This is a genomic window from Demequina sp. NBRC 110054 (genome assembly GCF_002090115.1).
Taxonomy (GTDB): domain Bacteria; phylum Actinomycetota; class Actinomycetes; order Actinomycetales; family Demequinaceae; genus Demequina.
Window position 1 is genome coordinate 516,234 of record NZ_BBRK01000005.1, and the last position, 55,762, is coordinate 571,995.

Genomic DNA, 55,762 nt, shown 5'->3' on the forward strand with positions numbered 1-55,762 from the left:
CACCTCGACCACCTGGGGGGTGAGGTCGGATCCGGGAACCCTGGCCACGTGCACGGCGGCCTCGTGGAGAGCGCCGAGCTCGGCCCTCAGGCTGCCCGCGCTCTGATCGGCCGCGCTGGCCTCGAACAGTCCCGCGTGCGCGTCGCCGTGCTGCTCGAGCCACGCACCGCCGGCCTCGGTGAGGGACGCTGTCTTGCGACCGTCGATGGTCTCGATCGTCACGAGGCCCTCGTCCTCGAGCGCCTGAAGCGTCGGATAGATCGAGCCGGGGCTCGGGGTCCAGGCGCCGCCGCTGCGCTCTTCGATCTCGTGGATGAGGTCGTAGCCGTGTCGGGGCTGCTCGCCGAGCAGGACCAGGACGGCCGCACGCACGTCGCCTCGCGAGCGACCGCCGGGGCCGCGGCGTCCGCTTCGTCCGCCACCGCGGCCGCCTCCGCCGTGACCGCCGCCGCGCCGACCACCGTGTCCGCCTCGACCGGGCCAGGGACCCTCGGGACCGGGCCCCGGGCCCTCTCCGCGGCCGTCGAAGCCGCCGTGCCGCTGCCGATGTCCTCCGCGTCCGCCTGCTCGGCCCTCGCGGAATTCCTCGGCTCGCATCTCTTCGTCGTGATCTCTCATCATGAACTCCTTCCGTGTCATGCCTCGCTCTGCCATTTGCAGTGCATCGCGACACATTCACGATATATCGCGATATCGCGGGCGTCAACACCGCACGCAGCCGGGCGCTTCGCGTCGTCGACAGCCGGACACCCTCTGACGCCACGCGCAACTCTGCCTCGGCGCGTCACGCCCGACACTCCGACCCGCATCCCGCGACGTGTCGCTCGGCGCCCGGGCATACGCTCGGGGCATGGCGTTCTCCGACACTCCGACCCTCAGCCACGACCTGGTGCGCCTCGAGCCGCTCGCACTCGCGCACCACGACGACCTGTGCGAAGCCGTCTCCGTCGGTGAGCTGTGGCGCGCCTGGTACACATCCATCCCTGCGCCGCACGCGATGGAGCAGGAGATCGAGCGCAGGCTGTCGCTCCAGTTCGAGGGCCTTATGGCGCCGTGGGCGGTCGTGTCCGCCGCGACGGGCAAGGCGATCGGCATGACGACGTACATGAACCTCGATGAGTCGAACCGCCGACTCGAGATCGGATCGACCTGGCTCGGACGAGAGGCGCACGGCACCGGCATCAACCCGGCGGCCAAGCTCCTGCTGCTCACGCGGGCCTTCGACGAGCTCGGCTGCGTCGCAGTCGAGTTCCGCACGCACTGGCACAACCACCAGTCGCGCGCCGCGATCGCGCGGCTCGGAGCGAAGCAGGACGGCGTGCTGCGCAGTCACATGCTCCTGCCCGACGGCTCGAGGCGCGACACCGTCGTCTTCTCGATCCTCGATCACGAGTGGCCGGCCGCCCGCAAAGGGTTGCTCGGAAGGCTCGTCACCCGAGGGTGACGGGGAATCCACCCGCGCTCCTCGACGTTCCCTGAGCACGATGTCCCCCTCCGCGAACCCCGTCGTACGACTGCGCCGCCGCGCGGGCCACGCCGTCTTCCTCAAGATCGCGGGCCCCGACGGCGACGCGGCCCGCGTCCGCGTGCACGACACCCCTGGCCCCCGCTGGTTCCCTCCCGGCAGCCCCATCCGACGCGTCCACGCCGACGTCACGACGTTCGTCGGCGGGCTGCGCGCGCTGCTGCTGCAGTCGCTCCACCCGCTCGCGATGGCGGGGGTCGCGGGACACTCGGGGTATCGGGGAGACCCGTGGGGTCGCCTCGCCCGCACGTCGACCTTCCTCGCCTTCACGACCTTCGGCGCCGAGCCCGACGCCGAGCGAATGGTCCAGATGGTGCGCGCCGCGCACGAGAAGGTGCGAGGGACCGCGCCGGACGGACGACGGTACGAGGCGACCGACCCTCATCTGCTCACGTGGGTGCACATCGCCGAGGCGGATTCGTTCCTCTCTGCCCACCAGCGCTACGGCGAGCGGCCGCTCAGCCCCGAGCGCGCCGACGAGTACGTCGCGCAGTCGGGCGAGGTCGCTCGCAGGCTCGGAGCGCTCGACGTGCCGCGCACGACCGCGGAGCTGGCGGAGGCCTTCGACCGCTACCGCCCCGAGCTTCGCGCGACCCCCGAGGCTCTCGACACCGCGCAGTTCCTCCTCAAGGAGCCGCCCCTGCCGTGGCCGGTGCGTCCTCCGTACGCCCTCCTGGCGTCGGGCGCGGTCGCCCTGCTGCCCGACTGGGCTCGCGCCGAGCTCGGCCTCGACCGCTGGTCGACGCGCACCTTCGGCCCCGCGGCGGGCTCGCTCGCGACGCACGGGATCCGCTGGATGATGGGGTCGGCCGAGCGACGGGCGAGCAACGTCGACGATCCGCGGCCCGCACGCACGTGACGATCGGGCCACCCCACACGCCGCCCGAGGACCATGCGTACGTGACGCGGACGAAACATCGCCGCGCTAACCTCCTGGCACGCCCCGGGTAATGCGCAGGACATGAGGGTTTCTCCCCGGAGCGCGGTAGGCCGCGCCCGCGGTCGACCGGCCCGCTGACGAGCTCAGGAGTCCTCATGACCACGGTCCCCACCGACGGCGCAGTCCTCACCGACGCGACCGCCCGCCTCGACGCGCTCAAGGCGCGCATCCACGATGAGCTGGATCTGCTGAACTACGGCGGCCGCGACTGGGTGCCCTCCCCCGGCGACGACGTGCTGGACGTGCTGATCGTCGGCGGCGGCCACGCGGGTCAGGCGCTGTCCTTCGCCCTCGCGCGCAAGGACATTCGGCGCGTGCTCGTGGTCGACGGCGCGCCCGCGGGCCTCGAGGGCCCGTGGAGCACCCAGGCGCGCATGCGCACGCTGCGCACGCCCAAGATGCTCAAGGGACCCGACAACGACGTGCCGGCTCTCTCGCCGCGCGAGTGGTTCGTCGCGCGATACGGCCAGGAGAGGTGGGACGCGATCCGCTTCATCCCGCGCCTGGACTGGCAGGAGTACCTGCAGTTCTACCGCGAGGCCACCGGGATCGACGTCATCAACGAGACCTCGGTGACCAGCATCGTCCCTCCCACGCACCCGGATGGCCCGTTCACGGTGACGCTCGAGGGCCCCGAGGGCACCACCACGCGGCTCGCGCAGCGGGTCATCTTCGCGACCGGGCTCGAGGGCGCGGGCGGCATCGCTGCGCCGCGCCACCTCTTCGGCACCCTCCCGGAGTCGGCCTGGGGCCACACGAGCCACCAGCTCGACTTCGAGGCGATGAAGGGACGACGCATCGGTGTCCTGGGAGGTGGGGCAAGCGCCTTCGACGTGGCCGGCACCGCACTGGAGCACGGCGCCACGGACGTGCAGCACTTCATGCGTCGCACGGAGATGCCAGCAGTCAACCCGCTGCGCTGGATGGAGTACGCGTCCTTCGTCGAGCACTTCTGCGACTGGGACGACGCCGACAAGTGGGACTTCATGCGCAAGGTCCTCGAGATCGATCAGCCGTCGACCCAGTCGAGCATCTGGCGCTGCTTCGAGCACGACAACTACAGCTTCTCGCTCGGCTCGCCGTGGCTGTCGACGCGCATGGACGGCGACGAGGTCGTCGTGGATGTCGCGGGCGTCGAGCACCGCTTCGACTACGTCATCGCGGGCACCGGCGTCGCGGTGGACCTGCGCATGCGCCCGGAGCTGAGCGAGCTCGTCGAGCACATCGCGCTGTGGGGGGACTCCTACACGCCTCCGTCGGGACACGAGCACCTGGGGCTCGCCGCGTACCCCTACCTCACCGGGTCGTTCCAGTTCACGGCCAAGGACGATGCGGCGGCGCCCTGGATGGGCAGGCTGTACCACTTCGCGCAGGGCGCGCGGGTGACGATGGGCATCACCGGTCACCAGCTGTCCGGGCTGCCCGCGGGAGTGCAGCGCCTGGTCTGGGGCCTCACGCGCGACCTGTTCCGCGAGCACCAGGCGGCCGTGCGGGCCGACTTCGACGCCTATGACGAGCGCGAGCTCATCTCGCTCGGCCCGAGGCCCGCCGACCAGCCCCCGATCCAGCGCTTCGCGTCCTCCGCAGAGGCCGAGCAGGCGAGCCCGGGAGACGTCCAGGTCTGAACGCTGCGCCGCATCATCCGTCCACGGGACGACACTTCCGCCCGCCGGCATGATCCACCTCCCACGAACCACTACGCTCGGTGGCAGGAGGCACAACGATGTACTACTACGGCGGCGACTACAACCCTGAGCAGTGGCCCGAGGAGATCTGGCACGACGACGTCGCGCGGATGCGCGAGGCGAACGTCACCATCGTCACCCTGGCGGTGTTCTCATGGAGCCGGATCCAGCCGGCCGAGGGCGAGTTCGACTTCGGCTGGCTCGACCGGATCATCGACCTGCTGCATGACAACGGGATCGGCGTCGACCTCGCGACCGCGACCGCGTCTCCGCCGCCGTGGATGCACGAGAAGTACCCCGAGATCCTGCCGGTCACGCGCGAGGGCGTCACGCTGAGCCCGGGCGGTCGCCAGCACTACGCCCCCTCGTCACCCGTCTACCGACGCCTCGCGGCCGAGCTCGTCACCGCAGTGGTCGAGCGGTACAAGGACCACCCCGCGGTCCAGATGTGGCACCTCAACAACGAGTACGCATGCCACGTGCACGCCGACTACTCGGACAACGCGCGCGACGCCTTCCGGGCCTGGCTCGAGGACCGCTACGGCACGGTCGAGGCGCTCAACGCCGCGTGGGGCACGAACTTCTGGTCGCAGCGCTACACGTCGTTCGACCAGGTGCTTCCTCCGAGGATCGCGCCCGCGTCGTCGAACCCTGGACAGATGCTCGACTTCCGCCGGTTCACGAACGACTCGCTGCTCGAGTGCGCGCTGATGGAGAAGGAGATCATCCGCTCCGCGGGCGCGACGCAGCCCATCACGACCAACTTCATGGGGCCGTGGCCCGCGGTCGACTACGCGAAGTGGGCTCCGCACCTCGACGTCGTCTCGGACGACGCCTATCCCGACCCCAACGACCCGGGATCGTTCCGCACTGCGGCCTTCGCGCGCGACCTCATGCGCTCGCTCAAGCCGGGAACGCCGTGGCTGCTCATGGAGCAGTCCTCCAACGCGCTCAACTGGCGCCCGTCGAACGCCCCCAAGGCGCCCGGCCAGATGGAGGCCCTCTCCGCGCAGTGCGTGGGTCGCGGGGCGGACGGCATCCTCTTCTTCCAGTGGCGGCAGTCGAAGGCTGGCTCCGAGAAGTTCCACTCCGCGATGCTCCCGCACGCCGGCACCGGCACGCGTACGTGGCGCGAGATCGTGCGGCTCGGCGGGATGCTCGACTCGCTGCCGACGTTCGAGCCCGGCTCCCCCGCGCAGGTGGCCCTGGTCTTCGACTGGGAGAACTGGTGGGCGCTCGACAACCCCGACCACCCGCAGAACCGCCTCGACTACCTCGAGGTCGTCACGCGCTGGCACGCGGCGCTGCAGCGCGCCCACATCCAGGTCGACATCGTCCCGCCCGAGAAGGTCGGCGGCGAGCACCGTCTCGCGATCGCGCCCGTGCTGTACCTCATGCGCGACGAGGGCGCCGCGGCGCTCAAGGCCTTCGTCGAGGGCGGCGGCACCCTGCTGACGGGCCCCTTCAGCGACATCGTCGACGGGCAGGACCACTTCCTGGCCGGGGGCTTCATCCAGCGCCTCGGGGCGATCCTCGGCATCACCCTCGAGGACTTCGGCGCTCTGGTACCGCGGGACGCGGACGAGCCTGGCGAGCGCGAGGCTCGCGTCGAGGGCGCGTTCGGCGACGCCGTCGGAGAGCTCTTCGCCGAGGAGATCTGGCTCGATGGCGCGGAGGCCGTCGCGACCTTCTCGTCCGGACGACGCACGGGCAACCCCGCGGTCACCCGCCACCAGGCGGGAGCGGGAACTGCCTGGTACGCCGCCACCGTGCTGGACGACGAGGGCTGCGATGCGCTCGTAAGCCACCTCGCGGCCGAGGCCGGCGTCGAGCCGGTGGTCGCCGGCGCTCCGGCAACGGTTGACGCCTCACGTCGCGGCGACGTGGTCACGCTCATCAACTTCGGCCAGGACGATGCGACGGTCGCGATCGGCGGCACGGACATCCTCAGCGGTGCCGAGGTGGACAAGGTGACACTCGCGCCGTTCGAGTTCGCGTTCGTGAAGGAGTTGGCGCAGTAGCCCGGACGTCCGGGCGTCGGGCGCGTGCGGCTGAGCCCCGCGAGTCTGCGCACCCGACCCGTCGGGCGCTCCGGTCGGCTACGCGTTGACCGAGCTGCGTTCCGGCACCGGCCCGCCGATGTGGTGCGCGCGACCCGCGAAGACCGCGGCCAGCAGCTGCGCGCAGCCGACCGCGGCGAGCCCGAGCACGACGGGCGTCCACGTCCCGACCCGGTCGAACACCACGCCCGCGAGCAGCGGCCCCACGGCGGCGACCGCGTAGCCGACGCCCTGCGCCATCCCGGACAGCCTCGCGGCGGTGTGCTCGGTGCGTGCCCGCTGTGCGACGAGCGTCATCGAGATCACGAAGGCCGCACCGGCGCTGGTGCCGACGATGAGGATCCACACGAGCGCCGACGCAGGGGCGAGGACCAGGCCGACGAGCCCGACGATCGCTCCGAGGCTCGCCGTCGCGGCGACCAGGCGCTGGTCCGCGCGGCCGCGCATGAACGCGGTCACTGCGAAGCCGGCGACGATGCCCACGGTCTGGAAGCCGAACTGGTGCCAGCCCGCGGTCACGGCGCTCGCGCCGTACGAGACGTCGATCGAGGGCAGCCACGTGACGAGCACGTAGAACAGCATCGACTGGCACGCCATGAACGCGGTCACCCACCAGGCGTCGGCTGACCGCCACAGCGGCGTGGGCGACGCGGTCGAGCCGTGGGGAGCAACGCCAGCATCGGTGACGGCCCCGGCGGCAGCTCCCGTACCGACGGCGTCGGGCGTGACCGGCTCCGTCTCAACCGGCTCCGTCTCAACGGTCTCCGTCGCGACCCGGTACGGCGCGGCCCGATAAGGCTCGGCTCCGTCGAGCCCGGACCCATCGGTCGCCGCGCCGTCCGGGTCCGCGCCTGCCTTGGACCTCCGGACACGCCCTCCGCCCTGCACGACCCGCGGCGCCCAGGCGGCCACAGCCAGCACGCCGAACAGCGCCCAGCACCCGATCCCGACGCGCCAGCCGTACGCGACCGTGATCGGGACGGCAAGGCCCGAGGCGATGGCGGCGAAGCCACCCAGCACCGTCGTGTAGGCACCGGTCATCAGCGGGATCTCCGCGGGAAAGTCGCGCTTCACGAGCGCGGGCACCAGCACGTTGCCCACGGCGATCGCGGCGCCGATCAGGAGCGTGCCCGCCCACAGCGCGCCGAGCCCGAGGGACAACGACCTGAGCACGGTCGCCGCGACGAGGACCACGAGGGCAAGCAGCACGACGCGCTCGGCCCCCCACCTGCGGGCCAGGCGGCTGACGAAGGGCGAGACGACGGCGAAGGACACGAGGGGAAGCGTCCCCAGCAGCCCCAGCGCGGAGGAGCCGAGGCCGGTGGCCTCGCCTATGCGGTCGATGACCGGGCCGACCGAGGTGATCGGAGCCCTGAGGGTCGACGCGATCAGGAGCACGGAGGCGACGAGGTAGACGGGATTCAGGCGCCATCCACGCCGAGCGTCGTTCCTCATCAGCCCAGCGTGTCCTCTCGTGTCGATGTCAGATGCCGGCTCGGTGCCGAACGTCGGGTCGTTATCGGCCGGCCGCGGGCACACGCGACCGCGGCCGCGGATCGCTGCGCGGGCGGCAGCGAAGTGCTAGTCGACGCCGCCGACCTTGGTCCCCGCCTCGATCTCCCCGTTCGCGATCTGGTCCCAGAACGAGTCGATCGTGTCGGGGTCGAGGAGCACGGTCGACTGTCCGCCCACGCGGTAGTCCATGCTCGCGATCGGTGGCGTCCCGGTGACGGCGCCGCTGCCCCGCGCACTGTTGAACACCAGCGCGGCCTGCAGAAGGTCGAGAGTGTGCGTGTCCTCGTCGACGCGGAAGGCGTCGAGCCCGGCGTCGGCAACCTTGTAGGCCCGGAACGGGTTGAGGAACGTCGCGGGAGAGAGGATGCCTTCGGCCACCTCGGCCACGACCTCCTGCTGACGCTGGGTGCGGCCGATGTCGCCGAGCGGGTCGCTGTAACGCATGCGGGCGAAGGCGAGCGCGGTCTTGCCGTCGGCGACATGGCATCCGGCCTCCCACTCGAGGTGGCTCTTCACGTCGTCGACGTCGTAGTCGAGGCACAGCTCGACCCCGCCGATCGCGTCGACGATCTCGACCACGCCCGCGAAGCCGACCTCGACGTAGTGGTCGATGGTGAGGCCCGTGAGCTGCTCGACCGTCTCGACGAGCAGCGGTGCGCCGCCCCACGCGTATGACGCGTTGATCTTGCCGGAGCCGTTGCCTGGGATCTCGACGTAGGAGTCGCGCGGGATGCTGATGAGCGCGACCGGTCCGTCCTCGGGCTTGTGGAGCACCATGATCGTGTCGGTGCGGGCGCCCTCGGTGCCGTCGTCCTTCCACCCGTCGCGCGAGTCGGAGCCGACGATCAGGTACGTCTCGCCGGTCGTGTCGGCGGCCCCACTGAGAGCGTCCACGTGGATGAGCCGCGACTCGACCCAGAACCAGACGCCGCCGAGGGCCACGACGAGGATCAGCAGCGCCGCGGTGAGCACGCGGCGCACGGGGTGACGCCGCTTGCGCTGCTTTGCCTTCGCCTGGGTTCCGCCGGCCGGCGGCCGTGACGTCCGCGGGTCGCCGCCGTACGCCTGCGCCGCTCGGGCCCGCTGCTCGGGGGTGCCCGGCGTCGCGGGCTTCTTGGAACCGGGCTGGATGGACGGTGGCGGTGTCCTGGACGCGGACGATGCGCCGGAGGGCTTCATCACCCTGGTCGGCGGGTCGGCCGGCTTGGAGGGCTGCTTCGGCTCGGGGCGCGTGGACCGGCGCACGGGCTTCGGCTGGGACGACGAGGACGACTGCGATGCCCGCTGCGACGACGAGCGGGGCGCCCCACCCTTGGGCTGGACCGACGGCGGGCGGCGCGCGCCGGGCGCGCCGCTCGAGGTTTCGCGCCAGTCGTCTCCGCGGGTGTTGTCCACGCGCCGAGAGTACCGCCGCCCCTACCTATTCTCGGGGAGGTGGCGCACGATGCCAGCACCGGCGCCGTCCGCATCGTCCCTGCGCGCGGCACCAGTATCGGCGCCCCCCGCATCGTCCGTGCACGTGCTGCCGCTGTCCCCGTGGCTGGCGCCAGTGTCACTTTGCGACGTGTCCCCGCCGGGCGCACCATGGACAAGAGGGAGGCCACAGTCCTAACCGGGGAGCACGAGATGACCAGCGTCGCCGAGGCTGCAGAAGAGTTCCTGTCCCACCACCGCATCGCCGTGACAGGCGTGTCCAGGCACGCCGAGGACCACGGTGCCAACGTCGTCTACCAGCGGCTCAAGCAATGCGGCTACCAGACCTTCGCGATCAACCCGCACGCCGATCAGGTGGAGGGCGACCCCGCGTACCCGTCTCTGGCCGCAGTGCCCGGCGGGGTCGAGGCCGTCGTGATCGGCACGCGCGCCGACCGCGCGATGGGCACGGTGAAGGAGGCCGAGTCGCTCGGGATCACGGACGTGTGGATGCACCGCTCATTCGGGTCCGGCAGCGTCGACGACGCCGCCGCGGCCTACTGCCGCGAGCACGGCATGACCGTGATCGCCGGGGGCTGCCCGCTCATGTTCGGCAAGACCTCCGACGGCGGGCACCGCATGATGTGCACGCTCATGAAGTTCACGGGCAAGGTGCCGCGCAAGGTGTGATCGGGGCTCAGCCCGCGTTCAGGCCGTCCCTCCACGACAGCCACTCCGCCACGCCGGCCAGGTTCGCACCCGGCACGTCGAGGCCGATCGTGAACAGCGTGGCGCCGAGCGCGACCTGCTCCTCGACCTCGGCGAGCGTGCGGTTGCCGATCTCGGTGGAGATCTCGATCTGAGACACGTCGCGGCCGACGTCCTCGCCGTGCTTCGCGAGGATGCCGAGCTTGCGCTCGAGCGTGGGCGCGTCGGCGAAGCTGTGCCAGATGTCGGCGTGCTTGGCGACCAGTCGCAGGGTCTTCTTCTCCCCCGCGCCGCCGATCATCACGGGGATCTTGCGGGTGGGCGCAGGGTTGAGCTTCTCCCATCGCGCCTCGATGCGGGGCAGCGCCTCGCCCAGGTCGTCGAGGCGCGAGCCGACCGTGCCGAACTCGTAGCCGTACTCGTCGTAGTCGCGCTCGAACCAGCCCGAGCCAGTGCCGAAGATGAACCGCCCCTCGCCGCCCTTGGCGCTGATGTGGTCGATCGTGCGGGCCATGTCTGCCTGGAGGTCGGGGTTGCGGTAGCTGTTGCAGTTCACGAGCGCGCCGATCTCGACCCTGCTGGTCTGCTCGGCGAGCGCGGCGAGCATCGTCCAGGACTCGAAGTGCAGGCCGTCCGGATCCCCCGACAGCGGGAAGAAGTGATCCCAGTTGAACAGGATGTCGACGCCCATCGTCTCGAGCTCGGCAGCGACGTCCCGAATGCGCTCGTACGGCGCGTGCTGAGGCTTGATCTGGACGGCGATGCGGATGGGGCGTGCGGCGGTCATTGGCGCTCCTCGAGATCGACTGCGAGTTCAGGATGAGCAACGCGCACTGCTATCGTGACGCTCCCCGTCCTCTCACGTCAGCCTAGTGCCGACCGATGGGAGGGATGCAGGCGCGACCCGGCCGCCGCATCGCCGGCGTGTCTGGAACCCCCGGACCACGCCGCACGTCTTCCAGCAAGACGGCACGACCGCCGCGGACTCCAACGAAGGACACCATGACGCAGAACCCGACCGACGCTCTCGCGCTGGTGGAGTACTCGGCCGGACCGATCGGGGGTCCCGAGCAGGTCAAGGCCTGGAGGCGGGAGATGCAGCGGTTCCTTCTCCAGTACGAGTTCGGCATGCGGGAGATCGAGACCAAGCTGTCGATCCTGCGCGACGAGTTCCTGGAGTTGCACGACTACAACCCCATCGAGCACGTCTCGGCGCGCGTGAAGTCGCCCGAGAGCCTCGTCGAGAAGATCGACCGTAAGGGCGTCCCCCACGACCTCGACGCGATCCGGGAGCACATCACCGACATCGCGGGGATCCGCGTCACGTGCGCGTTCGTCTCCGACGTCTACCGCCTGTTCGACATGCTCACCAGCCAGGACGACCTCTCGGTGAAGGCCGTGAAGGACTACATCGCGGAGCCCAAGCCCAACGGCTACCAGAGCCTCCACGCGATCATCGAGGTGCCGGTGTTCCTGTCGTCGGCGACGGTGCACGTGCCCGTCGAGGTCCAGTTCCGCACGATCGCGATGGACTTCTGGGCGAGCCTCGAGCACAAGATCTACTACAAGTTCGACAAGGACGTGCCGGTCGAGCTGACCGACGAGCTCAAGGAGGCCGCGACCGCGGCCGCGGAGCTCGACTCGCGCATGACACGGCTGCACTCGCAGATCCGAGGCCCCGGCGGGATGTGAGTTCGCGTCTAGATCACGTCGCGCAGCACCAGCACGACGCTGGCGGCCGCGAGCGCCACCACCGACGCCGCGAGCACGGCGTAGGAACGTCCCCCTGACCCCAGGCCCCTTCCGCTGGTGAGCGCGCCGTGCCGCGTGCGATACCTGCGCGATGCGAGGGCGTACGCGACTCCCGCGAGCACAAGCCCGATCGCGGACAGCACCACGACAGACGGCCCGACGAGGCCCGCGCCGTAGCGCGCGAGAGCCACCGCGCCCACCGCGATCGCGAGGCACGTGCGCCGCCACGCGAGCAGCGTGCGCTCGAGCTGCAGGCCCCCGTCGTAGACCGTCACCGCAGCGCGACCCCCACGGCCACGGCGATCGCCGCGACGACGAGGCCGACCACGATGACCAGCGCGGTGCGCGGCGGGCCGAGCGGACGACCCTCGCGCATCGCACGCTCGGTGCGGATCCAGCCGAACCAGGCCTGAAGCGCGGCGAGGACGCCGAGCAGCAGCAGCGTGAACGCCGCGACTCCTCGCAGCGTCGCATCGATCGGCACCTCGAAGGCGTCGAGCGCCAGGCCGCCCGCGAGCAGCGCGAGCGCGGTGCGGATCCAGGCGAGGAACGTGCGCTCGTTGGCGAGCGAGAGCCGTGGGTCGGGCTCGTCGCCCACGTCGTACACGGCCCGCGGGAATCGCTGCCGCCCGGGCGTCGCGTCTGAGGTCACCTCGCACCTTCCTTCCAGGGACATCCTTGCACCGGAGGGTGACGGCGGGGTGGACGGGGGCCAAGGCGGAGTGGACAGGCGCCACGGCGGGGTGGCCGGCCCCACGGTGTCCCGCACAGACCGCTCGGACGCCTTGCGCGTCCTGTGGTCAAGTGAGCACCGCGTCCGGGAGTAGCGTGCCCCTGGCGGCACCGCCCGCCCTGACGAGAGGAACGCGAGTGCGCGCTGCAGTGATGTACGAGGCCGGGGACGTCCGCGTCGAGACCGTGCCGGACCCGACGCTCGTGGCGCCTACCGACGCGATCGTGCGCGCGGTGCGCTCATGCATCTGCGGCTCCGACCTCCACCCCTTCCACTCGAAGCCCGCGGACACTCCCGTGCGGCCCATGGGCCACGAGCAGATCGGGGTGGTCGAGGAGGTCGGCGCCGAGGTGACCGGCGTGACCCCGGGCGACCTCGTCGTCGTCCCGTTCGCCTACGCCGACAACACATGCCCCACGTGCGTGGACGGCTTCCACACCGCATGCCCGCACGGCGGCTACTACGGATCGAACGGGGTCGGCGGCCTCCAGGCCGAGTACGCGCGAATCCCCCAGGCCTCGGGAACCCTCGTGAAGGTGCCCGGCGTCGACGCCGCGAGCGCGGACGATGCGCTCCTCAAGTCCCTTCTGACACTCTCCGACGTCTACCTCACCGGCTACCACGCCGCCTTCATGGGACGGGTCGAGGCGGGCAAGACCGTCGCTGTCGTGGGCGACGGCGCCGTCGGGCTGTCCGCGGTGCTCGCCGCGAAGCGCATGGGTGCCGAGAGGATCATCCTCATGGGCCGCCACACCGACCGCACCGATCTCGGCGTGGCGTGGGGCGCGACCGACGTCGTCGCCGAACGCGGCGACGAGGGCGTTACGAAGGTGCTCGAGCTCACCGACGGGCTCGGCGTGCACGTGGTGCTCGAGGCCGTCGGCCTCATGCCCGCATACGAGCAGTCGTATCGGATCGCCCGCGCGGGCGGCGTGATCTCGCGCGTGGGGCTGCCCCAGTACGAGGAGGCTCCCGTGGGGCGCGAGTCGCTGTTCGTGCGCAACATCGGGCTCACCGGCGGCATCGCCCCCGTGCGCGCGTACCTCGACGACGCAATCCAGGACGTGCTGAACGGCGTGATCGACCCGGGCAAGGTCTTCGACTCCACGATCGGCATCGACGACGTTCCCGCAGGCTACGGAGCGATGGACCGGCGCGAGTCGCTCAAGGTGATGATCGAGTTCTAGGGCCCAGCGCGCCGCAGATCAGCCCGAGGTGCCGCGGACGTCCGCGAGCAGTCCCTGTGCCTCGCGCTCGTCCGCCCAGTGCTCGAGCAGCGTGAGCTTGTCGGCCGTCACCGTGCCAGGCCTCACCGCGTAGACGAGCATCGTCAGGTCCGGCTCCGACGGCAGCTCCATCCCCTCGAACTCGAGGTCGAGCACGCCCACGGCCGGATGCTTCAGCTGCTTGTAGCCCGAGCGATGGAACGCGACGTCGTGACGGGCCCACAGCGCACGGAACTCCTCGGAGCGGGTCGACAGCTCACCGACGAGCTGGGTCAGCGCCTTGTCGCGCGGACGCTTCCCGGCCTCCATACGCAGCAGCGCGGTCACGTCCGCGGCGGCCTTGTCCCAATCCGTGAAGAACTCGCGCGAGCCTTCATCGAGGAAGACGTAGCGCGCGGTGTTCGTCGGCCGTTCGGGGCTGTCGAGCAGCGGCGAGTACAGCGCGCGCGACGCACGGTTGTGCGCGAGATGGTCGAGACGGCCGTTGCGCACCCACGCGGGCGCGGTGATCGAGTCGAGGATCGCCTGGATCGTCGGCCTCACGGTAGAAACTGGCCGAGCATTGGGGCGGGACGATGCGGGACCCGCGGCTCGGGCGAGGTCATACAGGTGGCCGCGCTCGGCATCGTCGAGCTGCAGCGCGTTCGCGAGCGCATCGAGGACGGACTCGGAGGCGCCTGCGAGGTTGCCCCGCTCAAGGCGCACGTAGTAGTCGACCGAGACGCCCGCGAGCATCGCCACCTCCTCGCGTCGCAGCCCGGGCACGCGCCGGTTCCCGCCGTACGCAGGCAGCCCCGCCTGCGAGGGCGTGATCCGCGCGCGCCGGGTGCGCAGGAAATCGGTGATCTCGTTCCGGTCTGCCATGACTCCACCGTAGGGCGAGGGGCCTGCGCGTGGGAGGGACGGACGCACCCCCTTACCATTCGCTGAGGAGGCTCCGCTGTCCACTCGCACGACGCCGAGGCGGCGGTACAACGTCGCGAGACTGGGAGGGGCACGCCGGTTCGGGGTCATGCCAGTCCCTCCCTCGCCCGCAACGTCCAGGCCTACCGTGGCCACATGATCACACTCGCCCTGAACAACGGCGTCGAGATGCCCGCCCTGGGCTACGGCGTCTTCCAGACCCCCGCCGATGAGACGCAGACAGCAGTCGCCGAGGCGCTGCGCGTCGGCTACCGCCACATCGACACCGCCGCCGCCTACTTCAACGAGGCCGGCGTCGGCGCCGCGATCGCGGCCTCCGACCTGCCCCGCGAGGATCTGTTCCTCGAGACGAAGGTGTGGGTCTCCGACTACGGCTACGACGAGACGCTCCATGCGTTCGACAAGGCGTCGACGAAGCTCGGCGTCGAGCAGCTCGACCTGCTGATCCTCCACCAGCCCGCCCCGTCGCGCTGGGAGAGGGTCGTCGCCGCCTACAAGGCGCTCGAGACGCTCTATGCGGACGGCAAGGTGCGGGCGATCGGGGTCTCGAACTTCATGTCCGACCACCTGGACCGGCTGCTCGGCGAGACCAGCATCGTCCCGGCGGTGAACCAGGTCGAGGTGCACCCGTACTTCCAGCAGCCAGCAGTGCAGGCGGCCAACGCGGAGCACGGCATCCTCACGCAGGCCTGGTCCCCCATCGGCGGCATCACCTTCTACCCCGGCTGGGGCGACGGCAAGAGGTCGACGCTGGAGGACGCGACGGTCGCCGGGATCGCCGCGACACACGGCAGGACGCCCGCCCAGGTGATGCTCCGCTGGCACCTTCAGCAGGGCCGCTCCGCGATTCCCAAGTCGGTCGCACCGTCGCGCATCGCGGAGAACTTCGCGGTGTTCGACTTCGCTCTCACCGACGACGAGATCGCCGCGATCGACGCGCTCGACACCGGGGTGCGCGGCGGGCCGGACCCCGAGGCGCCCCGCGACGAGTGGTTCGACCACGTCATCCCTGAGGCCTGAGTCCACCCCGAAAGTCCCCACCCCGCCAGTCCCCACCCCGCTAGTCCCCGCCCCGCTAGTCCCCGCCCCAGCATCGTCCCTTCTGAAGGAGAACCCCATGCAGTACACCCGCCTCGGCTCGACCGGGCTGAAGATCAGCCGCATCGCGCTCGGCACCATGACCTACGGCGCACCCGACTCCGTCGTCCCCCAGTGGGGCGCCCTGGACTGGGAGGCGTCGACGCCGTTCTTCCGCCAGGCGGTCGAGCTCGGCATCACGTTCTGGGACACCGCGAACGTCTACTCGGAGGGGCGCTCCGAGGAGCTCGTGGGCCGGGCGATCCGCGAGTTCAGCGCACGCGAGGAGATCGTGCTCGCCACCAAGGTGCACTTCCGCATGCACGACGGGCCCGGCGGCTCGGGTCAGTCCCGCAAGGCGATCATGGAGCAGATCGACGCCTCCCTGACGCGCCTGGGCACCGACTACGTCGACCTCTACCAGGTCCACCGTCACGACCCCGAGACGCCGATCGAGGAGACCATGGAGGCGCTGCACGACGTGGTGAAGGCGGGCAAGGCGCGTTACATCGGCGCCTCCGCGATGCACGCGTGGCAGTTCGCGACGATGCAGCACGCCGCCGACCTGAACGGGTGGACGCGCTTCGTGTCGATGCAGGATCAGTACTCGCTGCTCTACCGCGAGGAGGAGCGAGAGATGATGGGCCTGCTCGCGCACCAGGGAGTGGGGGCGATCCCCTACTCGCCGCTCGCGAAGGGCAAGGTCACCAAGCCGTGGGGCACGACGACCTCGCGCAACACCAACGATGCCGTCGCGGACGCGACCTTCATCGACGCCGACGCGCCCGTCGTGAACGCCGTCGAGCGGGTGGCTTCGGCTCACGGGGTGCCGATGGCTCAGGTCGCGCTCGCGTGGGTCCTGCGCAACCCGGTGGTGTCCGCGCCGATCGTCGGCGCCACCAAGCCGCACCACCTGGACGATGCGGTCGCGGCCCTGGACGTCGACCTCACCGACGAGGAGGTCGCCTCGCTCGAGGAGCACTACCAGGTGCGTCAGCCCGCAGGGTACTGAGGGGCACGTCGCCGGGGTGACGCGGGAGCGGCGCACGCCCTCGCGTCGCCAGCGCATCGCCAGCGCGTCGCGGGACCGAAGCGGCGGCGATTGGTAGCGTGGCGCCAGCCGTGAAGGCACGGACAGAGTCGTCCCGTGCCCGTGGCCGAAGGAGCCTCGATGGAGAGCACGACCAAGAACCGCCAGCCCGAGTCCGTGCTGCGAGCACTGATCGCATCCGCCTATGGCGAGGGCCAGGTGCCGGACGAGCCAGGTTTCGCCGACGAGATCACCGAGGGATGGTTCAACGTCGCCTACCGGATCCGTCTGCGCGACGGCCGCCGTGTGGTGCTGAAGATCGCGCCGCCGGCCGACGTGCCCGTCCTGACGCGCGAGGTCGGCATGATGCGCGCGGAGCTCGAGGCGATGCGGCTCGTGTCGTCGCTGACCTCCGTTCCCGTGCCCCGCGTCGACCACGCGGATCTGAGCCACAGCATCGTCGATGCCGACCTGTTCTTCATGGAGTACGTCGACGCCGACAACTTCGGGCTCGCCGCCGAGGCGGGAAGGATCGACGCCGCGACCATCGCGGCGGGCAACCGCGAGCTCGGCGCGCTGAACCGCGAGATCAACGCCGTCGTCGGAGAGCGCTTCGGACCGGTCACCGGCGAGGGCTTCGCGACGTGGCGCGAGGCCTTCACACAGCTGCTCGAGGAGGTCCTCGCAGACGGCGAGCGGGTGGGCATCGACCTCGGCTGGGAGCCCGACGAGGTGCGGTCGGTGCTCGCCGACAACGCCGCCGCGCTCGACGAGGTCACGGAGCCGCGGCTCATCGAGGTGGACCTGTGGACCAAGAACTCGATGAGCCGCGACGGCCGCATCGTCGCGGTGCTCGACCATGAGCGCGCGATGTACGGCGACCCGCTGATGGAGGCGGGGCTGTCAGGTCTCGACATCCCCGAGTTCGGCGATCCGACCGACTTCATGGCGGGCTTCGGGGTCACAGAGCTCACCGAGACGCAGCGCACCCGCAGGCGCCTGTACTCGCTGCTGCTCGCGGTGACGATGATCGTCGAGACTCGCTATAGGGGCCACACCGACACCGTGGTCTACGACTTCGCGCGGCGCACCCTCGACGGGCTCATGGCCGCGTTCGGCCGGACGCACTGACACCGATGGCCAGGGGCACGGCGGCGGACCGCAGCGAGGAGCTCGGCACCCGCGCGCTCGGTCCCCTGCTGTGGTCGACGTGCTCGCAGACCACGCTGTCCGTGAGCCTCTATGGCGTGTACGCGCTCACGAACGCATGGTTCGTCGCGCGCGGCGTCGGCGAGACCGCGCTCGCGGCCGTGAACCTGGTGGCGCCGCTGCTGCTGTTCATCGGAGCCATGTCGACGACGGTGGGCATCGGAGGCGCCTCCCTGGTCTCGCGGCACCTCGGAGCGGGGCGCCCGGACGATGCGGGTCGCGCCGCCGGCAACGCGTTCTCCCTGTTCTGGGGCTCGGCGGTGGTCTTCACGACGCTGGGGCTGGTCTTCCTGGACCCCCTGCTACGCGCGGCCGGCGCGACCGAGGCGACCCTCCCCTACGCGCGGCCGTACGCCGCGATCCTGATGCTCGGGGCGATCGTCGCGACGGGCTTCTCCGCGATCGTGCGGGCGGAGGGCCGCATCGGATTCGCGACCGCGATGTGGGTGAGCGCGGTGCTGGTCCAGATCACGCTGGACCCGCTGCTGATCTTCGGCCTCGACATGGGCGTGGCCGGGGCCGCGTGGGGCACGGTCGGCGGCCAGGCCGTGTCGGCGGTGATGGCGTTGTGGTTCTTCTTCGTGCAGAGGCAACGCCCCTATCGGGTGCGAGCCAGGGACCTGCTCCCCCACCGCTCGACGGTCTCGCGCGTCGTCGGCATCGGCGCGCCCTCGTTCCTCACGGGGCTCGGCGCCACGCTGCTCACCGCGACCGTCAACGCGTCGCTCGCCGTCGCCGGCGCCTCGATCCTCGCGGCGTACGCGGTCGCCTCCCGGGTCCAGACCTTCGCGTCCATGCCGCAGCTCGGCATCACGCAGGGCATTCAGCCGATCGTCGGATTCAACGCGGGCAGCGGGCGGTCGGCGCGCGTCGGCGGGACGCGCACGCGCGGACTGGCCGCGACCGTGCTGTACGGCGCGCTCGCGTCGGCCGCCATCATCGTGGCGGCCCGACCGATCGCGCGCGCGTTCCTCGACGATCCGGACACGGTCGACCACGCGACCTCGGCGGTGCGGATCATCGCGATCGGGCTGATCTTCTCCGGTGTGCCGCCGCTGATCTCCGCGTACTTCCAGGCCATGGGGCGCCCGGGCCCGTCGTACGCGATCACGCTGGGCACGCTCGCTCTGCTCCGGCTGCCGCTCGTTCTGCTCGCAAACGGCCACGGAGCGGTCGCGCTATGGATCGCGCTCCCGGTGGGCGAGGCGCTCTCGGCGCTCGCGTCGTGGATCGTGCTGCGCAGACGAGACCCCGCTGTCGTCCTGCGCCCCGCCGTCCCCTAGACCCTGGCGGCACTCTGGGACGCACGCGTCCTCCGGCCCCGTGGCGGCCCCACAGCCCCGGCGCCGCGCCGAGACCCGGGGACACCAGGCGAGAGGCCCGGGCCGGGGCTAGAGTCGAAAGCGCCGCGCCTCGGCGGCACACGCGGGAAGGAAGGGACCGTCCATGGCACCGTCAGAAGATGTCCGTGACACGGAGAACGCTCCGCTCTCCTCACTCGAGAAGCTGCCGACGGCGTCGCCCGGTGCCCTCGCCGAAGGCCCCGTCGCCTTCCTCGTGACCACGGAGGAACCCGCGGGTGCCTCAGGGCTCGACGCCGCGACGCTCGAGGCGATGGGCTTCACCGGCGAGGCCGGCAGCACGGCCGTCGTGCCGAACGGCGACCGCCCGCTGATCCTGTCCGGCATGGGTGCGAATGAGGACCTGAGCCTCGACGGTGTGCGTGACGCCGCCGCAGTCGCCGCTCGGGTGCTGGCGAAGCAGTCCGGCATGCTGACGATCGCCGTCGGCTCGCCCGACTTCCACCCCGCGGCTGCGGCCACCGCCGTCGTCGAGGGCGCGGCCCTCGGCCGCTACCGCTACACGCCGCTCAAGAGCGAGACGAAGTGCCTTCCGCTCGAGTCGCTGGGCGTCTTCATCGACGGCGCCTCGATGGAGGACCTCGAGGACGGCATCGCTGCGGCCATGCCCACCATCCGTGCCGCCGTGGTCGCGCGCGACCTCGCCAACACGCCCGCAGGGATCCTCACGGCCACGCGCATGGGCGAGGTCGCGGAGGAGCTCGGCCACCGCTTCGGCTTCTCGGTCGACTCGCTCGGCCCGACCGAGCTCGAGGAGATGGGCTGCGGCGGCCTGCTCGGCGTGAACGCCGGCAGCACCGAGGAGCCACGACTGATCGTGCTCACGTACAACCCCGAGGGCGAGGTCATCGGACACCTCGGCATGGTCGGCAAGGGCATCATGTACGACTCGGGCGGCATCAGCCTCAAGCCGTCGGACCCGATGCACCTGCTCATGAAGATCGACATGGGCGGGGCCGCCGCCGTGCTCGGTGCGTTCACCGCGCTGCAGGACCTCGGCGCGAAGGCGAAGGTGTCGGCGTGGCTCATGTGCACCGACAACATGCCGTCCGGTTCGGCCACGAAGCTCGGCGACGTCCTCGTCGCGCGCAACGGCAAGACCGTCGAGGTGAAGAACACCGACGCCGAGGGCCGTCTGGTCCTCATGGACGGGCTGTCGCTCGCGGTCGAGGCCGAGGTCGACGCGGTGATCGACATCGCGACGCTCACCGGTTCCGCACTCATGGCGCTCGGCAAGTCCCGGGCCGCGTTCTTCTCCAACGACGACGACATCGCGGCGCAGGTCGAGGCCGCGGCGTTCGACGTCGACGAGCCCGTCTGGCGCATGCCGCTCGAGAAGAAGTACCGCAAGCTGCTGAACTCCAAGATCGCGGACATCGCGAACATCGGCGGCCCGTATGCGGGTGCGACGACGGCCGCGCTGTTCCTCCAGGAGTTCGTCTCCGATATCCCGTGGGCGCACGTCGACATCGCAGGGACGATGCAGACCGAGGAGGACGATGCGTGGCGCCCCGCTGGCGCGACGGGCTACGGCGCCCGGCTGCTCGCCACGGTCGCAGCGGGCTTCTCGGCGGTCCCGTCCGACGACGAGTCGGATGCCGTCGAGGCCGAGGCGGAGGTCGCCGTCGAGGAGGCGGCCGGAGCCGAGCCGATCGCTGCGGCAGAGCCGGGCACCGAAGCGCCGGTCGACGAGCCGGTCGAGAGCGAAGACCTCGGCGATAGTGCGCCCGTGGCCGACGAGCCAGCGGTGGCCGAGGAAGCTGCCTGGACCGGCGACGACACCGCCTGGTCCGACGACGCCCCCGACTGGGCCGACGGCACACCCGCCGACGGCACGCCCGCAGCCGACGACCCGGAGTCGCCCGCCGAGCCTGGGATGAGCCCGGCGGGCTGGACCGGGCCCGAGTCCGACGAGGTCGCCGACGCGTCGGAGGACGAAGCCCCCACCGAGGCCGCACCCGGCCCGGACTGGTCCCCCGTGACGAGGCCCGAGGACGAGGACGACTCCGAGAGGTAGCCGCCGCGCCCAGTACGTCCGTCCCGGCATCCGGCACGCGCTGTCGGTAGCGTGGTCACCATGGCCGATACCAGTCAGCTGTTCCCCGGCAAGCACTTCATCTCGACCGTGCTCGACGCACTCGAGACGAAGACCGCGATGAGCGGCGGCCTCGCGCGCATCTACCTGATGCGTTCGGCGATGGCCGGGATCCTCATCGGCATCATGTACCTGACGAACTACACCGTGCTCGCGGCCTTCGCGAGCGTCGGTGACGGCTCGATCGTCGGTATCGGCAAGATCGTCGGTGCGCTCATCTTCGGCTTTGCGCTGGTCTTCATCTACTACTCGAAGTCCGAGCTGCTGACCTCGAACATGATGATCGTCTCGATCGGCGCGTACTACCGGCGCACGACCGCCCTCAGAGCAGGCCGGATCCTGCTCATGTGCTACGGCGGCAACATCCTGGGCGGCATCGTCGTGGCGCTCATGGTCTACTTCTCGAGCCTTGGCGACGGCGCGGTCGGCGAGCAGATGCAGGCTGGCGTGGACCACAAGCTCGCGTACCTCTCCGAGGGCGCCGCGGGGTGGTCGGACCTGTTCGTCCGCGCGGTGCTGTGCAACTTCATGATCAACCTGGCGATGCTGCTGGTCTACAACGGCCTCATCAAGGAGGACTTCATGAAGTCCCTCGCGATGATCATGAGCGTCTTCATCTTCGCCTTCGTCGGCTTCGAGCACTCGGTCGCCAACACCGTGCTGTTCACGGTGGTCGGCATGAAGGACGGCATCGACGTCGGCCTCGCGCTCGGCAACCTCGCGATCGTGCTCCTGGGCAACTTCATCGGAGGCGGCCTGCTGATCGGCTACTACTACGCGTACGCAAACGACGACAGGAAGTTCCTCCGCCGCCAGAGCCTGCGCGGCCCGCAGCTCGGAGGCCCCTCGGACCGCCCGGCCACGACCGACGAGGCCTGAGTCCACGCACCACCCGCTTCCGCGCCCGCGCCGACGCCACCTCCGCGCCGGCCTCGCACTCACGCGGCGAGTTCCACCGCCGCGCGTCCGCCGAGGCGTGGCGTGCGGGTGGGGTCGATGTGTCGGGGTGGGATGAGCCAGACCTGGTTGTCGTGGGTGTCGATGTCCCAGCCGTCGCGGTGCAGGTCGTGGTGACAGGCGGTGCAGAGGAGCACACCGTTGGCGATATCGGTCGGACCGCCGCGGTTCCACCATTGGATGTGGTGGGCTTCGCACCAGTCGGGCGGGGCATGGCATTTCGCGCAGCCGCCGTCGCGTTCGACCAGGTACCTCGATTGCGCCTTGGTGAACAGGCGGCGGGTTCTGCCCCAGTCGAGGACCTCACCGTCGCCGCCCAGGACGCAGGGGATGATCTCGGCGTCCGCGGCCAGCTGCCGGGCGGTCGCGACAGAGACAGGGGTGTCGTGGCCGTCAATCTCCGCGACGCCTTCGCCGGCTCGCAGGTCCTCCAGGCTCAACCGGACGATGACGGTGGTCTTCACGCCCGCATGCCCTGCCTCGCAGCCCGCACCGTGACGGGCCAGGGCGACGAGCGCGTCGGCGCGCATCTGCGCAGCGCTGCGCCGCTCGGCGCCACCCAAGCCGCCCTCGCCGGTCCCCGAACCATCGGCGCCCTTGTCGCCGCGCTGGGCATGAAACCCGGCCCTGGCATAGGCATCGAGGAACGCCTTGATCGGCGCCATCGACGCAGGATCCATGACGGCGGTGAGCAGCCAGGTGCCGTCGGGGCGGGACTTGATGGTCGCGAAGCGGTCCTTGCGGGCCTGGTTCTCGCGCTTCTTGACCTCGTCGGGCTTGAGCCGCGCCTCGGCCCCGGCCACCATCCGCTTCACCTGCGCCAGCGGCAGCCCCATCGCCTTCGCGACAAGCTCGGCTTCGAACGTGGCCAGCTCCGGACCCTCGAGCACATCGGCCACCCGCCTCAGCGCACAGATGACCACATCACCAGCCTCGATCGACAGTCGCATCTCGACCAGCGCCTGCGCGACCACGGGGAACACGGGCCCGCCAGGCTCGACCGCACCAGAACCCTCGTCGTCGAATCCCAGCCCGGCTGCAGCATCGTCCGCGTGCGCGCGAGCCCGGACAGCATCGTCCAGGACCCGGCCGACCCGGGCCTGCCGGCCGGCCTCGGCCGTGGACCCGCCGGACACGGACGCCACGAGGGACTCGACGGTCCGGTGTCCCTGTCCGCGCGCGAGCCCGACACCGTCGGAGTCGTCGGAGCGTCGGGCGGTCTCCGCGACCACGCGAGAGGTCTCAAGATCCATCTCACGACGGATCGAGAACAGCTCGCGCTGACGCCCCAAGAGCTCGCGCTGCGGCCACGAATCGGCCCCGTCGACGAGAGTGCGGATGGCCGCTAGACCAGCGCGCACCTGGGCGAACGCTGCGTCCATCTCGTCGATCTCGACCATGACCCCAGTCCATCACGGGGGTGTGACAAATAGGACAAAACGCCCTCAAGCGTGGACAAGCACCATCAAGAAGCAGCCTGGGGACGACGGGCGCCCCGAGGAGAGAATCGCGAAGGCGGGTCAGGCAGCCGAAGAGGTTGCACCGTCGAGGTGCTCGGTGGCCGTGAGCAGCGCACGCTGCTCCGCGGTGAGCTCATGAGTGGAGGCGAGCACGCTCCACACGGACGCCTCGGGCCAGTGATAGGTCTCGTCTCTCATGTGCTTGCTCCTTTCTCGTCTACCCCTCTTATCGACGGCACACCGGACGAGTGAAGGAACAGATGCGGGCCGCAGGCTCAGATGTGACAGGGATCGCACTCTCGGACGTGTGCGGAGAGACCGCTCACGCGTTCTACGGCGCACGCAAGGACCTCATCCACGCGCCGAGGGTGGGTTCAGTGCGGTGCCACCATGTCCGTCAGATGCGCCTGAACGCTACGTCCGGGGATGTAGCCGGATCTCAAACCCAGGGGAGCTCCGTCCGCCCTAGTTGTTGCGCTGCGGGTTCACCTTCTGGATCCAGCCGATCAGGTCGTTCGTCGACCGCGTCTGGAGCCACACGCGACCGGGCCCGGTGAAGTCCGTCACGAGCCCCTCGCCGCCGAGCAGGGTGGACTTCCAGCTGCCGGCCTTGCGCACGGAGTACTGCACCGAGTCGTCGAAGGCGACCACGTGTCCGGTGTCGAGGGTGATCGTCTCGCCCGCCGCGAGCGTGGTCGCCTGGATCGCGCCGTAGGACGCGAGCAGCAGCTCACCGACGCCGGAGCAGCGCAGCAGGATCAGCCCCTCGCCGGAGAAGAAGGACCTGCCGCCGCCCCACTTGGAGTCCACGTCGATCGATGGGTCGGACGCGATCCACGATCCCGACTGCACGAGCAGCGCGCCGCGACCATCGAGCGTCACCTCAGCCATGTCGCCGGGCAGCTGCGCAGCGACGCCTACCTGGCCGCCCGCACTCGAATGGAAGTCGTTGACGAAGAAGCTCTCACCGCCGAGCGAGCGCTTGAGGCCGCTCATGAATCCGCCACGGGTCGAGGTCTCCATCGAGATGTCGCCGCGGGTGAGAGCCATCGCGCCGGCCTCGACTCGGACGCTTCCACCCGGCGGGACCGAGATGTACCCGATCGCGAAGGCGGGTCCTGAGGTGATCGTGACGTCCATGTGTCTCCCCCGTGAGCGGGCAGCACGGTCGGCTCCCCTGCGAGTCACGCTAGCGGCGTCGCCAGCCGTGCGCGCGGCGGCGGCACTCAGGGCCAGCACGCAGGCGCGTGGGCACCCAGGGGCAGGTCACCCAGGGACGATGCGGAAGGTCGCCGGGTAGGTCGCCTCGCCGACGATCGCACCGACATACGCCGGCCCGTAGCGGTCGTACTTCGCGTGCAGGACATCGTCGATCCGGGGATGCACCGCATCGTCCTCGGGGACCAGTTCCAAGGCGACGTCGCGCTCGACTCCCCCGGCGCTGATTCGCCCCGCGCCCGAGCGTCGCGCGCGCCGAAACCACGGGTTGTCGACGCCGTGCGCCGAGCGGACGTAGACGTCGTCCCCGACGGCGGCGACCCAGATGGTCACGAAGCCGCGGAGACTCCCGTCGGCGCGGCGAGACGCGATGCGCAGCTCGGTCGCGCCACCGATGCGCGACAACTCCGCGGAGGACCAGGAAGCCATGGGCGTGTCCCTTCTCAGGCCTCCAGCATGCAGGACGGCGCGACGCGTTGCCGGTGACCGCTCAGAGAGGCTCGACGACGACGGCGGAGCCCTGCCCTCCCCCGCCGCAGATCGCCGCGACCCCGAGAGAGCCGGGACCGGTCTGGGCGGCCGCGCGCGCGACCGTGCCGACGATGCGCGCTCCCGACGCGCCGATGGGGTGGCCGAGCGCGATCGCGCCGCCATGCGCATTCACCTTCGCGGGGTCCACGCCCAGGCTCATGGTCGAGGCGAGGGACACCGCGGCGAACGCCTCCGAGATCTCCCAGGCAGTCACGTCGTCGACGGAGCGCCCGGCCCGATCCAGCGCGGCCCGCGCCGCATTGGCCGGCTGTGCGTGCAGCGACACGTCCGGTCCGGCCACGAGCGCCCAGGACAGCACGCGCGCGAGCGGGTCGGCGACCACGCCCTCGCGCGCGAGCACGAGGGCCGCCGCGCCGTCGGAGATCTGCGAGGCGTTTCCCGCCGTGATCGTCCCTCGTCCCCCGAACGCGGGACGCAGCCGTGACAACGACTCGACCGTCGTCCCCGGTCGCACCCCGTCGTCCGCCGCGACGGGCTCCGCGCCCGGCTTGGGCGCGAGCGGCGCGATCTCCTCGGCCTGGAAGGCCGCCGACTCGACCAGTCGGCGGTGCGACTCGGCGGCCCACTCATCCTGGCTCTCGCGACTGAGCTCGTACCTCTCGGAGTGCTCCTCGGTGGACGCGCCCATGGCGCGATGCTCGAACGCGTCGGTGAGGCCGTCGTGCGCCATCGTGTCCAGCAGCTCGATCGCGCCGTACTTCGCGCCCAGCCGAGACCCGACGTACGCATGCGGCGCGAGCGACATCGACTCCATGCCGATCGTGAGGACGACGTCTGCCTCGCCCGTCTCGATGAGCCGAGCCCCCTGCGCGACCGCCTCCGTGCCGGACAGGCACACGACGTTGAGCGTCGAGGCGGGCGTGGTCATCGGCACGCCGGCGCCCACCGCGGCCTGGCGGGCGGGGTTCTGGCCCGCGCCGCCCTGCAGCACCTGCCCGGCGACGACGCGGTCGACGGCGTCGGGAGACAGCCCTGCCCGTGACAGCGCCGCCGCACCGGCGTGGGCGCCGAGCGCGGTCGCGGGGATCCTTGCGAACTGTCCGCAGTACCTCACGAACGGCGTGCGGGCGTAGCCCGCGATCACGACGCTCACGCGACCTCCAGCTCGACGCGCACGGGCGCGCCCGTGGACTCGACGACCTGCTGCTCGGTGACGTCGGGCGCGAGCCTGCGGAGCACGAGCGAGCCGTCGACCACGTCGAGCACGCACAGGTCGGTGACGATGCGGTCCACCACGCCGACCCCGGTGAGGGGCAGCGTGCATTCCTCGACGATCTTCGGCGATCCGTCCCGCGCGACGTGATCGGTGAGGACCACGACCCGCTTGGTGCCCGCGACCAGGTCCATCGCGCCACCCATGCCCTTCACGAGCTTGCCGGGGATGGTCCAGTTGGCGAGGTCACCGCGCTGGGAGACCTGGAGCGCACCGAGGATCGCGGCGTCGACGTGGCCGCCGCGGATCATCGCGAACGACGTCGCCGAATCGAAGAAGCTCCCTCCCGGCAGCACCGTCACCGTCTGCTTGCCCGCGTTGATGAGGTCCGCATCCTCATCGCCGGTCAGCGGGAACGGACCCATGCCGAGCATGCCGTTCTCGCTCTGCAGCGTCACGGTCACGCCTGGCGGCAGGTGGTTGGCCACGAGGGTCGGGATCCCGATCCCAAGGTTCACGTACTGGCCGTCCTCGAGCTCCTCGGCCGCGACCGCCGCCATCTCGTCACGCGTCCACGCCATGTCAGGCCTCCCTCGTCGTGCGCTGCTCGATGTCCTTGACGCGCGGCACCGACCTCACCAGTCGCTGCACGAAGATGCCGGGGGTCTCGACGGTGTCGGGATCCAGCGGATGCGGGTCGACCTCCTCGGCCTCCGCGAGCGTGATCCGCCCCGACATCGCGGCGAGCGGATTGAAGTTGCGCGCCGTGAAGCGATAGCGCAGGTTGCCGGCGGTGTCGGCGCGATGTGCCTTCACGAGCGCGACGTCGGCGACGATCCCGCGCTCGAGCACGTACTCGACTCCGTCGAACATCGAGGTCGGCTTGCCCTCCGCGACGGGCGTGCCGACTCCCGTGCGCGTGTAGAAGCCCGCGATCCCCGCACCTCCCGCGCGCATCCGCTCGGCGAGGGTGCCCTGCGGGGTGAACTCCACCTCGAGCCTTCCCGCAAGGTACTGCTCCGCGAAGAGCTTGTTCTCGCCCACGTAGGACGCGACGACCTTCCGCACCTGGCCGGCCTCGAGCAGGATGCCGAGGCCCTTGCCGTCGACGCCCATGTTGTTGCTCACGATCGTGAGATCGCGCGCCCCGGAGGCCCTCACCGCCTCGATCAGATCGGTCGGATTGCCGCTGAGGCCGAAGCCCCCGACCGCGATGATCTGTCCGTCCCGCACCACATCGGCGACCGCCTCGGCCGCGCTCCCGTACAGCTTCCCCATGACGTCCGACTCCTTTGTCTGACCACATCGTGGATACCTCGGACGCTAGCTCCCCGTAGAGGACGCGTCAATCACATGGCACGATGTGGGCAAGGGCGATCCGGGCGACCACTATGTGGACGCCCGGCACAGGTGGAAGCAGCAGCGGCGCAGCAAGAAGCAGAAGCAGCAAGCAGCTGGCAGCAGAAGCAGCGGGCAGGTGAACGCAAGGGAGCGGACATGGCGGAACAGGGCGCACAGGTGGTCGCTCGGGTGGGCGCGGTGCTGCGCACCCTGAGCGCGAGCGCGGGCGAGCCGGTGCCCACCGCCCGCGTCGCCGAGTCCGCGCACCTGACCAGGCCGACGGCGCATCGTCTGCTCACCGCCCTCGCGGCAGAGGGGCTCGTGGACCGCGATCCCGATCGCGGCTGGCTCCTGGGCCCCGAGGCGTACATCCTCGGCTCCGTGGCCGCCGAGCGCTACGACATCGCCTCCCTCGCCTCGGACGCCGTGCGCGAGGTCGCGCGGCTCACGGGAGAGAGCGCCTTCCTCTCCGCGAGGCGCGGCGACGAGACGGTCTGCCTCCTGCGTGAGGAGGGTGCGTTCCCACTGCGCTCGCACGTGCTCTACGAGGGGATCCGCTTCCCGCTCGGCGTCGCGTCGGCCGGCCTCGCCATCCTCGCGATGTCCCCCGCGGCCGAGCGCGAGGCCTACCTGGCGCGCGCAGACCTGACAACCGCGTGGGGCCCCGCGCACGCGTCAGGCCCGCTGCGCGAACGCCTCGAGAGCGCGCGCCGCACGGGCTACGTCGTCAACCCCGGCCTGCTCGTCGAGGGCAGCTGGGGCATGGCCGCCGCGATCTTCGACGTCAAGGGCCGCCCCGCGTGGGCACTGTCGGCCACGGGAGTGGAGTCGCGCTTCGGCCCCGACCGCCAGCCCGAGATCGGGCGCATCCTTCTCGAGCAGGCCCATACTGTCGGGCGTCTCCTTGCCGAACGGGCGGGGGCCGGGCAGACGCGCTGAACGGCCTCACTCGTGGGAATGCACGCACCCGGATAGGCTGAGCCTCACGATCGGGGCAAGGGCGCCTCGAGTGCGGAGGACCACCTTGGACGTCGCGATCCACACCTTGAGGTACTTCAGCGTGCTCGCGGAGGAGCTCCACTTCGCGAGGGCGGCGGAGCGGCTGTCCATCTCCTCGCCCTCGCTCAGCCAGCAGATCTCGGGGCTCGAGCGCTCCGTCGGCGGACAGCTCTTCGAGCGCACATCGCGCTCGGTCGCGCTCACGACCCTGGGCACCGCCCTCCTCCCGCATGCGACGAAGGTGATCGAGGCGCACGACGAGCTGTGCGCGTGGGTCGAGCGGCAGCGCGCAGCGACGGGCCCGAGCCTGCGGATCGGCGTGGTCGCCGCGGGCGCCGCGCCGCTCACCGCGACCATCATGAACGCGGTGCGGTCCATCCCCGACCTCAGGCTCGAGATGCGCCGCGTCGGCTTCTTCGACGTCGTGCCCGAGCTGCTGGCGGATCGCGTCGACGTGGTCCTCGCGGCCGCCCCGCTCGCGCACGACCCGACCGTCGTCAGCACGAGCCCGCTATGGACCGAGCCGAGGGTGCTCGTCGTCCCGGCCGCGCATCCCCTCGCGGGTCGCGAGTCGATCTCGATCGACGAGATCCCGCACGAGACCTTCATCGCGGCCTCGGGCGCAGACCCCGAGGCGCTGTCCTGGTGGCTCGTCGACCCGCGGCCGGACGGCAGCCACCCGCACGTCGGAGCGCGCGCGAACGACATCGAGGGGATCCTCGATCTCGTGGAGGCCGGCATGGGCGTCAACATCGCCGCCGCCTCCGCCGCCGCCCACTTCCCCAGGGCGTCGCTCGCCTTCGTCCCGGTGCGCGACATCGAGCCCGCCACGGTGCTCCTGTGCACGCGCACCCAGCGCTCGGACATCGCGGAGCGCTTCGCCCAAATCGCGCAGACCGAGGCCCGCCGCGCCTGGGCAGCGGGAGGCTCCGTCGGCAGGGTCGGCGCGGATCGATAGGCGGCGCCTCACGATCGTTAAGAAGGACGTACTTCCGTTCCCCTGACCGCGCCGCCATCCTGGTGCCACCAGGGCGACAACGAGGTCGTCTCTGAACCCACATGGAGGTCGGGTCGATGTCCCCGAACGACGCCAGCACGCTCGCACCGCAGCACGCCGGGATCCTTCCCGGCAGCCCCAAGCCCTTCTACCTCGAGGACGGCGAGGGCGAGAAGTCCGTCGTCTTCGACACCCTGTTCACGATCCTCCTCACCGGCGACGAGACGGACGATCAGTACGACGTCTTCAGCTGCGAGGGCAACGCGGGCGACATCATCCCCGCGCACATCCACCCCTTCACCCACGAGATCTTCTTCATCATCGACGGCGCCGTGCACCTGTGGATGGACGACGAGAACGGCTTCAAGGACGACCGCGTGCTCACGCAGGGCGGCTTCGGCTACGTCCCCAAGGGCACCATCCACGCGTTCCGCATGGAGGCGACCTCCAAGATCATGGGCGTGAGCTCCGCGGGCTTCGCGCGCTTCTTCCACGCGATGGGACGCCCGACGGACAAGCCCGGCATCCCCACCCCGAAGGAGTTCTTCATCCCCACGATCGACCAGATGAAGACCGCGGGCGAGCTGTACGGGACGGTCTTCCGCCCCGACTACAACTTCCTCGAGGACTGAGCTCGGTGAGGACCGAGCCGCGGGAGTCGACCGCGCTGCGCGACGTCGTGTTCGCGGAGCCGGTCGGCTTCCGACCTCTGTCGCTCGACCTGCACCCGTCTCCCGCGCCGGGCTCGCCCGTGGTCGTGTTCGTGCACGGCGGCGGCTGGCGCGTCGGCAGCAGGAGCACGCTCGCCCCGACGATGCCGGGATCCGAGCCGTTCGCGCGCATCGCGGCGGCGGGCCTCGCGGTGGCGTCGGTCGACTACCGTCTGAGCGGCGAGGCGTGCTTCCCCGCCCAGGTGGACGACGTCGCGGGCGCGCTCGCGTGGCTGCGAGCGCACGCCGACGAACTGGACGTCGACGCGACGAGAATCGTGCTGTGGGGCGAGTCCGCGGGCGCGACCCTGGCCGCGCTCGTGGCGCTTCACGACGACCCGGCGGTCCGCGACGGGATCGTGGGCGTCGTCGACTGGTACGGGCCGAGCGACCTCATCGCGCTCGCAGAGTCCGAGGGAGCGCTCGACGACCCGGCCAATCGCGAGGCGGGCTGGCTCGGCCACGCGGTCGGCGCCGACCTCGCGCGCGCAAGGGCGGCAAGCCCAGTGACGCACGTGCGCACGGGCGCCGCGCCGTTCCACATCGCGCACGGCACCGACGACGGCGCGGTACCGCCCGCACAGAGCGTCGCCTTCGCCGAGGCGCTGCTCAGCGCGGGCTGCGATGCGCGGCTGACGCTCGTGCCGGGCGCGGGTCACCTGTGGCAGGGAGAGGTGGACCGCGAGGCTCTGCTCGACGCCGCGATCGACTTCTGCCTGCGCGTCACCGAGCCGTGACAGGCGGAGTGACGACGAGCGGGGCGAAGGCGGGCTGCGCCGTGGGACGAAGCGCCGCGACGCCCGCACCCTCAGCCGGCGGAGAGCCTCACCGAGATCTCCTGGGCGGTCGCGCGCAGAGATTCCAGGAGCGGGCCCCTCAGCTCATCGGCGCTGTGGCGGTTCGCCGCGACGGCGATGTTGATGGCCGCGACGGGCGTGTCGCCGCGACCGAAGACGGGCACCGAGACCGAGCGCAAGCCGATCGCGACCTCCTGGTCCTGCACCGCGTAACCCTCTGCCCGGATCGCGAGGCAATCGGCGTCGAGGGCCTCGAGCGTGCCGACGGCGTTGGGTCCCGCGGCCGCGCCGAAGTCGTGGTCCCGCAGCACCTCATGCCGTTCCTCCTCGGGCAGATAGGCGAGCAGGAGCTTGCCCATGCTCGTGTAGGCGGCCGGCAGGGTCGAGCCCACCTGGACGTTCGCGGTGACGAGATCCGAGTTGCGCAGCCTGACCAGGTAAAGCACCTGATCGCCCAGAAGCACGCCGAGGTTGACCGTCTCCCCCGTCGCCTCCGCGAGACGACGCAGCGGCCGCTCCGCGACCTGCACGAGGCTCGAGCCACGCAGCGCGGCGGAGCCGAGCGTGAGCACTGCGACGCCCGGTCGCACCGTCCCGTCCTCGAGTCGCTCGACGAATCCGCCCTCCTCGAGGGTCGCGACCACTCGGAAGGCGGTGGGCATCGGGATGCCCGTCAGATCGCTGATCTCGCGGAGCTTGAGTCCCGTGACGGTCTCGTCGAAGAGCCGCAGCACGTCGAGGCCCTTCGCGAGCGCCTCGATCCGATAGCGGTTGCCCGCCTTGTCGTCCTCACTGGCCTTCATGGAACCACCGGCTTTCATGTGTCGAAACGCTATCTCGCTCGCCGAGGTCCAGCAACGCGGCACGCCATGTCACGAACCGACCCGGAAGACCCGCAGCTGCAGCGCGAGCGTCGCGTAGTAGCCCACAAGCGTGGTCAGCTCGAAGGCGACAGCGGCCCCAAGCGAGGACTCGAGGTCTGCCCAGGCAGCATCGTCCAGATCCCCGTCGAGCAGCGCGAGGACCGCGAGGGCGACCACAGCGTCGTCCCCGTCGAAGGACGTCGGGTCCTGGGCGCGCAGCGCCGCGAGCTCGTCGCCCGTGAGCCCGCATGCGGCGCCGACCGCCTCGTGCGCCTCGCGCTCGAAGGCGCTGTCCCATCGCGCCGCGACCAGCAGGATCGCGATCTCGCGCGCACGATCCGACAGCGCGCCCCGATACCGCAGCGCCGAGCCGACGCCCTGGAGCGCGGCGCCCAGGTCGGGCGCAAGCAGCATCGCGTTGAACGGGCCTCGCAGCGAGCCGTCCGGGCGCGTGAGCGCGAAGTGCTGGGGACCTGCCGCGCGCGGCCCTCCCGCGATCGCGTCGTACAGCGCCGCCTGGGCGGCGTCGAGTCCGCCCGGCTCCAAGTCCGGAATCCTCGCCATGAACCGCTCCGTTCGTGTCGTCCGGCGGGTTGCGGTTGACGCGCACCCCCTGCCGCCATAGATTTAATCACCGAAACCTGCTTTTACACAATGAAGTGTAAGGAGACATCGCAATGACCGAGATCTTCCCCCGCTTCGCGGGCAAGACCGTGCTCGTCACGGGCGCCGGCACGGGCTTCGGCGCCGAGATCGCCGTCCGCGCAGCGCAGGAGGGCGCCAAGGTCGCCATCCACTACCGCAGCTCGAAGGCGGGCGCCGAGCACACCCTCGCCCGAGTGCGCGAGGCCGGCAGCGACGGCATCCTGGTCCAGGCCGACATCATCAGCTGGGACCAGATCAGGCGCATGGCCGACGAGGTGTGGGAGGCCTTCGGCTCGCTCGACGTGCTCGTCAACAACGTGGGCGACGTGTCCAGCGAGCAGATGTCCTGGAAGGAGCTCACGCAGGAGGCGCTCGACGCGGTGATCGACGTCGACGTCAAGGGGACCCTCCTCATGACGCATGAGTTCGGCGCCCGCATGCTCGAGCAGGGCCACGGCGCGATCGTCAATGTCGGCTCGACGGTCGTCGTGAAGGGCTCCCCCCGCGCACCGCAGTACGCCGCCGCCAAGTACGCGATCCTCGGCATCACCAAGTCCTACGCCAAGGCGTTCGCGCCAGCCGTCAGGGTCAACACCTTCGCGCCGGGCTTCATGGAGACAGAGCGGCTGCTGCAGCGCGAGGACTGGAAGGGCGGCCGCCGCGAGGTGCTCATCTCGCAGACCCCGATGGGCCACATCCCGCCGCCCGAGTTCGTCGCGGGCGCCTGCCTGTGGCTTGCGACTGACGAGTCCGCGCACCTCACGGGCGGTTACATGCTCGCCGACGGCGGCTTCAACATGGTCGGCGCGTAGGCGTCGGCATCCACAGACGGAACAGGAGACACCATGAAGCTCATCACCTTCGACGAGGGCAGGGTCGGCCGCCTCGAGCTCGAGGAGGGCGTCGTCATCGAGCTCGACGTCCCCTCGACTCGCGAGTACTTCGAGCGCGACGGCAAGGTCGGCGAGACCGGCGAGCGCCTGCGATACGAGGACGTGACGCTGCGCGCCCCGATCCGCCCCAAGAAGTTCTTCCACACCGCGGGCAACTTCATCGACCACCACAACGAGCTCACCGCGGTCGACTGGTCCCACCCGGTCCACAAGGGCATCGTGTTCTTCCAGAACCTCGACGCGATCATCGGTCCCGAGGACGACATCGTCTATCCCGAGGGTCTCACCAAGGAGCTCGACTACGAGCTCGAGCTCGCGATCGTCATCGGCAAGTCCGGCAAGTTCTTCGGCCCCGAGGAGGCGGAGGACTACATCGCAGGCTTCACGGTCTTCAACGACATCACCGCGCGCGACATCCAGCGCAAGGAGATGGAGTCGGGCGTGTTCTCGTTCTCCAAGGGCATCGACACGTTCTGCCCCATCGGCCCGTGGATCGTCACGAAGGACGAGGTCCCCGACATGCACAACCTCGCGATGGAGCTGCGCGTCAACGGCGAGGTCCGCCAGCAGGGCAACACCAACAAGACCCGCATCTCCTGGCCGCACCTCGTGGCGTACCACTCGCCGCAGATCTACTCCGCAGGCGACCTCATCACGACGGGCACCATCTCGGGCGTCGCCGCGGTGCAGCCCAACCCGTTCGACTTCTACCTCAACCCTGGCGACGTGGTCGAGGCCGAGATCTCGGGCATCGGCACGCTGCGCAACAAGGTCGTCTCGTGGGAGGAAGCCCACGGCGAGCCCGCACCTCAGCGGGTCGACTGGTGAGAGTCGCGAACCTCGACGGTCGCCTCGCCCTCATCACGGGGGACGGGGCGGCGGTCGACGTCGCCGACGCGTCGGGCGGGCTGTTCGGCCCGGACCCGATGTCGGCCTTCGGGGACTGGGCGCGCTTCGCCGCCTGGGCGACCGCGCGGGGCCCGGACGATGCAGGGGCGGGGGACGATGCTGCGGGCGCGGACGATGCCGGGGCTGGGGACGTCGTCACCGGTCGGCACGAGCACCGCGCGCCGGTCGACCCCGCGCGCCTCGGCCCTCCCATACCCAGGCCCGCACAGATCTTCGCGATCGGCGTCAACTACCGCGAGCACGCGGATGAGGCCGGCTATCCGCCCGACAGCATGCCCGTCACCTTCACGAAGTTCGCGTCGAGCCTCACCGGGCCCGACGCGACCGTCGACCTGCCCGAGGGACACGTCGACTGGGAGGTCGAGCTCGTGGTCGTGATCGGCACCGGCGGCCACCACATCCGCCGCGACGACGCGTGGGACCACGTCGCAGGCCTCACCGTGGGGCAGGACCTCTCCGAGCGCGTCGCGCAGCTCGAGGGCACGAAGCCGCAGTTCTCCCTCGCGAAGTCCCACCCCGGCTTCTCCCCCACCGGACCGTGGATCGTCACGCTCGACGAGATCGACGATCCCTCCGACCTCGCGATCTCATGCGCCGTCGATGGCGACACGATGCAGGACAGCCGGACCTCGCGGATGATCTACGACATCCCCGAGCTCATCGCCCGTCTGTCCGCGGTCGTCACCCTCCTGCCGGGCGACCTGATCTTCACGGGCACACCTTCGGGCATCGGCAACCGCAGGACGCCGCCGCGGTTCCTGCGCTCGGGAGAGACGCTCACGAGCGCGATCGAATCGGTCGGCACGCTCACCACGCGCTTCCGCTGACCCCGGATCCCGGTCGCCGCTCCTCTCCTCCTTGCGGCGGCCGGGGTCAACGCCGGCCCATTCCGGCGCGCGGTGGGGTCCGCCCGGTCAGCGGGCGGGCCCCACCGCACAGGGATGTCACCGGCTGCCTGAGAGCGGAAGACCCCGATACGGGACGACATCCTTCATCACGAGGGTCGAGTCGAGCCGCTGGACGCCGGGAAGCGCCGACAGCCTCGTGTCGGTGAGCTCCTGGAAGGCCTGGAGGTCCTTGCACACGACGTGCAGCATGTAGTCGGGGTTGCCGAAGAGCCTCTGCGCCTGCACCACCTCCGGCATCCCTGCGAGCTGCTGCTCGAACTCCATGAAGTCGCCAGGGGCGACGCTCTGCAGCGTCACGGAGACGAGCGTGGTGAAGGTGCGGTCGACCAGGACCGGGTCCACGTCCGCGCGGTAGCCGCGGATCACACCGGCGTCCTCGAGCGCCTTGAGGCGGCGGTGGCACGGGGACAGGCTGAGACCCACACGCTGGGCCAGGTCCGTGGCGCTGATGCGCCCCTCGCGCTGGAGGATCGCAAGAATGTCGCGGTCAATCGCATCCATGCAGAAGATTCTCCCATGGACGATGCGCGGGCGACCAGGATTTGAGAGCACATTTCAGGCGCACGCGAGTACATTTCTGATGAGCCCCCATCGTCGAGCCAGGAGGTCAGCCGTGCCCGCATCCAAGGTCGCCATCGTCGGCGCGGGAGCCATCGGCCTCGCGATCGGATCGGCCTTCGCGCGCGCCGGCAGCGAGATCGTGATCTGCGGCGGGCGCACCCCCGTCGACAGCGTCACGATCGTCGAGGACGGCACGCCTCAGACCTGGCCCGCACGCCACATCGACGACCCGTCGGAGCTCGGTGACGTCGACGTCATGGTGATCGCGGTGAAGGCCTACGCCACCGACGCGATGGCCGAGTGGCTGCGCGCGGGCGCCGCCGCGGGCGCGACGATCCTCGTCGGCCAGAACGGGGTGGAACAGGTCGACCGGGTCCGACCCCACGTGGGCGGCGCGGACGCGATCCCCGCGATCGTCTACCTCAACGTCGAGCGGACAGCACCCGGGGTGGCGACGATGCGACGCGTGGGCGAGCACGATATCGCGCTGCCCGCGACGGGGTCCGGCAAGACGCTCGGCCGGCTCCTCGACGAGGGCGGCATGCGCATGAACGTCGCGGAGGACTTCGCCGAGGTCCTGTGGACCAAGATGATGATCAACTGCGCGGGCAACAGCCTCACCGCTCTCACGCGCCGACGCGCTCCCGTGCTCCTCGATCCCGCGATCGCGGACCTCGCAAGGCAGATCACGCGCGAGGTCGCGGCCGTCGCGCGCGCGGAGGGCGCGGACCTCTCGCCCGAGCAGGCCGATGCGGTCATCGCCTGGCTCCAGGCCGCAGCGCCCGCCAACAACACCTCCTCGATGCGCGAGGACGTCATGGCGGGTCGCCCGATCGAGCACGACGCCCTCACGGGCGCGATCGTCCGCATCGCCGCCCGGCACGGCATCGACGTGCCCATCAACACCGCCATGCTGGCTCTCCTCGGAGCGCTGCACCCCGAGGAGGCATGATGCGCATCTCCCAGCGCGCCCTGAACGTCGAGCCGTTCCGAGCGATGGGCCTCATCGCCAAGGCGGACCAGATCGACCGATCCGGACACCGCGTCGTCCGTCTGAACCTCGGCGAGCCCGACTTCGGCGCCTCCGCGCCGGTCCGCGCGGCCATGGCCGAGGCCATGGACGGGCGCCCCCTCCCCTACGGCGTCCCGAAGGGCGATCCCGCGCTGCGCGCCCGGATCTGCGAGTTCTACCGGGACCGCCACGGGGTCGAGATCGACCCGCGCCGCGTCTTCATCACGTCGGGGGCGTCCTCCGCGCTGCTGCTCCTCACGGCCGCGACCGTGGACCCTGGCTCGGACGTGATCCTCGCCGATCCCTCGTACCTTCCCAACCGCGAGCTCGTGCGCGCATTCGGCGGCAACCTCATCGCCGTGCCGACGACCGCCGAGAGCCGCTTCCAGCTGACCGCCGACATGGTGCGCGAGCACTGGACCGAGCGCACGCAGGCCGTGATGATCGCGAGCCCCTCGAACCCGACAGGCACATCGCTCGCGCCCGAGGAGCTGGCCGCGATCTGCGACGCGACGAGGGAGCTCGGCGGGTGGCGCATCGTCGACGAGATCTACCTCGATGGCGCCGACCCGCGGCCCGACGGCACCCCGCCCGAGACCGCCCTCGTGCACGACCCCGAGGCGATCATCGTCAGCAGCTTCTCCAAGTACTTCGGCATGACGGGCTGGCGGCTGGGCTGGTGCATCGTCCCCGACGCCCTGGTCGGCGTGATGGACTCGCTCGCCGTCGACTTCTTCCTGGGCCCTCAGGTGCCGGCGCAGTACGCCGCGATCCACTGCTTCGACCCGGAGGTGCTCGCCGAGGCCGACGCCCGCCGCATCGACATGCTCGAGCGGCGCGCGCTGATGATCGAGGGGCTCGCCCGCATCGGCATCCCCGTCGCCTCCGAGCCGAACGGCGCGTTCTACGCCTTCACCGACATCTCCGCGACGGGCCTGGACTCGGCCACCTTCTGCGAGCGCGCGCTCGACGAGGCGCACGTCGCGCTCACGCCCGGGCACGACTTCGGACCCACGCACGGCGACACCCACATCCGCCTGTCCTACGCCTCCTCGAAGGCGGACATCGTTGAGGGGATCGACCGGCTCGGGCGGTGGCTCGACACGGTGCGCGGAGCCTGACGCCTTCGTGGCACCGCATGCCACTGCGGCCACTAGAGTGGCGGCATGGCGGCAAGCGCCGAGGGGATCCGGGGGGATGACCATGAATGAGCGACGTCGGGGCGGCAGCGAGATCGTCGAAGGCCTGCTGATCGCCTTCGTGGGAGCGCCGATCGTCGGGGCGATCGTCGCGGGCTTCTTCATGTGGGTCACGCTCGACTTCACGCCGGTCTTCACGCTCGTCGCGTTCGCCACGTTCGCGTACGGAGCGATCCGCGCGGGGCGAGGCGCTCGCGCCTATCTGGACAACGTCGAGACAGCGGCGCTGCTGACCATCCGGGACGCCGAGGCGGCGCGGGACGAGCGCCGCGAGGGCTGATCGGCGCCCTGCGGTCGACTTCACCCTCGATCGCGCAAAGTCCCCACTGATTCGCTCGCAAGAATGCCGACACACCACGGAAACACGCGCTCCCCTACGGTGTGACTGAGTCCCCCCGACACGAGGAGCGCCCGTGACCACTCTCGTCTTCCGCAACGGCTCGGTGCTGACCGAGGACGTCCTCGACGGCGCCGTCGAGGCACCGCACGCAACCGCCGTCGCAGTGGTCGACGGCGTGATCGCCGCCGTCGGCGAGGACGATGCGGTGGCCTCCTTCATGGACGATGCGGACACAGTGGTCGACCTCGAGGACCGCACCCTCATGCCCGGCTTCGTCGACGCTCACATCCACGCGTTCCAGGGAGGCCGCGAGCGCAACGCGTGCGACCTCACCGGCGAGGACACCGCCGAGGAGTACTACGCGACCATCGCGGCCTACCACGCGGCGCACCCCGAAGGCTGGCTCGCGGGCGGCGGCTGGTCGATGGAGGCCTTCCCGTACGGGCTGGCGCGCCGAGAGGCGCTCGACGAGATCGTCGGCGCGCGGCCGGCCTTCCTCCCCAACCGCGATCACCACTCGGCGTGGGTGAGCTCGGAGGCGCTGCGCCTCGCGGGCATCGATGCGGGCACCCCCGACCCGACCGGCGGCCGCATCGAGCGCGACCCCGACGGCGTGCCGACCGGCATGCTCCACGAGCACGCGATGCGACTGGTCGAGGGCATCATGCCCGCCTACACCCCCGCGCAGTACGACGCGGGCCTCGCGACGGCCTCCGCCTACCTCGCCTCGCTCGGGCTCGTCGGGTGGCAGGACGTCTACCTCAAGCCGTACGAGATCGAGCCCGAGCCGCACCTGGCCTACGTGCGCGCCGACGCCGCAGGGACGCTCACCGCCAAGGTGAAGGGTTCGCTGTGGTGGAACCCGAACGTCCCCTCGGAGGGCATCGCCGACGAGGTCGCGCGGCTCGTCGCGATCCGCGAGGAGACCAATGCCTCCGGCCGGCGGTACGGGATCCACTCGGTCAAGGTCATGGTCGACGGCGTCGCGGAGACGTACACGGCGTCGATGCTTGAGTCCTATCTGGACGACCACGGCCACCCCACGGGAAACCTCGGCATCCCGTTCCTCACCCCCGAGCTGCTCACCGAGGTGACCGTGGCGCTCGATGCGGCCGGCTTCCAGGTGCACTTCCACGCACTGGGCGATCGCGCGGTCCGCGACTCGCTCGATGCCATCGAGGCGGCGCGCGACGCGAACGGCGCGCGCGACCTGCGCCATCACCTGGTGCACCTCCAATTCATCGACGCGGCGGAGATCCCGCGCTTCCGCGAGCTCGACGCGACCGCGAACATCCAGGCGCTGTGGGCCGCGCACGAGGTGCAGACGGATGCGCTGACCGTCCCGTACGTCGGTGAGGAGCGAGCGGAGCGCATGTACCCCTTCGGAGAGCTGCTGCGCGCGGACGCACCGTTCGCGGCGGGCAGCGACTGGCCGGTGTCGACACCCAACCCTCTCGAGGCGATCCATGTGGCCGTGAACCGGAGGTCACCCGGCGCATCGTCCGACACCGCACCCCTGGGCACCGCCCAGGAGCTGCCGCTACTGGCGATGCTGCGCGCCTACACGCAGGGCTCGGCGTGGCTCAACCGCCTCGAGGGCTCGACCGGCGCGATCCGCGTGGGCGCGGCCGCCGACCTCGTCGTCCTGGATCGCGACCTGCTCGCGGCCCCGCGCGAGGAGATCGGCGAGACCCGCGTGGACCACACCTTCGTGGACGGCGTGGAGGTCTACGCGCGCGAGGTCTGACCTCGGGTCACTCCGAGCGGACGACGACGAGGTCGGACTGCGGGGCCAGCGCATCGTCCCGCACGGCCGGAGCGTGCACGGGAGGCACCGTCGCGTCGAGCGCGGGCGACGGCGGCTCCTCGAGCTCGATCTCGACGGTCGGGCCGACCTCGAGCGACGGGTGGGAGGCATGCGAGGTCATGGGGACGAGCACGAAGCCGGTCGCGAAGGCGACGACGAAGGCGCCGAACAGCGCGAGGGCTGCGGGCCACGTGAGACGGGCGAACATGACGGATCTCCATTCGGATGCGGGCGCGGTGCGCCTGGTGGGGTGATGACGCGCGAGCGCCGCGTCGGCGGAGTGGCGCGAGTGCCGGGTGGGTGCTGGCGAAGGCGCCACCCGGCGATGAGAGGCCCGCGTCGCAGAGCGTGGGGGCGCGACCTGCGACGCGGGCGGCTTGTCAGGCGACCAGCGCCGCGCCGCCGATCAGCAGCGGGGCCGCGAAGGTCACCCAGTCGTTGACGATGTGGGCGCCGGCCGAGACCCCGAGATTGCGGGTCACGACGTACGCGAGGGTGAGCACGAGCCGCGCGACGCCGATCAGCGCGAGGCACTGGAGCACGTTCCAGCCATAGGTCGGAAGGTGCAGCGCGGCGAACAGGAGCGCGCTCGCGACCCACGCGATCGCTAGCGCGGGGCGGCGCTTCCAGCCGAGGTGGGTGAGGTAGGCCATGAGCGCGAGCATCGGCAGGATCGTCACGAGCTCCTCGCCGATCAGCTGCGGGATGCTGGCCGCGAAGAACTGGACCCGCTCGAGCGCCGACATGTCGGTGAGAGCCGCGATTGCGGGGTTGGCCTCGGACCCGAGGTACGGCTGCAGCGCGAGCGCGAGCGGCGTCACCACCGCGAGGTTGAGCGCGGCGAAGCCCACCATCGCGAGCACGTCGCGCACTCGGATCCGACGGTACAGCGCGGTCCACCCGCCGGGCGCGGCCCACGCGAGGGCGAGCAGCGGCAGCACGGGGAACATGAGCATGGGGATCCACTGCGCGCCGAGCACGCCTGCGGGCACGGGCAGCCACATGAGCTGCACCACCGCGAGGACGCACGCGGAGAGGATCGCGGCCCAGCCGACCGGCTCGATGCGCCGCGGCAGCCCGTTGTAGAAGGGAAGGTCGGGCCGGTCGGACTCGGTGCGCGTCGCGGCGCTGGCCGACTCCTTCGGGGTCTCGACTGCCTGGGCTGCCATCGTCATCTCTCCTTGTCAGGTTGATGACTCAAGGCTCTCGAGAATCGCGCTCAGGCGAATCGCACAGGAGGAGACACTTGGCGCTGCTACGCCCGTAGTACGCCGGCGCGCCGGCCTCAGGGTTGGACGAGTCCCCCCTGGTACGCGGCCACCACGAGCTGCGCGCGGTCGCGCGCGCCGACCTTGTGCATCGCGCGCACCACGTGCGTCTTGGCGGTGAGCGGCGTGATGAACAGGCGCTCGGCGATCTCGTCGTTGCTCAGTCCCTGCGCGACGAGCAGGACGACCTCACGCTCGCGGTCCGTCAGGTAGCGGAACCGCTCGCCGTCGACCGCGGGCCTGATCGAGTCCTTCGCCAGCTGCGCGACCACCACCTTGGTCGCGGCGGGCGACAGCAGCGACTCCCCCTCCGCGATCGTCCTCACGGCGTCGAGGAGCTCGGCGGGCCGCACACCCTTGCCGAGGAACCCGCTCGCGCCGGCTTGAAGCGCGCGCAGGACGTAGTCCTCCTCCTCGAACGTGGTGAGCACGACGACGCGCACGTCGGCGAGCTCCTCGTCCGCGGCGATCTGCTCGGTGGCCGCGATGCCGTCCATCCCCGGCATGCGGATGTCCATGAGCACCACGTCGGGTCTCGTGGTCTTGACGAGCGCGACCGCCGCGTCGCCGTCGCCCGCCTCGCCGACCACCTCGAGGTCCTCGGCCGTGCCGAGGATCGCGACGAAGCCTCCCCTGATCAGGTCCTGGTCGTCGACCACCACCACCCGCGTCGTCATCGTGCCCCGCCTTCGTCACTGGCCACTCGTCGCGCCGGCAGCGTCGCCCGCACGACGAACAGGTCACCCTCTCTTCCGGTGTCCAGACTGCCGTCGGCCGCGGTCGCGCGCTCGCGCATCCCCACCAGGCCGAAGCCCGAGCCGCTCGTGCCCGGGGCGCCGATCGGGTTGCTCACGCGGATCGCGACCGAGACGGGGTCCACGGCCACGTCGAGCACGGCGGTGCCGTCGCCGTGCCGCGTCGCGTTCGTGAGCGCCTCCTGGACGATGCGGTAGGCGGCCTGGTCGACGCCGTCCGGCAGGCGGGCGGGCAGGCCGGCGACCGCGCTGGTCACCGCGAGGCCCGCCGCCTGCGCCTGTGCGATCAGGTCCTCGAGCTGGTCGAGTCCCACGCCGGGCCGATCGTCATCCTCGTCCTGACGCAGCACCTTGAGCATCAGCGGGAGCTCCTCGAGGACCTTGGCGCCCGCCTCCTGCACGCTCGCGAGCGCGGCGGACGCGCGGTCCCTGTCCGACTCGAGCAGCGCCTCGGCGACACCCGCCTGCACGTTCATCACCGCGATGTGGTGCCCGACGGCGTCGTGGAGCTCGCGCGCGATCCGCAGCCGCTCCTGCGCGACGCGCGTGTGCGCAAGGGCCTCGCGCGTCTCCTCGGCCTCCACGGCCCGCGCGCGCTGTGTCGCGATCACCTTGCGGTTCATCCCCACCGCAAGGCCCACTGCCGCGATCATCCCGGTGAGCACCAGGATCAGCACGACCTCGGCTGTTCCGCCGTTCAATCCGTAGACGACGAGCAGCGGCAGCGTCGACCCTCCGACCGCGACCATGCCGATCGCGATCGCCGTCCGGACCTGGGCCGCAGAGGACACCGCGGTATAGGCGGCCACCGAGAAGAGGAAGTACGAGTTCGAGACATCGCCTGCCATGACGGTGGACCCGGCGTAGAGCAGCCACGTGACCGCGAGGACCGCGATGGGCGAGCTGCGGCGCCATACGAGCGCGAGCGCGGCCGCGGCGGCGACGGCGAAGTCGATGCTCGCGAGCCCCCCGAAGCCGCCGCCCGACACCCGCAGCGCCGCGAAGGCGATCAGCCAGCTCGCGGCGATCAGCGCGTCGCGCACGAGCCGCGACTCGAGAAGCCGGGGCCTGCGATCGCTGAGGCTCATGGATGAAATGTACCGGGACGGCCCTGCGAATCCACGTCTCAGGCGAGGGCGGTCATGCCCCTCGGCGGCTCGTGGCCACCTCGGGAATCATGACCCTCATCTGAGAAGGCGCACGCTCACCCCACCGGTGATATGGCACGAGCGGCACGCGCAGCACCCGTTCCTCCGCGTGAGCGCGGTCGGCCGATCTCGAGAACGGGAGCGCTCCGCGCTCCTCGACGCCGACACGCGCCCGCATCGTCGCGATGGCGCCGTCCCCCTCGGCGAGAGGCAGGACACCCGAGTCGAGGCGGACATCCTCGATCCCCACCCCATCAGGCAGATCGGTGGACTCCACGCAGAGCACGAGTGGGCCGCGCTCAACTGCGACTGTCCCGCGCATCGCATCGATGCGCGGGTCCGGCCAGGTGAGGCGGGGCTCCGTGTCCACCATGAGCGAGACGACATCACCCTCACGCACCGCGCCCGGACGCCACCAACCGGTCTCGAGCGTCTCGACCCCCTCCGAGGTCGTCCCCGTGGAGCCTTCGGCCCAGGCGGGGACGCGAAGGCGCAGCGTGACGGGCGAGGAGGGAGCCTCGACCACCGTCACGGTGATCGCGCCATCGTCGGGGTAACGCGTCTCGACCCTCAGTCGCATGCGACCGGACTCGAGTTCGAAGCTCAACTCGCCCGCGCCATAGAGCACCAGCGAGACCTCATCGCCCTCGACGAACGCGGCGTAGGTATGCAGCGAAGCGAACATCCGCGTCACGTTGGTCGGACAGCAGGAGACATCGAACCACGGCGCGCGGACTCCGCCCTCGGCACGCATGTTCACGCCCTCACCGGAGAACTCCCCTCCGGGGACCCTCACCTGAAGGGGATTCGCGTAGAAGAACGCGGTGCCGGTCGCATCGGGCGCAACCGCGACCACGTTGTAGAGCGTGCGTTCCATCAGATCCGCGTAGCGGACCTCGCCCGTGGCAAGGAGCAGTCGCCACGCGAGCATCGTCGAGCCGATGCCAGCGCACGTCTCGCAATACGCACGGTCGGGCGGGAGCTCCCAGTCATCTCCGAAGCCCTCGTCCTGGTGGCGCGACCCCATCCCGCCGGTCAGATAGGTACGGCGGGACACCGTGTGCTCCCACTGCGCCGTGAGCGCCGCCAGGAGGTCATCGTCCCCCGTGTCGACGGCCACGTCGACCGCGCCGGAGGCCAGATAGAGCGCGCGTACGGCATGGCCGCGGAACGCCGTGGCATCGCGCACCGGGGTGTCGTCCTGGAAGTACTCGGCCGACAGCAGCGGGCGCACCGGAAGCGTCCCGTGCCCTCTCCGATCGAGGAAGAGACCGGCCTGGTCAAGGTAGCGACGCTCGCCAGTGGCCCGCCCGAACTCCGCGAGGCCGACCTCGATCTCGGGGTGACCGCACAAGGTCTCCTGCCCGCCGATCCCGAACACACGGCACACGTGGTCCGCGGCGCGGCGGGCTACCTCGACAAGGAGGTCGTCGTGCCCCGTGCGCAGCCGCGCCACGGCTGCCTGGAGCAGGTGTCCGACGTTGTAGAGCTCATGTCCCATCGCCATGTCGGAGTAGCGCGGCGGCAGTCCAGGGTGCCCGAACGCCGTGTCGAGGTAGCCGTCGTCGTCCTGCGCGGCCGCGATGCGTGCGACCAGCGCGTCGAAGCGCGCCTGCAGCTCCGCGTCGTGCTCGCGGCCGAGCTCCCATGCGACGCCCTCGAGCAGCTTGTAGAGCTCCGAGTCGGAGAACTCCCAGCCGGCGCGTTCGATCGTGACGTCGCCGCGAGCCACGCGATCGAAGTTCTCAAGCCAGCCGAGCCGCTCCATCCACGCCTCGCAGTGCGCGATCGTCGCTTCCGCATTGACGCGCTGGCGGCTTCCCCAATAGCCCTCGGGGCCCCAGGTCACCTCGCCGAGGCCCGCTCCACGGCGAGTACCCCGCGAGGGGACGACGGGGCGCGCGAGGCGGCGCGCGTCAGAGGCGAGAGAGTCGCCACGGGCAAAGGTCTCGGTCACGGTTCAGTCCTTCACTGCGCCGGCGGTCACACCGGCTGCGACGTAGCGCTGCGCGAATACGAGGAGCACCGCCGCTGGTATCGAGGCCACGACTGCGGTGGCCATGATCGCGTTCCACTGCGTGGTGTTGTTGCCGATGTAGGCGTAGATGCTGAGGGTCACAGGGACGAACTCGGCGTTGCGCGACAACGTCGACGCGAAGATGAAGTCGGACCACGCCCAGAGGAATGCGAACAGCGACACCGTGATCGCCGAGTTGCGGCTGATCGGCATCACGATCGAGCGGAATGTCCGCCATGCGCTCGCTCCGTCGACGCGGGCCGCCTGCAGCAGCTCCTTGGGGATCCCACTCATGAAGGCCGTGAACAGCAGCACGCCGAACGGGACTGCGATGGTCGAGTCCGCGAGAATCAGCCCGGGGAGGCTGTTGAGCAGGCCGAGCCGCACGTAGATCGCGTAGAAGCCCATCGACATGACCACGGCGGGGATCATCTGCGCCACGAGGAGGATGAAGTTGAGCGATCGGCCACCCCTCATCCGCAGCAACGCGATCGCGTAGGCCGCGGGCGCCGACAGCACAAGCGTCAGCAGCACGCAGCCCAGGCCCACCACGAGGCTGACGCCCAGGGCCGGAAGCTGCTGGTCGAACACGGCCTGATAGCCCTCGAATGTGGGGCTCGTCGGGAACAGCGACGGCGGGTTCGCACGCAGGTCGCTTCGCGGCGTCAGCGAGACGTTCACCATCCAGTACACGGGGAATAGCATCAGCGCGGTGAAGAACAGCCCGAGGCCGGTCTTCCACCAGGTGGACCGCTTCTTGGAGACAGTGGAGCGTGCCATGTCAGGCGTCCTCCCGATTCTGCATGCGCGCATAGATGAGCCCGAAGATCAGGGCGATGATGATGAGGATGTTTCCGATCGCGGAGGCGGGCGAGAAGGCGGGTTGGCCCGTGCCGAACGCCTCGCGGTACGACCAGACGGACAGGATCAGCGAACTGTTCGCTGGTCCCCCCTTCGTCATGATCCAGATGATGTCGACGACCTTGAGCGTGTACACGAGTCCGAGCAGGATCGTGATCGCAGACACCGGCCGCAGCAGCGGGAAGGTGATCCGCCAGAAGGTCTTCCACGCGCCGGCGCCATCGAGCGACGCCGCCTCGTACACGTCGGCCGGGATGTTCTGCAGGCCCGAGTAGAGGATCACGAGGTTGAAGGGGATGCCGAGCCAGATGTTCGCGATGATCACGGCGGTGAGCGACCAGTCGGGCGACGTGAGCCAGTTGATCGGGTCGAGGCCGACCGCCAGGAGGAACGCGTTGACGATGCCCGAGTCTGAGTTCATCATCCAGGCCCACGTCGAGGCCGACACGATGAGCGGCAGCAGCCACGGCACCAGGAACATCGCGCGAAGGACGCCTGAGAGACGGAAGTTGTTGCGGAAGAACACTGCGAGGGCGAGCCCGATCGCGTACTGGAACAGGATCGAGATGCCTACGAAGAGGAAGGTGTTCAGCAGCGCCGGGCCAAACAGGTCTGAGGTGATCACGTCCACGTAGTTGGCGAGTCCCACAAACTCTGCATCGCCCTGCACAAACGCCCGGATGTTGTAGTCGTGAACCGACAGGTCGATGCTACGGATCAGGGGGTAGGCGTAGAACGCGATCAGGTAGATCACGAGCGGCGCGGCGAATGCGACGGCTACCCACGGCGAGCCATGGATACCCCTCGGCGCGCTGCCGCGTCTGCGCGCCCCGGGCGTCGGCGCCTCGCCGACGGCAGCGGGGCTTGTGGCGGTGGTGGTCATGGGTCTTCCTCGGATTGCGGGTCGGGCGCGGGGCAGGTGACGAATGAGCGGGTTTCCCCGATCGGGGCGGGCGCGGGGCTGGAGAGTCGCCTCACGCCCGCCCGTGGTCGGCGGCGGGCTAGTCGCCGGTCGCCGCGGCAGCGGCCTCCTGAGCCGCGTCCATGGCGTCCTGCGCGGACGAGGCTCCCGACATCGCGGCCTGCACCGCAGTCCAGAGCTGCTCGGAGATGAGCGGGTAGTCGGTGCCGAGGTTGTCGCTCGTGCGACCCTTGGCCGCGCGCACGGCGTCCACCCACACCTCAAGGTCAGGGTGCTCCTCGAGGAAGGCCTCCTGGCCGTCGGCCGTCGGCGGGATGTAGTACGCGAACGTGTCTGCGGTCTCGACGAAGCCCTCGGGCGTCGTCATGCACTCGACGATCTGCGTGGTGACCTCGTAGCGCGAGGTGTCGCTCTGGACGGGTGCCATCACGAACTCGCCGCCGGTCGGCGCGGGTGCCGCCCCTCCGTCCTTCGCGGGCAGGGTGATGTAGCCGGTCTCGAATCCCGCCTCGGCCGCGGAGTTCACCTGCCACGTGCCGTTCTCGACGAAGCCCGTCTGACCGTCCAGGAACTCCTCCCATGCGGTGTTCTGCGAGTTCTGGATCGCGGACTGAGGCGCCCAGCCCTCGTCGAGCCAGTCGACCCAGAGCTGCACGGCCTCGACCGCCTCCGGCGAGTTGAGCTCCGTCAGGTCTGCGCCGGCGCCCCAGAACCATGGCAGGAACTGGAACGACCCCTCCTCAGTGCCGATTCCTGCGAACGTGATCGCACGGCTGCCCGCGGCGTCGATGGCCTCGAGCGCAGCGTTGAGCGAGTCCCAGTCGGTGATCGTCGACGGGTCGACTCCCGCCGCGTCCAGGATCTCCTTGTTGTAGTACAGCGCAAGCGTGTTGGCGCCGATCGGGATGCCGTACGCCGTGCCATCGACGACTCCGGCGGCGAGCAGGTTCTCATCGATGTTCGAGGTGTCGAAGCCGAGCTCGTCCATGGTCGTGATCGCACCGGTGTCGGCCAAGGTCGACACCGCCGGGTTGTCGAGAAGCACGACGTCGGGCGAGGTGCCCTCCTGCGCCGACAGCAGGAGCTGATTGGTCAGCGCAGTGGTGTCGTAGGCGGTGCGCTCGATGGTCACGCCAGCTTCATCACCGCATGCCTGGACGCGGTTCTGCCAGTCGGACCCCTCGGTGTGCTGGGGGTACGGGTCCCACCACGTGTAGGTGCCGCCGCCCGCCGCTTGTGCTGAACCGGTCGAGTCGGATGCGTTGCTGTCGCCTTCGCTCGACGAGCAGCCGGTGAGAGCACCGACTGCGATGGCCGCGGTGGCGAGTGCCACCGTCGTCCGCTTGTGCGTGAAGTTCATCGTTCCTCCTTGAACGTTGACCCGCCGGGGACGCGGGAAGTGGCTAGACCCCAGAGGCGACAGGTGGCGCCGCCATGGAGCCCCGGTGGTGGATCTCCGGGGCGATCAGTTCGACAGTGTGAGGCGCAGCTGGTTCGAGGCTGCCCTCGATTCGGGCGACGAGCCGTTGCACGGCATGCCGTCCGAGCCGATCCGCGGCGCTGTCGATCGCCGAGAACGGAAGCGAGAAGGTACGGGCGAAGACATCCGAGTAGCGTCCGACCACTGAGATGTCGCCCGGCGCGGTCAGGCCACGCTCGTGAAGGACTCCCGGCAACGCCGCCGCGGCCCCTTCGTTGTTGAGCAGCAGCGCGGTCGCATCGGGATGGCTGTCGAGGAAGCGGTGAAGCTCCGGGCCGATTCCCGGCTGACTCGACGGGGCGAAGTAGTGGTGAAGCACCACGCCGAGCGCATCGGCCTTCTCCTTCGCCGCGTCGGCCAGCCGCCAGACATACGCGCCACCGCGCTCGACGACGTCCTCCGGCTGCGAGACGAGGATCATCTCGCGGTGGCCGAGTGCCCGCATCTCCGCGACCATGACCCGACCCGACTCCTCGAAGTCGAGGTCGAAGACGTCCGCGCCCTGCGGGTCCCCAGGAAGGCCCACGAGCGCGCCAGGCTGCGGGACGCCCCGAAGCGGGGACATACGGTCGTCCTCCTCCGCGACGTTGAGGAGCACGAACCCGTCGACCATGCGGGAGCGCGCGAGCCGCTTGAGCGCGCCAGGCCCGTCCGCGTCGGACACGAGCAGGGTGTCGTACCCGAGTTCGTTCGCGGTGTCGGTGACCCCCTTGATGTATTCGAGCATCGCGGGCGCGAACTCGTCGTCCTCGAATCGTGCGAACAACGCGAGGACCTTCGTCTGCGAGGTGCGCAGCGCGCGCGCTCCCGCATTCGGCGTGTACCCGAGCCGCTCCACTGCGTCGAGCACCCGCTGGGTGACCTCTGGGGAGATGGAACGCTTGCCGCTGAGCGCATACGAGGCGGTGCTGCGGGATACTCCCGCTGCCTGGGCCACATCGCCGATGGTCACCATCGCGTCCTTCGCTCCTTTGCGTCGCACGTCTGTCGAATGGATTCGACTCGATGTCGACGAGCGTATGTCGAATGGATTCGACTCGCAAGGTCGCGCCCTCCCCGTTATCAAAACGTGATGAACGCGAGCACCTTCGCTAGCATCGGAAGTGTCCTCCGACGGACGGTCGACTACTCAAAGAGGAGTGGAAGATGCTCAGACTCACACGCGGCACGGACGAGATCGTCTCGGGCCTGCTGATCGCCTTCGTGGCGGGCCCGGTCACCTACGCGGCGATCGCCATCGTGTCGATGCTCTTCATGCCGGACCTCGTGACGATCGGGGTCGTGCTCGGGCTCGGGCTGCTCGCCGTGGGCCTGCTCAGGGCCCTCCAGGGCGCGCGACATTTCCTGCGCAACATCGAGACCGCGGCTCTCGTGGGCGCACTCGGCACCGACGAGGTCGCGCGACGCGACAAGTCGCACGACTGGTAGCAGTCGCGCGACTTGTCGTGTCGAGGATCTAGGCCGCGGGACCCTCGCCGAGAATCACGTTCACGGTCTGGGTCGCACCATCGGTGTCGGTGTAGGTGACGGTCACGGTGTCTCCAGGCTCGTAGTCCGCGATCAGAGCGGAGAGCTCGTCGCCGCTGGTCACCGACGTGCCGTCAAGCGCCGCGATGACATCGCCCACGACCAGGCCGGCCTCGGCAGCCCCGGTGCCCTCGTAGACGTAGCCGATCTCGACCCCGTCGGTCGTGGTGGTCGTCGACTGCCCGGGCATGGTGCTCGAGGTGGAGCCGGTGCCCGCGATCCCGATGCCGAGGAAGGCCGGGTAGCCGATCTCGACGGTGCCGGACTCATCGCCGGCGAGGATCTGGTCGACGATGTCGAGCGCGTCGTCGATCGGGATGGCGTAGGCGACCGTGGTGGCCAGACCGGTCGAAGCCGCGGTCGTGATGCCGACGACCTCACCCTCGTCGTCGAGCAGCGCGCCGCCAGAGTCTCCCGAGACCACGTCGGCCTCGAACTCGATCATGCCGTCGAGGGTCTCGCCCTCGATCGTGTACTCCGAGGACGTCGTGACGGTCGACTCGAGCTCGGTGACCGTGCCGTCGGCTGCCATGAGGACTCCGCCGCCCTCGGCGTTGCCGACCGCGGTGACCGTGTCGCCGACATAGGGATCCACGTCGTCGTCCAGGGTCGCGGTGGTGAGGCCCGAGGCACCCTCGAGCTGCAGCAGCGCGACGTCGTTGTCCGCATCGGTGCCGACGACCGTGGCGGTGTAGGTCTCACCGGTCTCGGGGATGGTGACGGTGATCTCGGTCGAGTCCTCGATCACGTGGTTGTTGGTGAGGATCAGCCCGTCGCTCGACAGGACGACGCCGGTGCCGGCCGCCGAGGCGCTCTCGTAGCCGAGCACGGTCTCGATGATGACGATGCCGGTCGACTCGTCGTCGGAGGCGGTGGTCGCATCCTCCTGGGTCGACTCCGTTGTCGTCGAGCCGGACGTCGAGCCGCCGCCGTAGGCGTAGCCCCCGTCGCTCGGCCATTCGTAGGTGTAGCCGCCGTAGGTCATGCCGCCGCCGTCGGAGTAACCGTAGCCCGCGCCGCTCGCGGTCGAATCGGAGTCGGTCGAGTCCGTCGCGGAGGTCGCGGTAGTGCTGCTGTCCGATCCGGACTCGAGGTAGGCGAGCCCGACGCCGGTGAGGGCGAGCGTCGACACGCCGGTCAGCGCCAGGAAGCGCCCGATGCGACTGCGCCAGAAGGGCTCGCGGGTCGCGACGGTCGGCTGGGGGTTGTCGTCGGCGGGCTGCCAGTTCTCGATGGTCATCGTGTGCTCCTCGGGTTTGCTCCTGCCTCTACTTCACTCTCCGAAGCGGAGAGCAGGCTTGGAGGAACCAGGGAGTTCCCGCAGAGTGCGAGTCAGAGACGCTCGTGGGCCGCGGCGCCAGTGGGGCGTGCCCACGCGGCGTAGCAGTTCGCGAACGGCGTCGCGGTAAGGCCGTGCGCGAGCACGCTGAGCAGGATCGTGAGGGTGAAGATCCCGACGATGTCGGACGTGCGCGGGTCCTCGGACAGCGCCTCGACCGTCAACAGGCCGAACACGATCGTCGCGACGCCGCGCGGGCCGAACCACCCGAGGAACAGGCGCGTGGGCGTCTGCAGCCCCGAACCGAGCAGCGCGAGCGCGACCGGCACCATCCTCAGCGCCGTCAGCGCGAGCACCGCGAGAACCAGCCACTCGATCCGGAAGCCTCGCGCGAACACCGTGATCATGAGCCCTCCGGCGAGGAACCACAGTGCGACACCGAGGACGTCGGCCGCCGTCTCCAGGGGCTCAGTCACCTCAGGCTCGTCGTGCACGGCGCGGCTCACCCTTCCGAAGGCGAGTCCCCCCATGAATGCGGCGAGGAACACGTTGGCGTGCAGCAGCTCGGCGACACCGAAGGTGAGCAGCGGCAACGCGAGCACCCCGAGCCCCCGTGCGGCCAGGTCGCTGTAGCGGTGGCCGCGGGTCCAGTCCATCGCCCGCGCGATGCCAGCGCCGAGCACGATCCCGACGGCAATACCGAGGAGCCCTCGAGGCAGCTCGACCGCCGCGGCCTCGGCGACGCCCTCGGTCGTGTCGGCGTTGGCGACGAGTGCGCCGATCGCCACGATCACGATCGGCGTGGCGAGCCCATCGTTGAGCCCGCTCTCGACGTTGAGCGCGCGGCGCACCCGTATCGGCACCGCGGGGTTGAGCACCGTCGGCGCGCCCAGGCTCGCATCCGTCGCGCTCACGGCCGCAGCCACCAGCAGCGCGCCTGCGATGCCGAGGGTCGGGATCATCCACAGCGTGACCCCGGTGGTCAGGAGCACCGCGAGCGGGAACCCCATCGCGAGCAGCCTCACGGCGATCCACGGGTCACGTCTGAGGTCCCTCAGCCCGACCGTGCTCGCGTCGTGGAAGAGGACCAGCACAAGCGCGAGCTCGGCGAGCAGGTGCACCGACGGCGCCCCGAGATCCAGCCCGACGCGCGTGCCGAGCGCCAGCCCTGCGGCAAGAAAGGCGATGGGTGCGGTGATCCCCCACGCCTCGGCGCGTCGACCGACGAGCGCCCACACGGTGAGCAGCGCCGCCAGCACCGCGAGCGTCAGCCCCTCGGGACTCTCCATGCCTCCAGCATCCCGCGTCGCACGGCGCCTCGTCGGGCGACAGTGCGCACACCTACCACCCGTGCTCGCATCGTCCCGGGTATCCGGGTCCTTGACATCGCGAGGAAGATAGAAACCCGACACGCGATGCTCACACATCGATGGCGGTGGACGATGGGGACACCAGTCCCCGGCGCTGAGGGAGGTGCGGCGTGAGCGAGGCTGACCGACAGCCGCTGCTGCAAGCAGCTCACGAGACTTCCGCGCGCCTGGACCAGCTTGAGATGATCCTTAAGCTCGCGCCGGTCGGGATCGGACTCGTCGACGAGCTGGGTCGCACCACCATGACCAACGGCGTGCTCCATCGCATGCTCGGCTACAGCACCGAGGAGTTCGAGACGCTGTCGTGGGCCGAGTACACCCACCCGGACGACATCCCGATCAACGCCGAGTTCTCGCGCCGGCTAGCGGCCGGCGAGATCGATCGCTTCGAGATGGAGAAGCGCTTCAGGCGCAAGGACGGCGAGTGGATCTGGACCGAGCTCACCGTCTCACTCGTCCGGCACGCGAACGGCTCGCCCGCCTACGAGATCGGCATCGCGACGGACATCACGAAGCGCAAGCGCCTCGAGCACGACCTGAGGGCCGCCGAGGAGCGCTATCGCGTGCTCGTCGAGCGGGTGCCCGCAGTCGTGTACTCCGCGGAGCCTGGCGAGAACGGCCGCTGGCTCTATGTGAGCCCCCAGATCGAGACGATGCTCGGGTTCACCGCCCAGGAGTGGATGGACGACCCCTCACTGTGGGGCAGGCAGATCGACCCCGCCGAGCGCGAGGCCGTGCTGCAGGCCGAGAACCGCATGGTGGCCGATGGCCCCTCGACGGTGCAGCGAGGCGCGACCTACCGGATGTTCCGGCGCGACGGGAGCGCGCTCTGGGTGCGGGACGACGCGATCGTCACGCAGGATCAGTCCGGCAAGCCCGTGCTCCAGGGCGTGCTCGTCGACGTGACTCAGGAGAAGGCTCTCGAGGAGCAGCTCGGCCATGAGGCCCGCCACGACTCCTTGACGGGACTGCCGAACCGCAGCCTCTTCCGGGCGAGCGTCGACGAGGCCCTCGCGGAGTCGACCCCGTCGTCGCGGGGCACCGCGGTCCTCTTCATCGACCTCGACAACTTCAAGTCGGTCAACGACAGCTTCGGCCACGCAACGGGAGATGAGGTCATCGTCGCCGCGGCGCGGCGGATCAGGGCCTGCACGCGCGACGGCGATTCCGCGAGGCTCGGCGGGGACGAGTTCGCGCTGGTGCTGAGGAACACGACGGCCGACGAGGCGGTGGCCCTTGCCGACCGGATCCTCGATGCGCTCCACGGCACACCCATCGCCTTCAGCGGTGGCACCGTGATCGTGGGCGCGAGCATCGGCATCGCGATCGCCGACGCCCGCGACACGTCCGAGACCCTGCTGCGCAACGCGGATCTCGCGATGTATCAGGCGAAGGCACGCGGACGCGGGCGCCACGCGACCTACGAGCGCGGCATGCACGAGGGCGCCGTCGAGCAGTTCCGGCTCGCCGAGGCTCTGCAGCGCGCCGTCGCCGTGGGGGCGATCACGCTCGTCTTCCAGCCGATCGTGGATCTGCGCTTGGGCTCGGTCGAGGGGATCGAGGCGCTCGCGCGCTGGACCGATCCCGAGCTCGGACCCGTGCCCCCTTCGGTGTTCATCCCCGTGGCCGAGCAGGCCGGCCTGATTCACGAGCTGGGCCGCCAGGTGCTCGTGCGCGCATGCACCGAGGTGGCGCAGTGGCGCGAGAGCACCGGAGGTGACGCGTACGTGACCGTGAACGTGTCGCCATTGCAGCTCGAGGACCCCACCTTCCCTGACTTCGTCGTCACGATCCTCGAGGACCAGGGCCTCGAGCCGTCGGGGCTTGTGCTCGAGGTCACCGAGGGCCTGCTTCTCGAGGAGAGCAGCCGCACGACCCTGAGCGCGCTGCGCGCGCACGGCGTGCGCGTGGCGATCGACGACTTCGGCACCGGCTACTCCTCGCTCAGCCGTCTGCGCGACCTGCCGGTCGACATGATGAAGGTCGACCAGGCGTTCGTCGGTCCGCTCGGAGCCCACGATGGCGACCGAGCATTCCTCGACGCGATCATCGGGCTCTCGCGCACCCTCGGACTCACCACGGTCGCCGAGGGGATCGAGACGCCAACCCAGCTCGCGGAGCTGCAGGCCAGCGCATGCGACCTCGGCCAGGGCTACCTGCTGGCCAGGCCCGGCCCGATCGACCAGATCCCCGCAGTCATGCCCGGTGTCACGGCGTGGGTCTCCTCCGCCGGCTGATCAGGCACGTCTCCGAAGTAGACGGAGTAGCGTCGGATCGAGGGCGAAGAGGCCTGCGAACTGCCTGGAGGCACCATGTCGCAACAGATCGGACCCGACCACGACCCAGCGCCGAACGAGCGGATCTACCACCGCCTGGAGGTGGCCGCCGCGCTCCTCCTCGCCATCGGGACGATCACGTACCGCTACCTCGAGGACTGGAGCTGGATCGACTCGCTCTACTTCAGCACCGTGGCGCTCACGACCGTGGGCTTCGGCGACCTGACGCCGACGCATGACCTCTCGAAGCTGTTCACCGTCGTCTACCTGCTGACGGGCGTGACG

At 70.3% G+C, this 55,762-nt stretch carries 55 protein-coding genes (2 of these 55 only partly in view); 27 read left to right on the plus strand and 28 right to left on the minus strand.

Annotated elements, in window-relative coordinates:
• On the minus strand, positions 1-372 hold the 5' portion of the coding sequence (locus B7K23_RS15985) for a PadR family transcriptional regulator (RefSeq protein WP_234996511.1). Its footprint begins 51 nt before the window's first position; the window shows 372 of its 423 coding nt (coding positions 1-372); its start codon is at positions 370-372; the stop codon falls past the left edge of the window.
• Between the two features lie 478 nt (positions 373-850).
• On the opposite strand from B7K23_RS15985, the gene B7K23_RS11630 reads away from it, so the two are divergent.
• From B7K23_RS11630 to B7K23_RS11645, 4 genes are all read left to right on the plus strand, one after another.
• The gene (locus tag B7K23_RS11630; protein ID WP_084126739.1) at positions 851-1,444 is read left to right on the plus strand and encodes a GNAT family N-acetyltransferase; all 594 of its coding nucleotides are present in this window, start codon (positions 851-853) and stop codon (positions 1,442-1,444) included.
• A 40-nt stretch (positions 1,445-1,484) separates the two neighbouring features.
• Positions 1,485-2,384 carry an oxygenase MpaB family protein gene (locus B7K23_RS11635; protein ID WP_084126740.1) on the plus strand — a complete coding sequence of 300 codons (900 nt, stop codon included), beginning with the start codon at positions 1,485-1,487 and terminating at the stop codon, positions 2,382-2,384.
• Positions 2,385-2,560: 176 nt separating this feature from the next.
• Positions 2,561-4,090 (plus strand): FAD-dependent oxidoreductase, encoded by a 1,530-nt coding sequence (locus B7K23_RS11640; protein ID WP_084126741.1) that lies wholly within the window; start codon positions 2,561-2,563, stop codon positions 4,088-4,090.
• An 80-nt stretch (positions 4,091-4,170) separates the two neighbouring features.
• Positions 4,171-6,171 (plus strand): beta-galactosidase, encoded by a 2,001-nt coding sequence (locus B7K23_RS11645; RefSeq protein ID WP_234996512.1) that lies wholly within the window; start codon positions 4,171-4,173, stop codon positions 6,169-6,171.
• 78 nt (positions 6,172-6,249) lie between these two features.
• Here B7K23_RS11645 and B7K23_RS11650 read toward each other — a convergent pair whose 3' ends face one another.
• Positions 6,250-7,665, minus strand: a complete 1,416-nt coding sequence (locus B7K23_RS11650; protein WP_084126743.1) for an MFS transporter — start codon at positions 7,663-7,665, stop codon at positions 6,250-6,252.
• A 126-nt stretch (positions 7,666-7,791) separates the two neighbouring features.
• On the minus strand, positions 7,792-9,120 hold the full coding sequence (locus tag B7K23_RS11655) for an LCP family protein (RefSeq protein WP_234996513.1): 1,329 nt from the start codon (positions 9,118-9,120) through the stop codon (positions 7,792-7,794).
• 231 nt (positions 9,121-9,351) lie between these two features.
• Between B7K23_RS11655 and B7K23_RS11660 the strand changes: the two genes are divergently transcribed.
• Entirely contained in the window at positions 9,352-9,828 is a 477-nt protein-coding gene (locus B7K23_RS11660) for a CoA-binding protein (RefSeq protein WP_084126744.1), read from the plus strand.
• A gap of 7 nt (positions 9,829-9,835) precedes the next feature.
• On the opposite strand, the gene B7K23_RS11665 is transcribed toward B7K23_RS11660, so the two are convergent.
• The gene (locus tag B7K23_RS11665; RefSeq protein ID WP_084126745.1) at positions 9,836-10,633 is read right to left on the minus strand and encodes an LLM class F420-dependent oxidoreductase; all 798 of its coding nucleotides are present in this window, start codon (positions 10,631-10,633) and stop codon (positions 9,836-9,838) included.
• Between the two features lie 308 nt (positions 10,634-10,941).
• Here B7K23_RS11665 and B7K23_RS11670 point away from each other — a divergent pair, with 308 nt between their 5' ends.
• Positions 10,942-11,538, plus strand: coding sequence for a GTP pyrophosphokinase family protein (locus B7K23_RS11670; protein WP_234996532.1), 597 nt, complete (start codon positions 10,942-10,944; stop codon positions 11,536-11,538).
• Between the two features lie 8 nt (positions 11,539-11,546).
• On the opposite strand, the gene B7K23_RS11675 is transcribed toward B7K23_RS11670, so the two are convergent.
• Together B7K23_RS11675 and B7K23_RS11680 are read right to left on the minus strand one after the other, a co-directional pair.
• A complete protein-coding gene (locus B7K23_RS11675; protein ID WP_084126747.1) occupies positions 11,547-11,873 on the minus strand; it encodes a DUF202 domain-containing protein in 327 nt (108 codons plus the stop codon).
• A complete protein-coding gene (locus B7K23_RS11680) occupies positions 11,870-12,250 on the minus strand; it encodes a YidH family protein (RefSeq protein ID WP_234996514.1) in 381 nt (126 codons plus the stop codon). Before B7K23_RS11680 ends, B7K23_RS11675 begins: the two co-directional genes overlap by 4 nt.
• Before the next feature lie 218 nt (positions 12,251-12,468).
• On the opposite strand from B7K23_RS11680, the gene B7K23_RS11685 reads away from it, so the two are divergent.
• On the plus strand, positions 12,469-13,518 hold the full coding sequence (locus B7K23_RS11685; protein ID WP_234996515.1) for an alcohol dehydrogenase catalytic domain-containing protein: 1,050 nt from the start codon (positions 12,469-12,471) through the stop codon (positions 13,516-13,518).
• Positions 13,519-13,536: 18 nt separating this feature from the next.
• Here B7K23_RS11685 and B7K23_RS11690 read toward each other — a convergent pair whose 3' ends face one another.
• Positions 13,537-14,421 carry a helix-turn-helix transcriptional regulator gene (locus B7K23_RS11690; protein ID WP_084126750.1) on the minus strand — a complete coding sequence of 295 codons (885 nt, stop codon included), beginning with the start codon at positions 14,419-14,421 and terminating at the stop codon, positions 13,537-13,539.
• A gap of 195 nt (positions 14,422-14,616) precedes the next feature.
• Between B7K23_RS11690 and B7K23_RS11695 the strand changes: the two genes are divergently transcribed.
• The 6 genes from B7K23_RS11695 to B7K23_RS11720 all read left to right on the plus strand — a co-directional run bounded on the left by B7K23_RS11695 (position 14,617) and on the right by B7K23_RS11720 (position 22,132).
• Positions 14,617-15,501: an aldo/keto reductase gene (locus B7K23_RS11695; RefSeq protein WP_084126751.1), complete on the plus strand. Its 885-nt coding sequence runs from the start codon at positions 14,617-14,619 to the stop codon at positions 15,499-15,501.
• A 97-nt stretch (positions 15,502-15,598) separates the two neighbouring features.
• Positions 15,599-16,570 (plus strand): aldo/keto reductase, encoded by a 972-nt coding sequence (locus B7K23_RS11700; protein WP_084126752.1) that lies wholly within the window; start codon positions 15,599-15,601, stop codon positions 16,568-16,570.
• A 159-nt stretch (positions 16,571-16,729) separates the two neighbouring features.
• Complete coding sequence (locus B7K23_RS11705) at positions 16,730-17,719, plus strand: phosphotransferase family protein (protein WP_084126753.1); 990 nt, start codon at positions 16,730-16,732, stop codon at positions 17,717-17,719.
• A gap of 5 nt (positions 17,720-17,724) precedes the next feature.
• On the plus strand, positions 17,725-19,080 hold the full coding sequence (locus B7K23_RS11710; RefSeq protein ID WP_084126754.1) for an MATE family efflux transporter: 1,356 nt from the start codon (positions 17,725-17,727) through the stop codon (positions 19,078-19,080).
• 163 nt (positions 19,081-19,243) lie between these two features.
• Entirely contained in the window at positions 19,244-21,175 is a 1,932-nt protein-coding gene (locus B7K23_RS11715) for a leucyl aminopeptidase (RefSeq protein ID WP_084126755.1), read from the plus strand.
• A 60-nt stretch (positions 21,176-21,235) separates the two neighbouring features.
• Complete coding sequence (locus B7K23_RS11720; RefSeq protein ID WP_084126756.1) at positions 21,236-22,132, plus strand: formate/nitrite transporter family protein; 897 nt, start codon at positions 21,236-21,238, stop codon at positions 22,130-22,132.
• Between the two features lie 59 nt (positions 22,133-22,191).
• On the opposite strand, the gene B7K23_RS11725 is transcribed toward B7K23_RS11720, so the two are convergent.
• The 7 genes from B7K23_RS11725 to B7K23_RS11750 all read right to left on the minus strand — a co-directional run bounded on the left by B7K23_RS11725 (position 22,192) and on the right by B7K23_RS11750 (position 27,871).
• The gene (locus B7K23_RS11725) at positions 22,192-23,610 is read right to left on the minus strand and encodes an HNH endonuclease signature motif containing protein (RefSeq protein WP_084126757.1); all 1,419 of its coding nucleotides are present in this window, start codon (positions 23,608-23,610) and stop codon (positions 22,192-22,194) included.
• A gap of 120 nt (positions 23,611-23,730) precedes the next feature.
• Complete coding sequence (locus B7K23_RS15760; RefSeq protein ID WP_159451399.1) at positions 23,731-23,868, minus strand: hypothetical protein; 138 nt, start codon at positions 23,866-23,868, stop codon at positions 23,731-23,733.
• A 267-nt stretch (positions 23,869-24,135) separates the two neighbouring features.
• The gene (locus tag B7K23_RS11730) at positions 24,136-24,810 is read right to left on the minus strand and encodes a TIGR00266 family protein (RefSeq protein WP_084126758.1); all 675 of its coding nucleotides are present in this window, start codon (positions 24,808-24,810) and stop codon (positions 24,136-24,138) included.
• 126 nt (positions 24,811-24,936) lie between these two features.
• The gene (locus tag B7K23_RS11735; RefSeq protein ID WP_084126759.1) at positions 24,937-25,317 is read right to left on the minus strand and encodes a DUF2255 family protein; all 381 of its coding nucleotides are present in this window, start codon (positions 25,315-25,317) and stop codon (positions 24,937-24,939) included.
• 61 nt (positions 25,318-25,378) lie between these two features.
• Positions 25,379-26,533 carry an acetyl-CoA C-acyltransferase gene (locus B7K23_RS11740; RefSeq protein WP_084126760.1) on the minus strand — a complete coding sequence of 385 codons (1,155 nt, stop codon included), beginning with the start codon at positions 26,531-26,533 and terminating at the stop codon, positions 25,379-25,381.
• On the minus strand, positions 26,530-27,174 hold the full coding sequence (locus B7K23_RS11745; protein ID WP_084126761.1) for a CoA transferase subunit B: 645 nt from the start codon (positions 27,172-27,174) through the stop codon (positions 26,530-26,532). The genes B7K23_RS11740 and B7K23_RS11745 overlap by 4 nt, the downstream gene beginning before the upstream one ends.
• 1 nt (position 27,175) lies before the next feature.
• Positions 27,176-27,871 (minus strand): CoA transferase subunit A, encoded by a 696-nt coding sequence (locus B7K23_RS11750; RefSeq protein WP_084126762.1) that lies wholly within the window; start codon positions 27,869-27,871, stop codon positions 27,176-27,178.
• A gap of 219 nt (positions 27,872-28,090) precedes the next feature.
• Here B7K23_RS11750 and B7K23_RS11755 point away from each other — a divergent pair, with 219 nt between their 5' ends.
• From B7K23_RS11755 to B7K23_RS11770, 4 genes are all read left to right on the plus strand, one after another.
• Positions 28,091-28,873 (plus strand): IclR family transcriptional regulator, encoded by a 783-nt coding sequence (locus tag B7K23_RS11755; protein WP_084126763.1) that lies wholly within the window; start codon positions 28,091-28,093, stop codon positions 28,871-28,873.
• Positions 28,874-28,958: 85 nt separating this feature from the next.
• Positions 28,959-29,891 (plus strand): LysR family transcriptional regulator, encoded by a 933-nt coding sequence (locus tag B7K23_RS11760; protein WP_143338259.1) that lies wholly within the window; start codon positions 28,959-28,961, stop codon positions 29,889-29,891.
• A 116-nt stretch (positions 29,892-30,007) separates the two neighbouring features.
• Positions 30,008-30,562 carry a quercetin 2,3-dioxygenase gene (locus B7K23_RS11765; RefSeq protein WP_159451400.1) on the plus strand — a complete coding sequence of 185 codons (555 nt, stop codon included), beginning with the start codon at positions 30,008-30,010 and terminating at the stop codon, positions 30,560-30,562.
• 5 nt (positions 30,563-30,567) lie between these two features.
• Positions 30,568-31,377, plus strand: a complete 810-nt coding sequence (locus tag B7K23_RS11770) for an alpha/beta hydrolase (RefSeq protein ID WP_200809827.1) — start codon at positions 30,568-30,570, stop codon at positions 31,375-31,377.
• A gap of 71 nt (positions 31,378-31,448) precedes the next feature.
• Here B7K23_RS11770 and B7K23_RS11775 read toward each other — a convergent pair whose 3' ends face one another.
• Together B7K23_RS11775 and B7K23_RS11780 are read right to left on the minus strand one after the other, a co-directional pair.
• On the minus strand, positions 31,449-32,258 hold the full coding sequence (locus B7K23_RS11775; protein ID WP_143338260.1) for an IclR family transcriptional regulator: 810 nt from the start codon (positions 32,256-32,258) through the stop codon (positions 31,449-31,451).
• A gap of 51 nt (positions 32,259-32,309) precedes the next feature.
• Positions 32,310-32,864 carry a carboxymuconolactone decarboxylase family protein gene (locus B7K23_RS11780; protein WP_084126767.1) on the minus strand — a complete coding sequence of 185 codons (555 nt, stop codon included), beginning with the start codon at positions 32,862-32,864 and terminating at the stop codon, positions 32,310-32,312.
• Positions 32,865-32,977: 113 nt separating this feature from the next.
• Between B7K23_RS11780 and B7K23_RS11785 the strand changes: the two genes are divergently transcribed.
• The 3 genes from B7K23_RS11785 to B7K23_RS11795 are packed head-to-tail and all read left to right on the plus strand — an operon-like array spanning position 32,978 to position 35,574.
• A complete protein-coding gene (locus tag B7K23_RS11785) occupies positions 32,978-33,757 on the plus strand; it encodes an SDR family NAD(P)-dependent oxidoreductase (RefSeq protein ID WP_084126768.1) in 780 nt (259 codons plus the stop codon).
• A gap of 33 nt (positions 33,758-33,790) precedes the next feature.
• Positions 33,791-34,666 carry a fumarylacetoacetate hydrolase family protein gene (locus tag B7K23_RS11790; protein WP_084126769.1) on the plus strand — a complete coding sequence of 292 codons (876 nt, stop codon included), beginning with the start codon at positions 33,791-33,793 and terminating at the stop codon, positions 34,664-34,666.
• Positions 34,663-35,574 (plus strand): fumarylacetoacetate hydrolase family protein, encoded by a 912-nt coding sequence (locus B7K23_RS11795; RefSeq protein WP_084126770.1) that lies wholly within the window; start codon positions 34,663-34,665, stop codon positions 35,572-35,574. Before B7K23_RS11790 ends, B7K23_RS11795 begins: the two co-directional genes overlap by 4 nt.
• Before the next feature lie 117 nt (positions 35,575-35,691).
• On the opposite strand, the gene B7K23_RS11800 is transcribed toward B7K23_RS11795, so the two are convergent.
• Positions 35,692-36,156 (minus strand): Lrp/AsnC family transcriptional regulator, encoded by a 465-nt coding sequence (locus B7K23_RS11800; protein ID WP_084126771.1) that lies wholly within the window; start codon positions 36,154-36,156, stop codon positions 35,692-35,694.
• Between the two features lie 112 nt (positions 36,157-36,268).
• Here B7K23_RS11800 and B7K23_RS11805 point away from each other — a divergent pair, with 112 nt between their 5' ends.
• The 4 genes from B7K23_RS11805 (at position 36,269) to B7K23_RS11820 (ending at position 40,514) form a co-directional block, all read left to right on the plus strand.
• Positions 36,269-37,168 (plus strand): 2-dehydropantoate 2-reductase, encoded by a 900-nt coding sequence (locus B7K23_RS11805; protein WP_200809828.1) that lies wholly within the window; start codon positions 36,269-36,271, stop codon positions 37,166-37,168.
• The gene (locus tag B7K23_RS11810; RefSeq protein ID WP_200809829.1) at positions 37,165-38,349 is read left to right on the plus strand and encodes an aminotransferase class I/II-fold pyridoxal phosphate-dependent enzyme; all 1,185 of its coding nucleotides are present in this window, start codon (positions 37,165-37,167) and stop codon (positions 38,347-38,349) included. The genes B7K23_RS11805 and B7K23_RS11810 overlap by 4 nt, the downstream gene beginning before the upstream one ends.
• Before the next feature lie 82 nt (positions 38,350-38,431).
• Complete coding sequence (locus B7K23_RS11815; RefSeq protein WP_143338261.1) at positions 38,432-38,707, plus strand: hypothetical protein; 276 nt, start codon at positions 38,432-38,434, stop codon at positions 38,705-38,707.
• A 133-nt stretch (positions 38,708-38,840) separates the two neighbouring features.
• Positions 38,841-40,514, plus strand: coding sequence for an amidohydrolase (locus B7K23_RS11820; RefSeq protein WP_084126775.1), 1,674 nt, complete (start codon positions 38,841-38,843; stop codon positions 40,512-40,514).
• Between the two features lie 7 nt (positions 40,515-40,521).
• Here the strand turns inward: B7K23_RS11820 and B7K23_RS11825 are convergent, their stop codons facing one another.
• The 9 genes from B7K23_RS11825 to B7K23_RS11865 all read right to left on the minus strand — a co-directional run bounded on the left by B7K23_RS11825 (position 40,522) and on the right by B7K23_RS11865 (position 49,980).
• A complete protein-coding gene (locus tag B7K23_RS11825; RefSeq protein ID WP_084126776.1) occupies positions 40,522-40,782 on the minus strand; it encodes a hypothetical protein in 261 nt (86 codons plus the stop codon).
• 172 nt (positions 40,783-40,954) lie between these two features.
• Positions 40,955-41,743, minus strand: coding sequence for a CPBP family intramembrane glutamic endopeptidase (locus tag B7K23_RS11830; protein ID WP_084126967.1), 789 nt, complete (start codon positions 41,741-41,743; stop codon positions 40,955-40,957).
• 116 nt (positions 41,744-41,859) lie between these two features.
• Positions 41,860-42,519, minus strand: coding sequence for a response regulator transcription factor (locus B7K23_RS11835; protein ID WP_084126777.1), 660 nt, complete (start codon positions 42,517-42,519; stop codon positions 41,860-41,862).
• Positions 42,516-43,685 carry a sensor histidine kinase gene (locus tag B7K23_RS11840; RefSeq protein ID WP_084126778.1) on the minus strand — a complete coding sequence of 390 codons (1,170 nt, stop codon included), beginning with the start codon at positions 43,683-43,685 and terminating at the stop codon, positions 42,516-42,518. Before B7K23_RS11840 ends, B7K23_RS11835 begins: the two co-directional genes overlap by 4 nt.
• Positions 43,686-43,737: 52 nt before the next feature.
• Positions 43,738-45,702, minus strand: a complete 1,965-nt coding sequence (locus tag B7K23_RS11845; protein ID WP_084126779.1) for a glycoside hydrolase family 127 protein — start codon at positions 45,700-45,702, stop codon at positions 43,738-43,740.
• Between the two features lie 3 nt (positions 45,703-45,705).
• Positions 45,706-46,542, minus strand: a complete 837-nt coding sequence (locus B7K23_RS11850) for a carbohydrate ABC transporter permease (RefSeq protein ID WP_084126780.1) — start codon at positions 46,540-46,542, stop codon at positions 45,706-45,708.
• A gap of 1 nt (position 46,543) precedes the next feature.
• Positions 46,544-47,506 carry a carbohydrate ABC transporter permease gene (locus tag B7K23_RS11855; RefSeq protein ID WP_084126781.1) on the minus strand — a complete coding sequence of 321 codons (963 nt, stop codon included), beginning with the start codon at positions 47,504-47,506 and terminating at the stop codon, positions 46,544-46,546.
• 118 nt (positions 47,507-47,624) lie between these two features.
• Entirely contained in the window at positions 47,625-48,905 is a 1,281-nt protein-coding gene (locus B7K23_RS11860; protein ID WP_084126782.1) for an extracellular solute-binding protein, read from the minus strand.
• A gap of 43 nt (positions 48,906-48,948) precedes the next feature.
• Entirely contained in the window at positions 48,949-49,980 is a 1,032-nt protein-coding gene (locus B7K23_RS11865; RefSeq protein WP_084126783.1) for a LacI family DNA-binding transcriptional regulator, read from the minus strand.
• 191 nt (positions 49,981-50,171) lie between these two features.
• Between B7K23_RS11865 and B7K23_RS11870 the strand changes: the two genes are divergently transcribed.
• Positions 50,172-50,453, plus strand: a complete 282-nt coding sequence (locus B7K23_RS11870; protein ID WP_084126784.1) for a hypothetical protein — start codon at positions 50,172-50,174, stop codon at positions 50,451-50,453.
• A gap of 28 nt (positions 50,454-50,481) precedes the next feature.
• Here B7K23_RS11870 and B7K23_RS11875 read toward each other — a convergent pair whose 3' ends face one another.
• Positions 50,482-51,792: a S1C family serine protease gene (locus B7K23_RS11875; RefSeq protein ID WP_084126785.1), complete on the minus strand. Its 1,311-nt coding sequence runs from the start codon at positions 51,790-51,792 to the stop codon at positions 50,482-50,484.
• A gap of 92 nt (positions 51,793-51,884) precedes the next feature.
• A complete protein-coding gene (locus B7K23_RS11880) occupies positions 51,885-53,120 on the minus strand; it encodes a cation:proton antiporter (protein ID WP_159451401.1) in 1,236 nt (411 codons plus the stop codon).
• Positions 53,121-53,311: 191 nt separating this feature from the next.
• Here B7K23_RS11880 and B7K23_RS11885 point away from each other — a divergent pair, with 191 nt between their 5' ends.
• Entirely contained in the window at positions 53,312-55,438 is a 2,127-nt protein-coding gene (locus tag B7K23_RS11885; RefSeq protein WP_084126787.1) for an EAL domain-containing protein, read from the plus strand.
• Between the two features lie 75 nt (positions 55,439-55,513).
• Positions 55,514-55,762: the 5' portion of a potassium channel family protein gene (locus B7K23_RS11890; protein ID WP_084126788.1), read on the plus strand. Its footprint extends 54 nt past the window's final position; only the first 249 of its 303 coding nucleotides appear in the window; it begins with the start codon at positions 55,514-55,516; its stop codon lies off the right edge, out of view.

Bases quoted from the DNA above. Each gene is read 5' to 3' on its own strand.
- B7K23_RS11765 (WP_159451400.1), top strand. From the start codon at position 30,008: ATGTCCCCGAACGACGCCAGCACGCTCGCACCGCAGCACGCCGGGATC.
- B7K23_RS11705 (WP_084126753.1), top strand. From the start codon at position 16,730: ATGGAGAGCACGACCAAGAACCGCCAGCCCGAGTCCGTGCTGCGAGCA.
- B7K23_RS11710 (WP_084126754.1), top strand. From the start codon at position 17,725: ATGGCCAGGGGCACGGCGGCGGACCGCAGCGAGGAGCTCGGCACCCGC.
- B7K23_RS11840 (WP_084126778.1), bottom strand. From the start codon at position 43,685: ATGAGCCTCAGCGATCGCAGGCCCCGGCTTCTCGAGTCGCGGCTCGTG.
- B7K23_RS11750 (WP_084126762.1), bottom strand. From the start codon at position 27,871: ATGGGGAAGCTGTACGGGAGCGCGGCCGAGGCGGTCGCCGATGTGGTG.
- B7K23_RS11730 (WP_084126758.1), bottom strand. From the start codon at position 24,810: ATGGACGTCACGATCACCTCAGGACCCGCCTTCGCGATCGGGTACATC.
- B7K23_RS11790 (WP_084126769.1), top strand. From the start codon at position 33,791: ATGAAGCTCATCACCTTCGACGAGGGCAGGGTCGGCCGCCTCGAGCTC.
- B7K23_RS11800 (WP_084126771.1), bottom strand. From the start codon at position 36,156: ATGGATGCGATTGACCGCGACATTCTTGCGATCCTCCAGCGCGAGGGG.
- B7K23_RS11660 (WP_084126744.1), top strand. From the start codon at position 9,352: ATGACCAGCGTCGCCGAGGCTGCAGAAGAGTTCCTGTCCCACCACCGC.
- B7K23_RS11880 (WP_159451401.1), bottom strand. From the start codon at position 53,120: ATGGAGAGTCCCGAGGGGCTGACGCTCGCGGTGCTGGCGGCGCTGCTC.
- B7K23_RS11650 (WP_084126743.1), bottom strand. From the start codon at position 7,665: ATGAGGAACGACGCTCGGCGTGGATGGCGCCTGAATCCCGTCTACCTC.
- B7K23_RS11875 (WP_084126785.1), bottom strand. From the start codon at position 51,792: ATGACCATCGAGAACTGGCAGCCCGCCGACGACAACCCCCAGCCGACC.
- B7K23_RS11670 (WP_234996532.1), top strand. From the start codon at position 10,942: ATGCAGCGGTTCCTTCTCCAGTACGAGTTCGGCATGCGGGAGATCGAG.
- B7K23_RS11630 (WP_084126739.1), top strand. From the start codon at position 851: ATGGCGTTCTCCGACACTCCGACCCTCAGCCACGACCTGGTGCGCCTC.
- B7K23_RS11735 (WP_084126759.1), bottom strand. From the start codon at position 25,317: ATGGCTTCCTGGTCCTCCGCGGAGTTGTCGCGCATCGGTGGCGCGACC.
- B7K23_RS11825 (WP_084126776.1), bottom strand. From the start codon at position 40,782: ATGTTCGCCCGTCTCACGTGGCCCGCAGCCCTCGCGCTGTTCGGCGCC.
- B7K23_RS11860 (WP_084126782.1), bottom strand. From the start codon at position 48,905: ATGAACTTCACGCACAAGCGGACGACGGTGGCACTCGCCACCGCGGCC.
- B7K23_RS11865 (WP_084126783.1), bottom strand. From the start codon at position 49,980: ATGGTGACCATCGGCGATGTGGCCCAGGCAGCGGGAGTATCCCGCAGC.
- B7K23_RS11700 (WP_084126752.1), top strand. From the start codon at position 15,599: ATGCAGTACACCCGCCTCGGCTCGACCGGGCTGAAGATCAGCCGCATC.
- B7K23_RS11855 (WP_084126781.1), bottom strand. From the start codon at position 47,506: ATGACCACCACCGCCACAAGCCCCGCTGCCGTCGGCGAGGCGCCGACG.
- B7K23_RS11815 (WP_143338261.1), top strand. From the start codon at position 38,432: ATGAATGAGCGACGTCGGGGCGGCAGCGAGATCGTCGAAGGCCTGCTG.
- B7K23_RS11640 (WP_084126741.1), top strand. From the start codon at position 2,561: ATGACCACGGTCCCCACCGACGGCGCAGTCCTCACCGACGCGACCGCC.
- B7K23_RS11690 (WP_084126750.1), bottom strand. From the start codon at position 14,421: ATGGCAGACCGGAACGAGATCACCGATTTCCTGCGCACCCGGCGCGCG.
- B7K23_RS11780 (WP_084126767.1), bottom strand. From the start codon at position 32,864: ATGGCGAGGATTCCGGACTTGGAGCCGGGCGGACTCGACGCCGCCCAG.
- B7K23_RS11720 (WP_084126756.1), top strand. From the start codon at position 21,236: ATGGCCGATACCAGTCAGCTGTTCCCCGGCAAGCACTTCATCTCGACC.
- B7K23_RS11870 (WP_084126784.1), top strand. From the start codon at position 50,172: ATGCTCAGACTCACACGCGGCACGGACGAGATCGTCTCGGGCCTGCTG.
- B7K23_RS11725 (WP_084126757.1), bottom strand. From the start codon at position 23,610: ATGGTCGAGATCGACGAGATGGACGCAGCGTTCGCCCAGGTGCGCGCT.
- B7K23_RS11755 (WP_084126763.1), top strand. From the start codon at position 28,091: ATGGCGGAACAGGGCGCACAGGTGGTCGCTCGGGTGGGCGCGGTGCTG.
- B7K23_RS11635 (WP_084126740.1), top strand. From the start codon at position 1,485: ATGTCCCCCTCCGCGAACCCCGTCGTACGACTGCGCCGCCGCGCGGGC.
- B7K23_RS11850 (WP_084126780.1), bottom strand. From the start codon at position 46,542: ATGGCACGCTCCACTGTCTCCAAGAAGCGGTCCACCTGGTGGAAGACC.
- B7K23_RS11665 (WP_084126745.1), bottom strand. From the start codon at position 10,633: ATGACCGCCGCACGCCCCATCCGCATCGCCGTCCAGATCAAGCCTCAG.
- B7K23_RS11775 (WP_143338260.1), bottom strand. From the start codon at position 32,258: ATGAAAGCCGGTGGTTCCATGAAGGCCAGTGAGGACGACAAGGCGGGC.
- B7K23_RS11810 (WP_200809829.1), top strand. From the start codon at position 37,165: ATGATGCGCATCTCCCAGCGCGCCCTGAACGTCGAGCCGTTCCGAGCG.
- B7K23_RS11745 (WP_084126761.1), bottom strand. From the start codon at position 27,174: ATGGCGTGGACGCGTGACGAGATGGCGGCGGTCGCGGCCGAGGAGCTC.
- B7K23_RS15760 (WP_159451399.1), bottom strand. From the start codon at position 23,868: ATGAGAGACGAGACCTATCACTGGCCCGAGGCGTCCGTGTGGAGCGTG.
- B7K23_RS11785 (WP_084126768.1), top strand. From the start codon at position 32,978: ATGACCGAGATCTTCCCCCGCTTCGCGGGCAAGACCGTGCTCGTCACG.
- B7K23_RS11695 (WP_084126751.1), top strand. From the start codon at position 14,617: ATGATCACACTCGCCCTGAACAACGGCGTCGAGATGCCCGCCCTGGGC.
- B7K23_RS11715 (WP_084126755.1), top strand. From the start codon at position 19,244: ATGGCACCGTCAGAAGATGTCCGTGACACGGAGAACGCTCCGCTCTCC.
- B7K23_RS11835 (WP_084126777.1), bottom strand. From the start codon at position 42,519: ATGACGACGCGGGTGGTGGTGGTCGACGACCAGGACCTGATCAGGGGA.
- B7K23_RS11830 (WP_084126967.1), bottom strand. From the start codon at position 41,743: ATGGCAGCCCAGGCAGTCGAGACCCCGAAGGAGTCGGCCAGCGCCGCG.